General features: G+C 62.6%; 53 protein-coding genes, 1 tRNA gene and 1 pseudogene (2 of these 55 only partly in view). 25 read left to right on the plus strand and 30 right to left on the minus strand.

The genetic code is table 11. From position 1 onward, the window contains the following. A protein-coding gene (locus R6254_RS06875) for a quinone oxidoreductase family protein (RefSeq protein WP_318405472.1) crosses the window boundary here: on the minus strand, nt 1–369 show its start. Its footprint begins 627 nt before the window's first position; the window shows 369 of its 996 coding nt (coding positions 1–369); the start codon lies at nt 367–369; the stop codon falls past the left edge of the window. Between the two features lie 157 nt (nt 370–526). Between R6254_RS06875 and R6254_RS06880 the strand changes: the two genes are divergently transcribed. Next, nucleotides 527–1,429, plus strand: a complete 903-nt coding sequence (locus R6254_RS06880) for a DMT family transporter (protein WP_318405474.1) — start codon at nt 527–529, stop codon at nt 1,427–1,429. Between the two features lie 39 nt (nt 1,430–1,468). Here the strand turns inward: R6254_RS06880 and R6254_RS06885 are convergent, their stop codons facing one another. Next, the gene (locus tag R6254_RS06885; RefSeq protein ID WP_318405475.1) at nt 1,469–2,197 is read right to left on the minus strand and encodes a DnaJ domain-containing protein; all 729 of its coding nucleotides are present in this window, start codon (nt 2,195–2,197) and stop codon (nt 1,469–1,471) included. Nucleotides 2,198–2,417: 220 nt separating this feature from the next. Between R6254_RS06885 and R6254_RS06890 the strand changes: the two genes are divergently transcribed. Beyond that, nucleotides 2,418–3,494, plus strand: a complete 1,077-nt coding sequence (locus R6254_RS06890) for an alpha/beta fold hydrolase (RefSeq protein ID WP_318405476.1) — start codon at nt 2,418–2,420, stop codon at nt 3,492–3,494. Nucleotides 3,495–3,519: 25 nt separating this feature from the next. Here the strand turns inward: R6254_RS06890 and R6254_RS06895 are convergent, their stop codons facing one another. Further along, nucleotides 3,520–4,419 (minus strand): LysR family transcriptional regulator, encoded by a 900-nt coding sequence (locus tag R6254_RS06895; protein WP_318405477.1) that lies wholly within the window; start codon nt 4,417–4,419, stop codon nt 3,520–3,522. A 91-nt stretch (nt 4,420–4,510) separates the two neighbouring features. On the opposite strand from R6254_RS06895, the gene R6254_RS06900 reads away from it, so the two are divergent. Genes R6254_RS06900 through R6254_RS06910 form a run of 3 tightly spaced genes read left to right on the plus strand, consistent with a single transcriptional unit; the run spans nt 4,511 to nt 7,404 of the window. Continuing rightward, nucleotides 4,511–4,924, plus strand: a complete 414-nt coding sequence (locus R6254_RS06900; RefSeq protein WP_318405478.1) for a RidA family protein — start codon at nt 4,511–4,513, stop codon at nt 4,922–4,924. 25 nt (nt 4,925–4,949) lie between these two features. Continuing rightward, nucleotides 4,950–6,374: an amidase gene (locus tag R6254_RS06905; RefSeq protein ID WP_318405480.1), complete on the plus strand. Its 1,425-nt coding sequence runs from the start codon at nt 4,950–4,952 to the stop codon at nt 6,372–6,374. 55 nt (nt 6,375–6,429) lie between these two features. Next, nucleotides 6,430–7,404, plus strand: a complete 975-nt coding sequence (locus R6254_RS06910; protein WP_318405481.1) for a tripartite tricarboxylate transporter substrate-binding protein — start codon at nt 6,430–6,432, stop codon at nt 7,402–7,404. Nucleotides 7,405–7,444: 40 nt separating this feature from the next. Here R6254_RS06910 and R6254_RS06915 read toward each other — a convergent pair whose 3' ends face one another. Then, nucleotides 7,445–8,293, minus strand: coding sequence for a PA4780 family RIO1-like protein kinase (locus R6254_RS06915; RefSeq protein WP_318405482.1), 849 nt, complete (start codon nt 8,291–8,293; stop codon nt 7,445–7,447). A 111-nt stretch (nt 8,294–8,404) separates the two neighbouring features. Here R6254_RS06915 and R6254_RS21945 point away from each other — a divergent pair, with 111 nt between their 5' ends. The 4 genes from R6254_RS21945 to R6254_RS06930 all read left to right on the plus strand — a co-directional run bounded on the left by R6254_RS21945 (nt 8,405) and on the right by R6254_RS06930 (nt 11,823). Then, nucleotides 8,405–8,839, plus strand: a complete 435-nt coding sequence (locus R6254_RS21945) for an MFS transporter (RefSeq protein WP_412103123.1) — start codon at nt 8,405–8,407, stop codon at nt 8,837–8,839. A gap of 32 nt (nt 8,840–8,871) precedes the next feature. Further along, complete coding sequence (locus tag R6254_RS21950) at nt 8,872–9,192, plus strand: MFS transporter (protein ID WP_412103124.1); 321 nt, start codon at nt 8,872–8,874, stop codon at nt 9,190–9,192. A gap of 347 nt (nt 9,193–9,539) precedes the next feature. Then, the gene (locus R6254_RS06925) at nt 9,540–10,037 is read left to right on the plus strand and encodes a chemotaxis protein CheW (RefSeq protein WP_318405484.1); all 498 of its coding nucleotides are present in this window, start codon (nt 9,540–9,542) and stop codon (nt 10,035–10,037) included. Nucleotides 10,038–10,134: 97 nt separating this feature from the next. Further along, the gene (locus tag R6254_RS06930) at nt 10,135–11,823 is read left to right on the plus strand and encodes a methyl-accepting chemotaxis protein (RefSeq protein WP_318405485.1); all 1,689 of its coding nucleotides are present in this window, start codon (nt 10,135–10,137) and stop codon (nt 11,821–11,823) included. A gap of 64 nt (nt 11,824–11,887) precedes the next feature. On the opposite strand, the gene R6254_RS06935 is transcribed toward R6254_RS06930, so the two are convergent. After that, nucleotides 11,888–12,682, minus strand: a complete 795-nt coding sequence (locus R6254_RS06935) for an SDR family oxidoreductase (RefSeq protein WP_318405486.1) — start codon at nt 12,680–12,682, stop codon at nt 11,888–11,890. Between the two features lie 223 nt (nt 12,683–12,905). Here R6254_RS06935 and R6254_RS06940 point away from each other — a divergent pair, with 223 nt between their 5' ends. Further along, entirely contained in the window at nt 12,906–15,290 is a 2,385-nt protein-coding gene (locus R6254_RS06940) for a penicillin acylase family protein (protein ID WP_318405487.1), read from the plus strand. Between the two features lie 120 nt (nt 15,291–15,410). On the opposite strand, the gene R6254_RS06945 is transcribed toward R6254_RS06940, so the two are convergent. The 9 genes from R6254_RS06945 to R6254_RS06985 all read right to left on the minus strand — a co-directional run bounded on the left by R6254_RS06945 (nt 15,411) and on the right by R6254_RS06985 (nt 25,396). Then, nucleotides 15,411–16,310 carry a DMT family transporter gene (locus R6254_RS06945; protein ID WP_318406072.1) on the minus strand — a complete coding sequence of 300 codons (900 nt, stop codon included), beginning with the start codon at nt 16,308–16,310 and terminating at the stop codon, nt 15,411–15,413. 48 nt (nt 16,311–16,358) lie between these two features. Next, entirely contained in the window at nt 16,359–18,077 is a 1,719-nt protein-coding gene (locus R6254_RS06950) for a gamma-glutamyltransferase family protein (protein ID WP_318405489.1), read from the minus strand. Between the two features lie 70 nt (nt 18,078–18,147). After that, a complete protein-coding gene (locus R6254_RS06955; protein ID WP_318405491.1) occupies nt 18,148–19,137 on the minus strand; it encodes a Bug family tripartite tricarboxylate transporter substrate binding protein in 990 nt (329 codons plus the stop codon). 120 nt (nt 19,138–19,257) lie between these two features. Continuing rightward, nucleotides 19,258–20,769, minus strand: a complete 1,512-nt coding sequence (locus R6254_RS06960) for a tripartite tricarboxylate transporter permease (protein ID WP_318405493.1) — start codon at nt 20,767–20,769, stop codon at nt 19,258–19,260. Between the two features lie 9 nt (nt 20,770–20,778). After that, nucleotides 20,779–21,267, minus strand: a complete 489-nt coding sequence (locus R6254_RS06965) for a tripartite tricarboxylate transporter TctB family protein (RefSeq protein WP_318405495.1) — start codon at nt 21,265–21,267, stop codon at nt 20,779–20,781. A 151-nt stretch (nt 21,268–21,418) separates the two neighbouring features. Beyond that, nucleotides 21,419–23,221, minus strand: a complete 1,803-nt coding sequence (tfpB, locus tag R6254_RS06970; protein ID WP_318405496.1) for a type IV pilus assembly ATPase TfpB — start codon at nt 23,219–23,221, stop codon at nt 21,419–21,421. 48 nt (nt 23,222–23,269) lie between these two features. Then, complete coding sequence (locus R6254_RS06975; protein WP_318405498.1) at nt 23,270–24,046, minus strand: spermine/spermidine synthase domain-containing protein; 777 nt, start codon at nt 24,044–24,046, stop codon at nt 23,270–23,272. Between the two features lie 4 nt (nt 24,047–24,050). After that, nucleotides 24,051–24,551: a DNA-deoxyinosine glycosylase gene (locus tag R6254_RS06980; protein ID WP_318405500.1), complete on the minus strand. Its 501-nt coding sequence runs from the start codon at nt 24,549–24,551 to the stop codon at nt 24,051–24,053. Next, entirely contained in the window at nt 24,545–25,396 is an 852-nt protein-coding gene (locus tag R6254_RS06985; protein ID WP_318405501.1) for a TatD family hydrolase, read from the minus strand. The genes R6254_RS06980 and R6254_RS06985 overlap by 7 nt, the downstream gene beginning before the upstream one ends. A 127-nt stretch (nt 25,397–25,523) precedes the next feature. Between R6254_RS06985 and R6254_RS06990 the strand changes: the two genes are divergently transcribed. The 4 genes from R6254_RS06990 to R6254_RS07005 all read left to right on the plus strand — a co-directional run bounded on the left by R6254_RS06990 (nt 25,524) and on the right by R6254_RS07005 (nt 29,699). Then, nucleotides 25,524–26,423 (plus strand): S1C family serine protease, encoded by a 900-nt coding sequence (locus R6254_RS06990; RefSeq protein ID WP_318405503.1) that lies wholly within the window; start codon nt 25,524–25,526, stop codon nt 26,421–26,423. Between the two features lie 10 nt (nt 26,424–26,433). Further along, complete coding sequence (locus R6254_RS06995; protein ID WP_318405504.1) at nt 26,434–27,444, plus strand: AAA family ATPase; 1,011 nt, start codon at nt 26,434–26,436, stop codon at nt 27,442–27,444. Nucleotides 27,445–27,590: 146 nt separating this feature from the next. Beyond that, the gene (locus tag R6254_RS07000) at nt 27,591–28,619 is read left to right on the plus strand and encodes a DUF58 domain-containing protein (protein WP_318405505.1); all 1,029 of its coding nucleotides are present in this window, start codon (nt 27,591–27,593) and stop codon (nt 28,617–28,619) included. Nucleotides 28,620–28,655: 36 nt separating this feature from the next. After that, nucleotides 28,656–29,699 (plus strand): VWA domain-containing protein, encoded by a 1,044-nt coding sequence (locus tag R6254_RS07005; protein ID WP_318406074.1) that lies wholly within the window; start codon nt 28,656–28,658, stop codon nt 29,697–29,699. Nucleotides 29,700–30,266: 567 nt separating this feature from the next. On the opposite strand, the gene R6254_RS07010 is transcribed toward R6254_RS07005, so the two are convergent. The 7 genes from R6254_RS07010 to R6254_RS07040 all read right to left on the minus strand — a co-directional run bounded on the left by R6254_RS07010 (nt 30,267) and on the right by R6254_RS07040 (nt 36,676). Next, complete coding sequence (locus R6254_RS07010) at nt 30,267–31,256, minus strand: IS30 family transposase (protein ID WP_318405506.1); 990 nt, start codon at nt 31,254–31,256, stop codon at nt 30,267–30,269. Nucleotides 31,257–31,394: 138 nt separating this feature from the next. Next, the gene (locus R6254_RS07015; RefSeq protein WP_318405507.1) at nt 31,395–32,648 is read right to left on the minus strand and encodes a hypothetical protein; all 1,254 of its coding nucleotides are present in this window, start codon (nt 32,646–32,648) and stop codon (nt 31,395–31,397) included. A 30-nt stretch (nt 32,649–32,678) separates the two neighbouring features. Then, entirely contained in the window at nt 32,679–33,431 is a 753-nt protein-coding gene (locus R6254_RS07020; RefSeq protein WP_318405508.1) for a hypothetical protein, read from the minus strand. Between the two features lie 30 nt (nt 33,432–33,461). After that, nucleotides 33,462–34,049, minus strand: coding sequence for a hypothetical protein (locus R6254_RS07025; protein WP_318405510.1), 588 nt, complete (start codon nt 34,047–34,049; stop codon nt 33,462–33,464). Nucleotides 34,050–34,073: 24 nt separating this feature from the next. Continuing rightward, on the minus strand, nt 34,074–34,349 hold the full coding sequence (locus R6254_RS07030) for a DnaJ domain-containing protein (RefSeq protein WP_318405512.1): 276 nt from the start codon (nt 34,347–34,349) through the stop codon (nt 34,074–34,076). 231 nt (nt 34,350–34,580) lie between these two features. Beyond that, nucleotides 34,581–35,264: a lipoprotein-releasing ABC transporter ATP-binding protein LolD gene (gene lolD, locus R6254_RS07035; RefSeq protein WP_318405514.1), complete on the minus strand. Its 684-nt coding sequence runs from the start codon at nt 35,262–35,264 to the stop codon at nt 34,581–34,583. 155 nt (nt 35,265–35,419) lie between these two features. Beyond that, nucleotides 35,420–36,676 (minus strand): lipoprotein-releasing ABC transporter permease subunit, encoded by a 1,257-nt coding sequence (locus tag R6254_RS07040; RefSeq protein WP_318405516.1) that lies wholly within the window; start codon nt 36,674–36,676, stop codon nt 35,420–35,422. A 46-nt stretch (nt 36,677–36,722) separates the two neighbouring features. On the opposite strand from R6254_RS07040, the gene R6254_RS07045 reads away from it, so the two are divergent. Beyond that, nucleotides 36,723–37,661 (plus strand): phosphoglycerate mutase, encoded by a 939-nt coding sequence (locus R6254_RS07045; protein ID WP_318405518.1) that lies wholly within the window; start codon nt 36,723–36,725, stop codon nt 37,659–37,661. Further along, nucleotides 37,658–39,382: a single-stranded-DNA-specific exonuclease RecJ gene (gene recJ, locus R6254_RS07050; RefSeq protein WP_318405519.1), complete on the plus strand. Its 1,725-nt coding sequence runs from the start codon at nt 37,658–37,660 to the stop codon at nt 39,380–39,382. The genes R6254_RS07045 and recJ overlap by 4 nt, the downstream gene beginning before the upstream one ends. 369 nt (nt 39,383–39,751) lie before the next feature. On the opposite strand, the gene R6254_RS07055 is transcribed toward recJ, so the two are convergent. After that, on the minus strand, nt 39,752–40,423 hold the full coding sequence (locus R6254_RS07055) for a glutathione S-transferase (protein WP_318405521.1): 672 nt from the start codon (nt 40,421–40,423) through the stop codon (nt 39,752–39,754). A 256-nt stretch (nt 40,424–40,679) separates the two neighbouring features. On the opposite strand from R6254_RS07055, the gene R6254_RS07060 reads away from it, so the two are divergent. The 6 genes from R6254_RS07060 (at nt 40,680) to R6254_RS07085 (ending at nt 46,018) form a co-directional block, all read left to right on the plus strand. Beyond that, nucleotides 40,680–41,540, plus strand: coding sequence for a 3',5'-nucleoside bisphosphate phosphatase (locus R6254_RS07060; RefSeq protein WP_318405522.1), 861 nt, complete (start codon nt 40,680–40,682; stop codon nt 41,538–41,540). After that, entirely contained in the window at nt 41,537–42,442 is a 906-nt protein-coding gene (locus R6254_RS07065; protein WP_318405524.1) for a DMT family transporter, read from the plus strand. The genes R6254_RS07060 and R6254_RS07065 overlap by 4 nt, the downstream gene beginning before the upstream one ends. An 11-nt stretch (nt 42,443–42,453) precedes the next feature. Next, nucleotides 42,454–43,089, plus strand: coding sequence for an L-threonylcarbamoyladenylate synthase (locus R6254_RS07070; protein WP_318405526.1), 636 nt, complete (start codon nt 42,454–42,456; stop codon nt 43,087–43,089). Between the two features lie 157 nt (nt 43,090–43,246). Further along, nucleotides 43,247–43,915 (plus strand): site-2 protease family protein, encoded by a 669-nt coding sequence (locus R6254_RS07075; protein ID WP_318405528.1) that lies wholly within the window; start codon nt 43,247–43,249, stop codon nt 43,913–43,915. Then, complete coding sequence (locus R6254_RS07080) at nt 43,912–45,234, plus strand: tryptophan--tRNA ligase (protein ID WP_412103125.1); 1,323 nt, start codon at nt 43,912–43,914, stop codon at nt 45,232–45,234. The genes R6254_RS07075 and R6254_RS07080 overlap by 4 nt, the downstream gene beginning before the upstream one ends. Nucleotides 45,235–45,433: 199 nt before the next feature. Beyond that, nucleotides 45,434–46,018 (plus strand): response regulator transcription factor, encoded by a 585-nt coding sequence (locus R6254_RS07085; protein WP_318405531.1) that lies wholly within the window; start codon nt 45,434–45,436, stop codon nt 46,016–46,018. A gap of 7 nt (nt 46,019–46,025) precedes the next feature. Here the strand turns inward: R6254_RS07085 and R6254_RS07090 are convergent, their stop codons facing one another. Further along, a complete protein-coding gene (locus tag R6254_RS07090; RefSeq protein WP_318405533.1) occupies nt 46,026–47,432 on the minus strand; it encodes a sensor histidine kinase in 1,407 nt (468 codons plus the stop codon). Nucleotides 47,433–48,009: 577 nt separating this feature from the next. On the opposite strand from R6254_RS07090, the gene R6254_RS07095 reads away from it, so the two are divergent. Continuing rightward, the gene (locus R6254_RS07095) at nt 48,010–48,684 is read left to right on the plus strand and encodes a cistern family PEP-CTERM protein (protein WP_318405535.1); all 675 of its coding nucleotides are present in this window, start codon (nt 48,010–48,012) and stop codon (nt 48,682–48,684) included. A 142-nt stretch (nt 48,685–48,826) separates the two neighbouring features. Here R6254_RS07095 and R6254_RS07100 read toward each other — a convergent pair. From R6254_RS07100 to R6254_RS07125, 6 genes and pseudogenes are all read right to left on the minus strand, one after another. Then, nucleotides 48,827–49,021, minus strand: a pseudogene (locus tag R6254_RS07100) (hypothetical protein); the annotation flags it as partial. 28 nt (nt 49,022–49,049) lie between these two features. Next, a tRNA-Ser gene (locus tag R6254_RS07105) sits at nt 49,050–49,137 on the minus strand. A gap of 137 nt (nt 49,138–49,274) precedes the next feature. Continuing rightward, nucleotides 49,275–50,600, minus strand: a complete 1,326-nt coding sequence (gene serS, locus R6254_RS07110; protein ID WP_318405537.1) for a serine--tRNA ligase — start codon at nt 50,598–50,600, stop codon at nt 49,275–49,277. Nucleotides 50,601–50,642: 42 nt separating this feature from the next. Continuing rightward, entirely contained in the window at nt 50,643–51,584 is a 942-nt protein-coding gene (locus R6254_RS07115) for a threonine/serine dehydratase (protein WP_318405539.1), read from the minus strand. A gap of 3 nt (nt 51,585–51,587) precedes the next feature. Next, nucleotides 51,588–52,562, minus strand: coding sequence for a 4-hydroxy-3-methylbut-2-enyl diphosphate reductase (gene ispH / locus R6254_RS07120; RefSeq protein WP_318405541.1), 975 nt, complete (start codon nt 52,560–52,562; stop codon nt 51,588–51,590). A gap of 101 nt (nt 52,563–52,663) precedes the next feature. Further along, nucleotides 52,664–53,137 (minus strand): FKBP-type peptidyl-prolyl cis-trans isomerase, encoded by a 474-nt coding sequence (locus tag R6254_RS07125; RefSeq protein WP_318405542.1) that lies wholly within the window; start codon nt 53,135–53,137, stop codon nt 52,664–52,666. 179 nt (nt 53,138–53,316) lie between these two features. On the opposite strand from R6254_RS07125, the gene radC reads away from it, so the two are divergent. Next, nucleotides 53,317–53,991 (plus strand): RadC family protein, encoded by a 675-nt coding sequence (radC, locus tag R6254_RS07130; RefSeq protein ID WP_318405544.1) that lies wholly within the window; start codon nt 53,317–53,319, stop codon nt 53,989–53,991. A gap of 13 nt (nt 53,992–54,004) precedes the next feature. After that, complete coding sequence (locus R6254_RS07135) at nt 54,005–54,667, plus strand: Smr/MutS family protein (RefSeq protein ID WP_318405545.1); 663 nt, start codon at nt 54,005–54,007, stop codon at nt 54,665–54,667. 160 nt (nt 54,668–54,827) lie between these two features. On the opposite strand, the gene R6254_RS07140 is transcribed toward R6254_RS07135, so the two are convergent. Beyond that, nucleotides 54,828–56,563: the 3' portion of a putative Ig domain-containing protein gene (locus R6254_RS07140; RefSeq protein WP_318405547.1), read on the minus strand. 2,920 nt of this gene lie beyond the right edge of the window; only the last 1,736 of its 4,656 coding nucleotides appear in the window; its start codon lies beyond the right edge, outside the window; its stop codon occupies nt 54,828–54,830.

The following is a 56,563-nucleotide window of genomic DNA, read 5'->3' on the forward strand; positions in this document are numbered from 1 at the left end:
GGCGGCGCCGGTCTCGAAAGAAATGTCATCGGGCAGCTTGCAGACACATTTGGCAGGCATCACACGCACCTCGCAGTAACTGCCCGGCGGCTGGCTGGCGTAAGCGGCACGGTCACCGGCTTTCAGGTGGGTCACCCCTTCACCCACGGCCTCGACCACGCCGGCCGCTTCCATGCCCAGTTGCAAGGGCATGGGCAGCTTGTAGACACCGTTGCGCTGGTAGACGTCGATGAAGTTCAGGCCCACCGCCTTGTGGCGAATGCGGATTTCGCCGGGCCCGGGATCGCCCACATTCACTGTCACCAACTTGAGCTCGTCGATGCCGCCGTGCTGGTCGATACGGACGGCTTGGGAGGTGATCAGGGCCATGACGGGTTTCCTTGAAAGGTGATTGAACGAGGGATGCGGCCTGCATCCTGCCACGAAACAGCAGGACCTGCTGGCACCGGTGTGCTGCCCCGCCGGATGCGCCGGTTGATCCGCTTCTTTTTAACAGCCCGACAGGGCCATTGGTTACAGTCGCCACATGAATTCTGGCCTGACGTTTCGCACCGCCCTGCTGCTGACACTGCCGCCGCTGCTCTGGGCCGGCAATGCGGTGGTCGGGCGGCTGGTCAACGAACTGGTGCCGCCCATCACCCTGAACTTTCTGCGCTGGGCCTTGGCTTTTGTGTTTCTGCTGCCGCTGGCCGGCTGGGTGCTGAAACGCGACAGCGGCCTGTGGACACACTGGAAACGCTTTGCCCTGCTGGGCCTGCTCGGCGTCGGTTGTTACAACGCCCTGCAATACCTGGCGCTCCAAACCTCGACCCCGCTCAACGTCACCCTGGTCGCGTCCAGCGTGCCGATCTGGATGCTGCTGGTCGGCTGGCTGTGTTTCGGCCAACGCGTCTCGCGCCGGCAAATAGCCGGTGCGCTGCTGTCCATCGCCGGTGTCTTGCTGGTGATGTCGCGCGGCCAGTGGGCGCTGCTGGCCCAGGTCCGGCTGGTGCCCGGTGATATTTATGTGTTGCTGGCCACCTTGTCCTGGGCCTTTTACAGCTGGCTGTTGTCGCAGCCGAAAGAGCCGGCGGCCATACGCCAGGACTGGGCAGCGTTCCTGATGGCGCAAATGGTCTTTGGGCTGGGCTGGTCCGGCCTGTTCTCGGCCGGCGAATGGGCACTGGGGAATGATGTGCACATCAGTTGGGGCTGGCCGCTGGTCACGGCCCTGCTGTTTGTCGCCATCGGTCCGGCCATCCTGGCCTACCGCTGCTGGGGCATAGGGGTGCAACGCGTCGGCCCCGCCATCGCCGGTTTTTTCTCCAACCTCACGCCGCTGTTTGCGGCCCTGATGTCCGCGGCTTTCCTGGGCGAGCCGCCGCAGATTTACCACGGCATCGCCTTTGCGCTGATCGTCGGCGGGATTGTGGTGTCGTCGCGGAAGTAAAGAAGTGGCGGGGCTCACAAAGCCCCGCCTATCAAGGCTTTAGCAGTTGGCCTGGCGGTACTGCTGATAACACAGCTCGCGGATACGCTGCTGGTCGGTGGCCAGTTTTCTTTGGGCCTCGTATACCCGCTGCCGCTCTTCATTTCTCAGCTCGGACTCGCGGCGTTGTTTCTCACGCCGATCCGATTCGACTTGCCGGCTCGCCATGGCTTGCTGCTGCATGTCGGCGTTGGCGGCCTGTCTGGCGATCATGCTGCTTTCCGCCCTGAATTGCCGATCCTGGTTCTCCGCTTTGGCCTGGGCACGCATGCGCTCTGCATCGATTTTTGCCTGTTGTGCGTCGGCCAACGCAGCGGCTTCGGCCTCGAGTTTCTTTTGGGCCAGTTCCTGAACGGCCAAGGCCTTGCGTGTCTGATCACGCGAATAACTCATGGAACCCCCGATGGCAAACATCGCCACCACCAGCAGCGCCATCACGATCAAGGGCTTGGTGTACCAGGGCGAGGCTTCCGCCGCCAGGACCACACGTGGGCGGCTGGCGGCCGGTTGACTCAGCGCGGCACTCAACTTGCGGTCATGCGCCGCGCGCATCTCGGGACTGGATAAAAGCTTGTAGGCGTGCCGGATGTCGATCAGGCGCGCCACGGCCTCGGGGTCATCGGCCAGTTTGGCATGCGAGTAGTGAGCGCTCGCCTTCTGGAAAGCCTGATCAATGTCGGCCGCGCTGGCATTGCCGGGAATCCCCAAAATTGAATATGCTGACTTCACGCAAGCTTCCTCCATTATTTTTTTGACGATGCCCGCACCCCTGTCCCGGGCTTTGCAAGCAGATGTTACCGCAGCACAAACGCGCCCTATTAACGCGCCAATGACGCGCGGAAGGCCATAACCCTTCCGCGCCCCGACCAAACGCCGAGCAGTTTCAGCAGGTGTTCTGCACCCAGGCGCGCAATCAGGTAGATTGCCCGGACAACTACGGAGACAAACCATGAATTTTCTGAAGACACTAGCCCGCGCCGCCTGTTGGGTGGGCCTGTCCTGCTTCACGCTTGCGGCCTTCGCCGCCGACTACCCGGCGCCCCAGCAAGGCAGCTGGATCGTGAAGAATTTTCGCTTTCATACCGGCGAGGTGCTGCCCGAACTGCGCCTGAACTACACCACCGTGGGCGCACCGGCGGGAGAGCCGGTGCTGATCCTGCATGGCACCGCCGGCTCCGGTGCCAGCATGCTGACACCGGCCTTTGCCGGCGAGTTGTTCGGGGCCAGGCAGCCGCTGGACGCCAGCCGTTACTACATCATCCTGCCCGACGCGATTGGCGCGGGGAAATCGACCAAACCTTCGGATGGCCTGCGTGCCGCCTTTCCAAAGTACAACTACGACGACATGGTGGATGCCCAGTACCGGCTGGTGAAAGAGCACCTGGGCGTCAAACACCTGCGCGTGATCATCGGTAACTCCATGGGCGGCATGCAGACCTGGATCTGGGGTGCGAAGTACCCGGACTTCATGGATGCGCTGGTGCCCATGGCGTCGCAACCGACCGAGATGTCCAGCCGCAACTGGATGATGCGCCGCCTGATCACCGACTCCATCCGCAACGACCCCGCGTGGAGCCAGGGCAACTACACCCAGCAGCCGCGCAGCGCGCAGTTCGCCTCGGTCTTTTTTGGGGTGGGAACCAGTGGCGGAAACCTGGCCTTCCACAAGGCGGCGCCCACCCGCGAGAAGGCCGACCAGTTGCTCGACCAGCGCCTGAAAGCGCCGTTTCCCGGCGATGCCAATGACGTCCTGTTCCAGTGGGATTCCTCGCGCGACTACAACGCATCGGCGGGCCTGGAACGCATCCAGGCCGCCCTGCTGGCCGTGAATGCCGCCGATGACGAGCGTAACCCGCCCGAAACCGGCATCATGGACCGCGAAATCAAACGCGTGAAAAACGGCCGCTACGTCCTGATTCCTGCCAGCGAACAAACGGCCGGCCACGGCACGACCGGGCAAGCCAAATTCTGGAAGCAGCCACTGGTCGAGTTGCTGCAGAACACACCCCGCGCCGGCAAGCAATAACAGGCTTGAGGCTGAGTAATCTGCCTCAACGCAACGCGGCTCCGCACAACAGGTCGGCAAAACGCTGGATCACCGGGGTGTGGTTGTCGCGCCGCCAGACCAGGTCTATGGGCATACGCACGTTGAGGTCGGGCACACGCAGCAGCCGCACGCCGGGTGGCAAACGTTGCCGGGCGCTGGCCGGCATCACGCTGCAACCCAGCCCCGCTGCCACCATGCCCAGAACCGTGTAATGTGTGGTGCCTTCCTGCACGATACGCGGCGAAAAGCCTTGCTGATGGAAGTGATGGATCATCACGTCGTGCAGGCGTGGCGACTGATCGCGCCGGAACAAAATAAAGTCCTCGCCATTCAGCTCGGCCAGCCGCCGCGGCGGGTGTTTCACCAGGTGGGAGGTTTCGTGGACCGCCAGCAAATAATCGTCCGCCAGCCACGGCACACTCTGCAAGGGACTGTCCGCGTCCAGCAGCCCGGTGTAGGCCAGCCCCAGGTCCAGGTGGCCATCGAGCACCCGTTCGGTGACGGCGCCGGACAACATCGCCTCGATCATGAAGGTCACACGCGGGCTGGCATGGCGGTAGGTCTGCAAGGCACGCAAGACGTCGGGGTGCCAGGCGTAAATTTCGGAAAACCCCAGGCTCAGGTGGCCCACGTCGCCGCGCGCCGCCAGTTGCGCCCGCACCGAAGCGGCACTGGCTTCGTCCAGCAGCCGACGGGCACTGGGGTAATACGCACGCCCGGCCGCCGTGAGTGTCATGCCACGTGTATTACGCGCCATCAGCGGCACCCCCACATCTTCTTCGAGCAGGCGGATCTGCCGCGACAAGGCCGGTTGCGCAATGTGCAGGACCTCGGCCGCGCGGCCCAGGCTGCCCAGGTCGGCCACGGTGAGGAAGTAGTGCAGTCGGCGTCCGTCCAGATACATACAAAAATTATATGACTTCGCACTCAAAATTGTATTTGTGCGAATGCTGCCGGCTGACTACATTGGCAAGCAGCCTTTATTTATTTGCCACATGACCACCCCTGAATCACCCGCCACACCCCACGTCGAACGCCTGAATTCGCCAGCCTTTGACCAGCTTGGCCTGCCCTTCTCCGAGATCGTGCGCATGGGCGACACGCTTTACCTGTCGGGGCAAATGGGCACCCTGCCCGGCACCTTGACCCTGGCGCCGGGCGGCCTGCAGGCCGAAGCACAGCAGACCCTGGAAAACATCCGGTCCACACTGGAAGCCCACGGGTATTCCTTGGACCACATCGTCAAATGCACGGTGATGCTGGCCGACATGAACGACTGGCCGGCATTCAACGACATTTACAAACGTTTCTTCAGCGCGCCCTACCCGGCACGCAGCGCCTTCGGCGCCAGCGGACTGGCCATGGGCGGGCAGCTGGAGATCGAGGTCATCGCCAGCGTCAGGCGCTGAAAAACTCTTCACACACAAAATCATCATGTCGATTACTTTTGACGATTACCGCGCCTTCGACGCCATGGGCCTGGCCGAGGCCGTGCGGCGCGGCAAGCTCTCGCGCCGCGAGGTGCTGGAGGCCACGCTGGACCGTGTCGCCGCCGTGAACCCGCAGGTCAACGCCGTGACCTATCTGCACGAAGCCGCGGCGGACGAGGCCAGCAGCGATACACAAGCGCCTTTTGCTGGCGTGCCCTACTTCATCAAGGACTTGCACGCGCCGGTGGCGGGCATGCCGCTCAGCCATGGCAGCCGCTTGTTCGCGGGTGATGTGCACAACTTCGACAGCGAAACCGTGACGCACCTGCGGCGTGCCGGCTTTGTCATCCTGGGCCGCACCGCATCGTCCGAGTTCGGCATGAATGCCTCGATAGAACCGTCGCGGGGCCTGCCCACGCGCAACCCCTGGAACCTGGCCCACACCGCCGGCGGCTCCAGCGGTGGCGCCGGGGCGGCCGTGGCCAGCGGCATGTTGCCGGCCAGCCATGCCACCGACAGCGGCGGCTCCATCCGCATCCCGGCCGCCTGCAACGGCCTGGTCGGCCTGAAACCCACACGCGGCCTGATCCCGACCGGACCGCACCGGGGCGAGGCCTCGCACGGGCTGAGCCACGAACACGCGGTGACACGGTCGGTGCGCGATTGCGCGGCCATCCTGGACGTCACGGCCGGCCCCGACATCGGTGCGCCCTACTTCACCGCCAAACCGGCCGAGTCTTACCTGCAGGCCATCACCCGCCCGCCGGGACGGCTACGTATCGCCTTCACCACCACAACTTTCGACGGACGGGCGGTGGATGCCGAATGCCGCGCCGCCGTGGAAAACACCGTGCGTCTGCTGCAAGACCTGGGGCACGAGGTCGAGGAGCGTCAACCCGAGTTCGATGGCGCGGCATTGGGCGCCGCCTGTGGCACTTTGCTGCTCACCGGCCTGGCCGCACATGTGGCCGCCCGCGAGACCCAGTTGGGACGCAGCGCCCGGCCCGACGAGATGGACGCCGTGGTCCATGCCGCGATCGCCCTGGGCCGCCAGGTCACCGGCATGCACTACGCCTCGCGTTTTGCCGTGATCAACCGCGAGGTCAGGCGTATCGGCCACTTCTTCGAAAGCGCCGACATTTTCATCACACCGACGCTGGCCAAACCGCCGGTGGCCCTGGGCTTGTTGTCGATGCAAACGCTGAGCATGGCCCAGTTCCAGGAGGCCATGGCCGCGTTCTGTCCCTTCACGGGTGCTTTTAATGCCACGGGCCAACCGGCCATGAGTTTGCCCTTGCACTGGAGTGCTACCGGCCTGCCGGTCGGCGTGCAACTGGTCGGCCGCTTTGGCGAGGATGCGCGGCTGCTGCAACTGGCCGCCCAGCTCGAACAAGCGACGCCGTGGTTCCAGCGCACGGCAGCGATGTAAACCGCTTGCCTCTTTTTCCTTTCACGTTCTCTTCATTTTTATTCAAAGGTTCGTCATGCACCACCGCCGCTTCCTGTCCCTCGCCCTGCTCCCCATGGCGCTCGCCCTTGCCGGCCTGGCGCAAGCCCAGGTCCCCAAAGACCGCGGCGCGGTCAAGCTGGTGGTGGGTTTTCCGGCCGGCGGCTCGGCCGATGTGCTGGCGCGTATCCTGGCCGAAAAACTCAAGGACGAGCTGGGCGTGCCGGTGGTGGTGGACAACCGCGCCGGCGCCGGCGGCCAGATTGCCGCCGACTACGTGCGTGGCCTGCCCGGCGATGGCCTGACGGTGTTGCTGGGCACCACCCACATGATGGTCATGGCACCGCTCACCACCAAGACCGTGCGTTACCAGGCGACGCGTGACTTCAAGGCCGTCGCGCGTATTGCCAGTTTTTACGAATCCATCGCCGTGCCTTTCAACTCGCCGGCCAACAGCGTGGCGCAGTGGCTGGAGCTGGCCCGCAAGGACCCGAAACACGCCAGCTACGGCGTGCCCGCACCCGGCAGCCTGCCGCAGTTTATTGGTTACCAGTTGGGCGTTGTGTCCAAGACCCCGCTCTTGTCCGTGCCCTACCGCGGCTCGGCCCCGGTGACACAAGACTTGGTGGGTGGACAACTGGCCGCTGGCGTGTTGCCGATTGCCGACATGGTGCAGTACCACGGTACACGCGTGAAAATCCTGGCCGTCAACGGTACCCGCCGCGCCGACCAGTTGCCCAACGTGCCGACCTTCAAGGAATTGGGCTTCCCGCAATTCGACCAACTCGAATGGACCGGCCTGTTTGTGCCCGCCTCGACTTCTGCGGCCACGGTGCAACAGTTGCAGGCCGCCACCGCCAAGGCGATTGGTTTCAAGGACGTGCGCGAAGCCCTGCAGAAGATGGGCACCGAGCCCGACTTTGGCCCGGGTGACGCGCTTGAAAAACGCATCGTCGACGACATCGCAATGTGGGGTCCGGTGGTCAAAGCCTCGGGCTTCTCCGCGGAATAAAGCTCAGTCGGTGAGGAACCGGCAAGCCCGGCGCCTTACCTCAGCCCACGGCTTGCATGCGTACCCGCCGCGCCGACTCCTCGGCGCGCGCATCGTCAATCTCGCGCATCACGCTGTGCATGTCGACTGCCGCGGTCTTGCGTTCAAAGTGGCCAGTGAGTACGCTCCCAGTGTGCAACTCGCCGCGCTGGTACAGGTCCCAGATCTCCAGGCCGTAATGGGTGGCCAACAACTCGGGTGCAAAGCCGCCGAAGAAGTTGCGCAGGTTGTCGACATCACGCAGCAACATGCGGCTGGCGTGGTTGTTGCCGGCCGCATCCACCGCCTGGGGCAGATCAATGATCACCGGCCCGTCGGCCGCCAGCAGGATGTTGAATTCCGACAAATCCCCGTGCACCACACCGGCACACAACATACGCACCACCTGCATCAACAGCGTGGCGTGATGGCCCAGCGCTTCTTCGCGCGTCAGCATCACATCGTTAAGCCGCGGGGCGGCATCGCCCTGTTCATCGGTCACCAACTCCATCAGCAACACACCTTCATGGAAGTTATGTGGCGTTGGCACCCGCACGCCGGCGGCGGCCAAGCGATACAAGGCATCCACCTCGGCGCTTTGCCAGGCCGCTTCCTGTGCCTGCCGGCCGAACTTCGTGCCCTTGGCCATGGCGCGCGCCTGGCGCGTGTTTTTGACCTTGCGGTTTTCGGTGTAGTCCACCGCCTGGCGGAAGCTGCGTTGCGTGGCTTCCTTGTAGATCTTGGCGCATCGGGTGTCGTCGCCGCAACGCACGACGTAAACCATGGCCTCTTTGCCGCTCATCAGTTGGCGAACCACGGTGTCGATCAGGCCTTCTTCGATCAGGGCTTGTAGTCTGGGGGGTGCTTTCATGGGTCCATTGTGCGCTGTGGCATCGCCAGCTCCGCGTTCATGGGTCCGCAAACGGCCAGTGTCACCTCGCGACCGGGTCCATGATGGTGATTTCCATATCTCACAACCCGCATGACGTCGACGTTTCCCCGTTCCCTGACGGCGCTTACCTGGGCCAACCTCGCGGCGCAATCGGCTGAACAGCTGAGCCTGGCGGCCGTGCCCATCGTCGCCGTGCTGTTGTTGGGTGCAGGGCCTGGCGAGATCGGGCTGCTGGCCACCGCCCAGACCCTGCCCTTCCTGCTGTTGTCGATTCCGCTGGGGCTGTTGGCCAACCGCACATCGCGGCGGCGCCTGATGGTGTGGGCCGAGGCGCTGCGTACACTGGCCCTGCTCGGCCTGCTGGCCGCCGTTGTCTCCGACCGGCTCTCGATCGAATGGCTGGCCGCACTGGGCTTCATGGGCGCCGTCGGCACAGTGGGTTTCAGCGTCGCGGCGCCGGCCCTGGTGCCTTGCTGGCGTCGCGTGTTGTCGCAAGCCTGCCTTTTGGCCGGGCGATGCAGGTAGGGCCAGCGGTCTCGGTGCTGGCCGCGATGGCCATGGCCGCAACGCTTGCCCTTCCATCCGGTGTGTTGGCGGGTGCTGCTTTTTTTCTTTTCGGTGCCGGCCCCATCATCTGGACCATCACGTCCACCACACTGCGGCAAACCGTCACACCAGGTGCCATGCTGGGACGTGTGTCGGCGATTTTTTTGGCCGCCAATACGGGGGCCAGGCCAATGGGCGCAGCGCTGGGCGGTTTTGTGGGCGCGACCTGGGGCGAGCCAGCCTGCCTGGTGCTGGCCTTTGCCGGCTTCGTCGTGCAGGCCTGGGTGATTTTCAACTCCGGGGTCCGGGTGCTCCGGCACCTGCCTGCTTGACCCCTGCGCTTCCCCGTATCAAGTTTCCCGCATCAGCCGGAACAGGCGAAGCACCCTTGCACTCACGTCCCGGGCACGTCATAAGTTTCCCCAAATTGTCCGCCGTCTGCGCTGTACCGGGAGGGCAAGCCCCCTCACCAGCAAGCTCTGGCCCAGGAAGATCACAAGAGCCCAACATACGGCACACCTACCGCTCATCCGAAAGATAGGGGTTAACCCTAAAAATTTACATCCCACGAACCGATAAGCAACCATAGGTCATTTCCGCTACGTAGTTGGCCGCTCCAGCACGCTTGCGCTTGGCAGGGTCTGCGCCTTCCCGCTTTTTATCGTTCAAAGGAGTGCTGATGCACGAACCAACAAGTCCGTCGTCGTCGACGGCAACCCCTTCCCGTGCTCTGGAGTTCCTGGCCTTCAAGCTGGGCCAGGAAGAGTACGGCATCGATATCCAGAAGGTGCAGGAGTTGCGTGGTTACGACGCAGTCACGCGTATCGCCAATGCGCCGGAGCACATCAAAGGGGTGGTGAACCTGCGCGGGATCATTGTTCCCATCATCGACATGCGTATCAAGTTCAAGCTGGGTACGCCAACCTACGACCCCTTCACGGTGGTGATCATCCTGAACATCGCCAGCCGGGTCATGGGCATGGTGGTGGACAGCGTCTCGGACGTGATCACCTTGACGCCGGAGCAAGTCAAGCCGGCGCCCGAGATGGGCACGGTGCTGGACACCGACTACCTGATTGGTCTGGGCACGCTGGACGAACGCATGCTGATCCTGGTCGACCTCAACCGACTCATGACCAGCGATGACATGGGCCTGGTCGAAAAACTCGCGGCCTGAGATAACCCCTGGCTGCACCAAAGACACCGGCATACCGCATATGGCGGGCTTGATAAGCCCTTCGCCGCTGACAAAAATTGATACATAGGAATTTGACATGAACTGGTTAGCAAACTTGAAGGTCAGCACCAAGCTGATCGGTGGCTTTTTGGTCGTGGCCGCCATTGGCGGCATCGTTGGAATCCAAGGCATTCTGAAAGCCGGCGAGATCAATAACCTCGCGACCCAAATGTACGAACGTGAAACGACCGGTTTGCGGCACGTGGCCGAAGCCAATATGCACCTGCTGGCCGTTGGCCGTTCGGTGCGTTCCGCCATACTGGCGTCGACGTCCGAAGAGCGCAACCGAGAGATCGAGGCGGTCCAGCAACGCCTTCTGGGTATGCACAAGGAACTGGAAATTTCCTCTGCCAAGTTCGCGACCCCGCAAGGCAAAGCACTGATGGAAGAAACCCGTTCTGCCGCCCAAGCCTACGCTGCCGCCATGAATAAGGTGGTGCAAACGCTGCAGACGGAGCCACTCGGCGAAGCGCGCGATTCGGTCGCACAGCTTTTCGGCGAAGCGGGCACTGTAGGAAACAAAGCCGACGATTTGATGACCAAGCTGGTAGACGGCAAGATGGCTACTGCGTCCAAGTTGAATGATGAAACAGACCGGATTTATGCGAACATCCGGCTGCTATTGATCAGCCTCACGGTGGGCGGCGTGCTCGCGGGCATCGCCATCGGCGTCGTGATCTCCCGCGCCATCACCCGGCCCTTGGGCCAAGCGCTGGTACTGGCGCAAACTGTTGCCGCCGGCGACCTGAGCTCCAACATCGAAGTTACCAGCAAAGACGAAACCGGCCAGCTGATGCAAGCCCTCCAAGCGATGAACACCAGCCTGGCCAAAGTGGTCGGTGAAGTCCGTCAAGGCACAGACACCATCGCCACCGCCTCCAGCCAGATCGCTGCCGGCAACCAGGACCTGTCGTCCAGGACGGAAGAACAAGCCAGCTCCCTGGAAGAAACCGCTGCTTCCATGGAAGAGCTGACTTCCACCGTCAAACAGAATGCCGACAACGCCAGACAGGCGAATCAACTGGCGGTGTCTGCTTCCAGCGTGGCCGTCAGGGGCGGCAGTGTGGTGGCTGAAGTGGTGGGCACCATGGGCGCCATCAATGCGTCGTCCCGCAAGATTGTCGACATCATTGGTGTCATTGACGGTATTGCCTTCCAGACCAACATCCTGGCCTTGAACGCTGCGGTAGAAGCCGCCCGGGCCGGCGAGCAGGGTCGAGGCTTTGCTGTGGTCGCCGCCGAAGTGCGCAACCTGGCCCAGCGCAGTGCTGCTGCCGCCAAAGAAATCAAGACCCTGATCGGTGATTCGGTGGACAAAGTCGAAGAAGGCAGCAAACAGGTGGCTGAAGCCGGCAAAACCATGGACGAGATCGTCGACAGCGTCAAACGTGTGACCGACATCATGGCCGAGATCACCGCCGCCAGCCAGGAGCAGACCTCAGGCATTGAACAGATCAACCAGGCGATCACGCAGATGGACCAGGTGACGCAGCAGAACGCGGCCCTGGTTGAAGAAGCTGCAGCAGCAGCCTCCCTGCAGGAGCAGGCCAGCGGGCTGTCTCAGGTGGTCAGTGTCTTCAAGCTGGATGGCGCGCAGGGGCAATCAATCCATGTGGCCCAGGCCAGGCGCAGTACGCCGGCCAAACCCCGAGGCGCCCCGATGCAGCCGCCGCCGGCCAAGCAGGCGATTGCTGCACCGGCCGCTGGGGACTGGGAAACGTTTTAAGGACAGGCAGGCAGCGCAGGGCCGGCACGCAGCGACAGGGCCCGGCTGGCGGCTTTCTACCTTTCTAGTAAGTCCCGGGGTACGCCCCGCCGTCGGCCAGCACGTTCTGGCCCGTGATGTAAGCCGCATGGGTGCTGCACAAAAACGCGCAGATGGCACCAAATTCTTCGGGCGTTCCAAAACGCTGGGCTGGAATGTTTTTGCGGCGCGCATCCGCCAGCGACTGCACCGATTGCCCGGTCTTTTCCGAGGCGCCCTGCAACATGTTCTTGATGCGGTCGGTGTCGAACACGCCGGGCAGCAGGTTGTTGAGGGTCACGCCTTGACTGGCCAGCTTGGTGCGCGCCACGCCAGCGACAAAACCCGTCAGGCCACTGCGCGCGCCATTGGACAGGCCGAGGACGTCGATCGGTGCCTTCACCGAGCTGGAGGTGATGTTGACGATGCGCCCAAAACCACGCGCGGCCATGCCGTCCACGGTGGCCTTGATCAGCTCGATGGGGGTCAGCATGTTGGCATCCACCGCCTTGATCCAGGCGCCGCGGTCCCAGTCGCGGAAGTCGCCCGGTGGCGGGCCGCCGGCATTGGTCACCACGATGTCGAAATCCTTGCGCACCGCAAAAACCGCCGAACGGCCTTCGGTGGTGGTGATGTCTGCAGCAACAAATAGCACGCTAGCCCCCGTGGGACGAGCGCTATCAGCTATCAATTTTGCAGCGGCTGCCTGCAACACCTCGGCGCCTCGCGCGACGATCAGCACATTCACGCCTTCGCGCACCAGGGCCTGGGCGCAACCCAGACCCAGACCTTTGCTTGCGCCGCAGACCAAAGCCCATTTACCGGTGATACCTAAATCCATAATAATTCCCGCTTCATTCGTGAAAGTTGATGGGCCATGATACTGAGTAAATTCAAGCCTCTTCATGGGCTGGTTTCCTGCGCCTTGCGACGAGAATGCAGAGGCGTATCGGCTAGCACCTAGGCGACAGCGACCGGGTATTCATGCGTGACGCCATGCCGTGCGCCTGCTGTAATGAAATTCTCATTGCTAAGGACGCTCTCCCATGAAACCCTGCTTGCCCATGACGTCTCGCTTCGCCGCACCGGCGGCGCTTGCTGCCCTCACCCTCCTGGCGCTGACGGCTTGCAGCACGGTGCCGCCGCCCGGTTCGCGCAATGTGCAGATCGAACGCACGCCTTACGGCATTGCCCACATCACGGCCCAGGATTACGAGGGTATTGCTTACGGCGTGGCCTACGCCCATGCCCAGGACAACGTCTGCCAGACGGCCGAACACCTGCTGACGGTGCGCGGTGAACGCGCGCAGTTTCTCGGCGCGCAAAACACCGGTGAACTCGGTTTGGGCCGCTTGCCGAACACTCAGATTGATCTCTTCATCCGCAACCACATGGACGACGCCGCGCTGGCGCGTGCTGGCGCCACCACCAGCGCCGATGTCCAGGCATCGTTGCGTGGCTATGTGGCCGGCTACAACCGTTACCTACAAGATGTGGGACCCAACGGACTCCCGGAAGCTTGTCGAGGCAAACCGTGGGTGCGGCCTATATCGCTGTCCGACCTGGCCCGCGCGACCGAGCAATCCATGATTCTGGGCGGCGTGGGGGCCCTGGCCGGTGCCGTGCTGGCGGCAGCACCCCCCGCAGCGGGTACCAAAACCGGCGCAGCGTCTGTCCCTCTGCAGCAGGCGGTCGCGGAAGTCGCCCGCTACAGCTTCAACGCCAACCCCGAGGGCGGGGAGTTCGGCTCCAACGGCTGGGCCTTTGGCCGCAATGCAACGCCTGATGGACGCGGCCTGTTGCTGGGCAACCCGCACTTCCCCTGGGTCGGCACCAACCGCTTTTGGGAAATGCACCTCACCATTCCGGGCAAGCTCGACATCATGGGGGCGACCGGTGGCCTGAGCCCGGTGGTATCGATAGGTTTCAACAAGGATGTGGCGTGGACACATACGGTCTCGACCGGCAAACGTTTCACCCTCTACGAACTCAAGCTGGATCCGAACGATCCGACCGTCTATCTGGTTGACGGCCAGCGCAAAAAGATGAGCGCAAACACGGTCACCCTGCCGGCGGCTTCTGCACCCGGTGCCGCACCGGCCAGCCGCACTTTTTACAGCACCGACTGGGGTCCGGTCGTTTCACTCCCGGCCGCCGGCCTGGGCTGGACCGCCACCACGGCCTACGCCATTCGCGACGCCAACACCCTCAATGTGCGCTCCGCCGAGAGCTGGATGAAGATGGCGCTGGCACGCAACGTGGGTGAATTGCGCGCGGCCATGGGCAACCAGGGCATTCCATGGATCAACACCCTCGCAGCCGATCGTGAGGGCAACGCCATGTACGCCGATCTGTCGGTGGTGCCCGACGTGTCGGCCGACATGCTCAAGACCTGCGCGCCCTCACCGCGCGCGGCAGCCCTGTTTGCGGCTGCGGGCCTGCCCATTCTGGACGGGTCACGCGCAGGCTGCGCCTGGAACCGCGACAACGGTGTTGCCGCGCCCGGCATCATCGCGCCGGCACGTATGCCGGTTGTCATCACACCAGACTGGGTGCAAAACAGCAACGACAGCTACTGGCTCAGCAACCCGGCGATTGCGCCCATGGCTGGTGTCTCGCCGCTGGTCGGCGCCATCGGCACTCCGCAGCGTTTGCGCACACGCAGTGCCATCCTGGAGATTCAGGCGCGCCTGGCCGGCAGCGACGGATTGAGCGGCAATCGCATGGGCTCGGCCGAGGTACGCAGCGTGATTTTTCGCGACAAAAACCTGGCCGGCATGCTGGTGGTGGACGACCTGATCGCCGCGTGCAAGACAAACGCGCCAGCACTCTCGCAGGATGTCGCACAAGCCTGCCTGGTTCTCGCCGGCTGGGACCGCACCAGCAACAGCGCCTCCAAGGGTGCACCGCTGTTCCGCGAGTTCTGGCGCAAGGCCAAGGATGTCCCCAAGGTCTGGCGTGTGCCTTTTGATGCGGCGCGCCCGGTGCTGACACCGGCTGGCCTGGACATGGCAACACCGGCCACCCGTGACGCGGTGTTCAAGGCGCTGGGTGACGCGGCCGCCGTCGTGCGCAGCGCGGGCTTGGCGATCGACGTCCCGCTGGCGCAGGTCCAGACACGTGTGGTACGCGGGCAGACGGTCACGATCCACGGCGGCGACGAGTTCGAGGGTGTGCTCAACAAGGTCGAAAGCCAGGGCCAGCCCACGCTCAACAACCAGGGCTACGGGATCAACTATGGCAGCAGCTACATCCAGGCCGTGAGCTTCGATGAACGCGGCCCGGTGGCCCATGGCCTGCTCACCTACGGCCAGAGCAGCGACCCGACCTCGCCCCGCTACTACGACCAGTTGCCGATGTTCTCGGCCAAACAGTGGCTGGCACTGCCCTTCCATGCAGCCGACGTGAAGGCCCAGCGTGTAGGGCCGCCGGTGACACTGGCCTATTGACTCCCGCGACGCCTCCCTGGCCCCAACCAGCCAGGGCCGCGGATCTGGCTCCGCCAGTCCGCAGGCGCAGTGCCCCCTAGGGGGGCAGCGAGCTACAAGCAGCGAGCGAGCGTGGGGGCCCTATCTACCGCGACTGAACACAAAAATCCCGGCAATCACCAGCGCCGTGCCAGCCGCCACCCAGGCGGTGAAGGGTTCACCCAGAATCAGCACCCCCATCAGGATGGTGGACATCGGGCCTACCATGCCGGCTTGCGCGGCCATGCTGGCACCTACACGTTCGACGGCCATCATCACCATCAGCACCGGCGCAACCGTGCACAAGGTGGCGTTCAGCAGCGACAACCAGATCACCTCGGGCGCCACCTCGGCGGCGCTCAGCGGCCTGAGCACCAGAAACTGCAGGATGCAGCACAGGCAAGCCACGGTGCTGGCCAGGCCCACCAGCCGCAAAGCCCCCAGGCGTTTGACCATCTCGCCGCTGTAGACCAGGTAGAGCGCATAACTGATGGCGCTGAGAAACACCAGCAAGGTGCCCCAGGCCGCGTTCGGGCCCATCAAGGTAATCTCGTGGCCAAACACCAGCAGCACGCCGCTGTAGCTGATCGCCATGCCCAGGAGTTGCGCCGTGCTGACACGCCGGTGGTAAAGCACCAGCCCCAGCAGCAACACCAGCGTGGGGTTGAGGTAAAGAATCAGCCGCTCCAGGGAAGCGGTGATGTAGGCCAGCCCCGCAAAGTCGAGAAAACTCGCCAGGTAATAACCGGTGAAACCCAGCCACAACACCCCCAGCCAGTCGCGCCGCGTGAGCGCGGCCTTGCCGCGGCTGGCCCACCAGGCCATGAGCGCAAAAATCGGCAGTGCAAACAACATGCGGTACATGATGAGCGTGACCGCATCCACGCCGTAGCGGTAAGCGAGCTTGACGATGATCGCCTTGCCGCTGAAGAAGATCGCGCCGAAGGTTGCCAGCAGCAAGCCCGTTGCTATGTTTTTGGTAGCTTCTTGCGCCCGTGGGATATGGGCTGGAGGGCTATTTTTCTTTGAATGATGGATCAAAACTGTGATTTAAAAACCGACCGCCTGGCCGTCGCGCCGCGCGTCGCTGGCCGCAATATAGCCCTGCACCTTGGGATCACCCGCGCGGCAGATGAACTGGCCGGCGCCGAAGTCCTGGTAAGAGTCGTTGATCACTTCCGTGCGGTGGCCCCGCTCGGCCAGGCCTTGCACGGTGGCCGGGTTCATCGCCCCTTCGACATTGATCTCCATGCCGGCGTTGAAACGCCAGCGCGGTGCGTCACAAGCCACTTGCGGGCCCTGGCCGTGGTCCAGCATACGCACCAGGGTTTGCATGTGGCCTTGCGGCTGCATGTTGCCGCCCATCACGCCGAAACTCATGACCGGGAGGGTTACGGAGGGCTGGAGAGGGGCCCCTTCAGGGGATCGGAACCCGGAGTGGCCCTCGGGGCCCGACGCCAAATGCTTCACACTCTCCCACTGGGCATCGGAGGGGCCGACGTCTTTGGTGAGAAAGGCCGGAATGATGGTGTGGAAGGGCCGTTTGCCCGGTGCCACTTGGTTGGCACCCGCTTGCAGGCTGAAACCATGGCCGCGGTTTTGCAGGCTGATGCCGAATTCCGGCTCGACACAACCCGAGCCAAAACCCATGTAGTTGCTCTGGATGAAGCTGACCATCATGCCGTCTTCGTCCGCCGCGGTCAGGTAAATCGTGCCGCCCTTGACCGGGTTGCCCGCGCCAAAGTCTTGTGCCTTTTTCATGTCGATGAGTTTGGCACGGGACGCGAGGTAGCTGGCGTCTAACATTTGCGCGGGGGTCACCTCCATAAACGATGGCTCGGCCACGTATTTGTAGATGTCGGCAAACGCCAGTTTCATGGCTTCGATCTGCAGGTGTTGCGAATCCACGCCGTCGACCGGCAAGCCGGCCACATCGAAGTGCTCCAGAATGCCCAGTGCGATCAAGGCGGCAATGCCCTGGCCATTGGGCGGGATCTCGTGCAAGGTGTAGCCGCGGTAGTTTTGGCCAATCGGCTGGACCCATTCGGGTTTGAAATTTTCAAAGTCCTTGACCGTGAGGCTGCCGCCGTGTTGCTTGGAGAATTTTTCAATCGCATGGGCAATGGCGCCGCCGTAATACGCCGCCCCCTTGGTCTCGGCAATCGCCCGCAAGGCCTTGGCCGCGGCCTTGAACTGGAACAACTCGCCAATCTCAGGCGCACGGCCCCAGGGCAGGAAGGACTGGGCGAAACCGGGCTGCGACTTCAGCTCCCCGGTCGCGGCCGCCCATTTTTGCTGCACCACGGTCGGGATCAAATAACCGCGCTCGGCAATTTCGATGGCCGGCGCCATCAGATCAGCAAAGGGCAACTTGCCAAACCTGTCACTCAAGGCCACCCAACTGCTGACGGCGCCGGGCACGGTCGCGGAATCCAGGCCGCGTTTGGGCGGAGTTTTGGCCTGGTCGCCGTATTTGCGCTTGAAGTAATCAGGGGTCCAGGCCTGCGGCGCTGGACCGGAGGCGTTCAGCCCATGCAAGGCCTTGCCGTCCCACAAGATGCAGAAGGCATCACTGCCCAGGCCGTTGCTGACGGGTTCGACGATGGTCATCGCGGCCGCCGCGGCAATCGCCGCATCCACCGCGTTGCCACCCTGGTGCAACATGCGCAGGCCGGCCTGCGCGCCCAGTGGATGGGAGGTGGACACCACGTTGCGCGCAAACAGCGGAAGGCGGGTGGAGGTGTAGGGGTTGGTGTAATTAAATTTCATGGGACGTTTTAAAAAAAGAAAACCCCTGGGCTCGCCCGTGTGGCCAGCCCCGGCGTCAAGGTGCGCGCACTCACTCCGCGGTGATCTTGCGCTCGGTGATGATTTTTTTCCACTTGGCGTTGTCGGCCTTGACCATGGCGGCAAAGGCCGGTGGCGTGCCGCCCGTGGGTTCGGCGCCCAGTCGGGCAAAACGTTCTTTCACGTCGCTGTCGAGCAGGGCTGCGTTGAGGGCCTGGTTGACCTTGGCGGTCAGCTCGCCGGACAGGCCCTTGGGTCCGTACACACCAAACCAGGTCACCGATTCAAAACCTGGCAATACCTCGGCCACGGCCGGCAGGCCGGGCGCCAGGGCCGTGCGTTTCAGGCTGGTCACACCCAGCGCGCGCAACTTGCCGTCGCGGACATGAGGCATGCCGGTGACCAGCGAATCAAACAAGACGTCGACCTTGCCGCTGATCAGGTCGGGCATGGCCAGCGCCGTGCCGCGGTATGGGATGTGCAAGATAAAGGTGCCGGACTCGGCCTTGAAATATTCGGTGGTCAGGTTCACGATGGTGCCGTTGCCGCTGGACGCGTAGTTCAAGCGCCCCGGGTTTTTGCGCGCGTAGGCAATGAACTCCTGCATGCTTTTGGACGGTGAGGAGTTGGGCACCAGCACCACATTGGGCGAGCTGGCCACGTAGGCGATGGGCGTGAAATCCGTCTCGACGTTGTAGGGGATTTTGGGGTTGATGGCCGGGCCTATGCTGTGTGTGCTGGAGGTGGCCAGCAGCAAGGTGTAGCCGTCCGGTGCGGCCTTGGCCGCCGCGTCAGCCCCTATGGTGCCACCGGCGCCGGGCCGGTTGTCCACCACCACGGGCTGCCCGATTTTTTCACCCAGCTTTTGCGACAGCGCCCGCGCCAGGATGTCGGTCGCCCCGCCCGCCGGAAAAGGCACGATCAAACGTATCGGCTTGTTCGGGTAGGCCTGCGCCTGGGCTGTCGAGGCAACCGGTGTTTGTGCCAGGGCTGACAGCGCTGTGAAGGCGACCGCCGCAAAAATAATGTGTTTGCGTTGCATCGCTCAAATTCTGAACCGTTTTCCCCATGCGCGGCCTAGGGCTTTGCCCCAACATCCGGCCTTGAATGGGCAAAAAAAAAGCGCCCGAAGGCGCTTTTTTTGAGACAGAGGCGAGAAGGATCAGTCCTCGACAAAAGCCTCTTCGCGTTTGCTTTTCACCGAAGGCAGCAACACGATCACCAGCAGCAGCAGACCCGCCGCCAACAAACCGGCCGACAGCGGACGCGTGACAAACACGCTCCAGTCGCCGCGGGAGAGCAGCAGCGCACGGCGCAGATTTTCTTCCATCATGGGGCCCAGGATGAAACCCAGCAGCAGGGGTGCGGGTTCGGCACCCAGCTTGACGAACAGATAACCAATGATGCCGAAGATGGCGACCATCCAGATGTCCCAGGTGTTGTTGTTGGTCGAATACACACCAATCGCACAGAACAACACAATGGCCGGGAACAGGTAGCGGTAAGGCACGGTCAGCAGCTTGATCCACATGCCGATCAGCGGCAGGTTCAGAATCACCAGCATGGCGTTGCCGATCCACATCGAGGCGATCAGGCCCCAGAACAGTTCCGGGTTGCTGGTCATGACCTGCGGGCCAGGCTGGATGTTGTGAATCGTCATGGCACCCACCATCAGCGCCATCACGGCGTTGGGAGGAATACCCAGGGTCAGCAGCGGAATGAAGGACGTCTGTGCGCCAGCGTTGTTGGCCGACTCGGGACCCGCCACGCCGCGGATGTTGCCCTGGCCGAAAGGAACTTCGCCCGGACGCATCTTGATTTTTTTCTCCAGCGCATAGGCTGCAAAAGCTGCCAGCAAGGCACCGCCGCCGGGGAGAATACCCAGTGCAGAACCCAGGAAAGTACCGCGCAGCACGGCTGGCGTCATGTCCTTGAAATCCTGCTTTGTTGGAAACAGGCCAGACACCTTGGACGTGAACACTTCGCGCTCATGTTCTGGCTGAGCCAGATTGCTGATGATCTCGCCGTAGCCGAAAACGCCCATGGCGATCACGACAAAACCGATACCGTCGGTCAGTTCAGGAACGTCAAAGCTGAAACGTGCGACACCGGAGTTCACATCGGTACCCACCAGGCCCAGCAGCAGACCCAGCACAATCATGGCCACGGCTTTGAGCAGCGAACCCGATGCCAGCACCACGGCGCCGATCAGGCCCAGGACCATCAGGGCAAAGTATTCAGCAGGGCCGAATTTGAAAGCCAGTTCGGTCAGCGGTGGTGCGAAGGCAGCCAGAATCAGCGTGCCCACACAACCGGCGAAGAACGAACCCAAGCCGGCAGCCGCCAGCGCCGGCCCCGCTCGACCTTTTCGGGCCATCTGGTAGCCGTCAATACAGGTCACCACCGAGGAAGATTCACCCGGCAGATTCACCAGAATAGCGGTCGTCGAACCGCCGTATTGCGCGCCGTAATAAATACCGGCCAGCATGATCAGTGCCGACACCGGCGGCAAGGCGTAAGTAGCAGGCAAAAGCATGGCAATCGTGGCCACCGGACCCACCCCTGGCAAAACGCCAATCAGGGTACCCAGCACACAACCGGCCAGCGCGTACAGCAGGTTGATGGGCGTGAAAGCCACGCCAAAACCTAGCGACAAATGTTCAATCAGTTCCATTATTTTTCCTTAGCCGGTGATGAAGGCAGGCCACACCGGGAATTGCAGTTTCAGCGCCCAGACGAAAGCCACGTAGCTACCGGCAGCCAGAACGGTCGCGAGGATAAAGGTGGCTTTGAATTTCCAGCCGGCTTCTGCGATGCTGGCAATAAAGGTCAGCGCGTAGATCGCGACAATCATGCCGAAGGCGGGAAATCCGAAGGCGGGCAGGCCCGCCAGCAGGATGCCGAACACGATGTTGGCGGAAATAATGCAGACCAAGGGCTTCCAGGCCCATTTGCCGATTTTGTCGCCGCCTTCGGTCTCTACCACCAGCGCCATGAAGGTCACGCCGGCACCGATGATGGCCAGCAAGATGCCCAGCATCAACGGGAAATAGCCCGGGCCCATACGGGCGCCTGAGCCAACGTTGTAGGTGCTGGCACCCCAGGCAAATGCCACGCCGACGGCGATGAACATCAGCCCGCAAAAGAAGTCTTTTTGACTCTTGATATGCACGGTTGTCTCCTGAAATAGAAATAAATGGATCGCTGGATTGTGCATGTAATTAACTGCACGCCGTATGTGGCTTTCACTTACGCGGAAAAGCGGCAAAAGTATAAGTGTGCCGCTGCGGGACTAGGGTTAACACCTACCCCCTTGAAGCCTCTCAGGCCATGGGCGGCGTCGTGGAAAGGATTTCCTCGATGGTGGTCAACCCTTCGGCCACCTTGAGCGCCCCCGCCAGCCGCAGGGGACGCATGCCGTCGGCCACCGCTTGGCGTCGCAAGGCATCAATACTGGGCTCCTTGGTGACCTTGTCCTTGAAGGCTTCGGTCACCGTCAACAGTTCATACAAACCCATGCGGCCCAAAAATCCGGTCATGCGGCAATCGACACAACCGGCCGGTTTGTAAGGCTGGTAACCGCCGTTGATCTGCCAGGGTTTGACCACTTCGGCCAGGGTTTCGCGCGAGCTGCCTTCGTCTTTTTCGCGGCACAAGGTACACAGGGTGCGCACCAGCCGCTGCGCCAACACGCCCAGCAAGGTGGCGTTGATCAGATAAGAAGGCACACCCAACTCCATCAGGCGCGACACGGCCGAGGGCGCGTCGTTGGTGTGCAGAGTGCTGAACACCAGGTGCCCGGTCAACGCGGCTTGCACCGCCATTTCGGCGGTTTGCAGGTCGCGGATTTCGCCGACCATGATGATGTCCGGGTCTTGCCGCATCAGCGCCCGCAGCCCTTCCGGAAAATCAAAATCCAGGTGCGCCTGCACCTGCGTCTGGTTGAAGGCCGGTTCGATCATTTCGATCGGGTCTTCAATTGTGCTGACGTTGACTTCTTCGGTGGCAATCCGCTTGAGCGTGGAATACAAGGTGGTGGTTTTGCCCGAACCGGTCGGTCCGGTCACCAGCACAATGCCATAAGGCCGCTTGACCAGTTGCTCCCAGCGGCCGGCGTCGTGTTGCGAAAAACCCAGCCCGTCCAAATCTTTGACCGTGGTGTCGGGGTCAAAAATCCGCATCACCATTTTTTCGCCAAAAGCCGTGGGCAGGGTCGACAGGCGCATTTCAATTTCATCCCCGCGCGGATTGCGGGTCTTGATACGACCGTCCTGCGGGCGGCGCTTTTCCACCACGTCCATACGCCCCAGCAACTTGATACGCGCTGTCATGGCGTTGTGCACCCCCATGGGCATCTGGTAAACCGGGTGCAAGACGCCATCGATGCGAAAACGGATCACGCCCTGGTCGCGCCGCGGCTCCAGGTGGATGTCGCTGGCGCGCTGGTCAAAAGCGTATTGCCATAGCCAGTCCACCACCTGCACCACGCCCTGGTCGTTGGCGTCCAGCTGTTTATTGGTTTTGCCCAGCTCCACGAGTTGCTCGAAACTGGCGGCCCCGCTGTTGCCGCCGGCTTTCATGGCGGCCTTGACGGATTTGGCCAGGGCAAAAAATTCGGCGGTGTAACGGGCAATCTCGATCGGATTGGCCACCACCAGGCGCACGCTGCGTTTGGCCTGGCGCTCGACCTCGGAAACCCAGTCGGTGACAAAAGGCTCGGCGGTCGCCACCACCACCTCGGCGGCGGTGACCTGCACTGGCAAGACCTTGTGGCGCTCGGCATACACGGCCGACATGGTGTCGGCCACCTTGCCCACATCCACCTTGAGCGGATCGATACGCAGATAAGCCAGGCCAGCCCGTCCGGCCAGCCACTTAGCAATGGTTTCAATGTCCAGCGGCTTGCCGTCGGCGACACGTGTCATGCTGACGCTGGCCAGCCGGATCAAGGGGTGCTGGGCGCTTTGCACCTGTGCGCAGCGTGCAATCGTGCGCTGTGCATCGGCGCTGGAGATCACGCCGTCTTCGCTCAGCCACTCGACCAAACGGCGCCAGTCCAGCGGACCGGCGGGGGCCGCCGGGGCAGTGGTTTCAGGGCGGTGTGGAGGGGGCATGGCGGCGCGCATGGTCGCACTGTAACTGATCACCCTGCCGGCGACCTCACCGGCCGGCTGTCAGCAGACCGGTTTGAAAAGTCGCAGCCATTTTTTGGCCGGCATGCCAAAGCGCGACTCAATCAACTCGGCCCTTTGCGCCAGTTCGGTGCGTTCGGGCCGGCTGGGTTCACGCTGCGCCGCCACGATGGTGTTGCCTTCCCGCGTTGGTTTGAAAGCCCAGACCGACTCCGGCCCAAAAGCTTCGGCGATTTTTTCCAGCGAACTCAGGTAGCTGGAGTCGCGGCCAAACAGGTTGACCGTCATGACCCCGTCTTCGCTCAACACCTCCCGGCAATCGGCATAAAAGTCCGCGCTGTCCAGCACCGGCGCGGCGGCTTCGTGGTCGTACAGGTCCACCTGCAAGGCGTCAATACGGCCGTGGTGTTCCGGCTTGCGGATTTCCTGTGCGGCATCGGCCAGGATGACCTGCAGGCGCACATCGTCCTGCGGCAGCTTGAACCACAAGCGGCAGGCGGCAATCACCTGCGGGTTCAGCTCGACCGCGGTGGTTTTCATCTTCAGCTTTTTGTAGCAAAACTTGGTCAGCGCGGCCGACCCCAGGCCTAACTGCATGGCGTGGCGTGCCGCCACCTTGGTGGGTTCGGTGAACAGCAGCCAGACCATCATGCGCTGGACGTACTCCAGCTCAATGTCAAAAGGTTTGTCCAGCAGCATGGAGCCCTGGACCCACTCGGTGCCCAGGTGCAAATAACGGATGTCGCCGTAATCGGAAAAATTGACCTCGGGCAGGTCCGCCTGGGGCAGGTTCTTGTTATGGATTTCTTTGCGGGTCATCAGCTCAGTCGATCAATCGGTGTTTTTCAAATACTTCACGCCAGGCGGCAAGTTTGCGCTCAAACGACCAGGCGGCATTGGCCGGGCTGGTAGAAGGCAATTTATAAACTGGCAAGTCCAGCAAGGGGGTATGCAGGGAATGTTTGAAGCTTTCGGCCCCGTTGTGGGCGATGGCTTCGAGGTCCGGGCACTGGCGCTGCAGTTCAGCAAAGTCATTCACCACTGGCTTACGAATACGGCTGTCCAGGCTGCCTTCACGCTCGCAGGCCGCGTACACGTCCCACACCCCCAGTTTTTTGGACAACAACCAGTCGCTACGAATTTTATAGCTATCTGCGCCCGTCCCTATTGGGCCAGAAGGCCAAATGGCTTGCAATATCTTCCAGAAATGGTTTTGCGGGTGCCCATAATACTGCTGGGCGACCAAGGAGGCCACGCCGGGGAAACTGCCCAGGATCAGCAAACGTGTATCGCGCGCGACCAGCGGCGGCAAGCCGGTCAGCACGGCAGCAGACTTTTCAGCCTGGGCAAGGCCGCCAGCGTGTTGGCCGTGGTCGCCGCCGCCAGCGCCTCCAAACTCAAGCCGCGCAACTGCGCCACCACAGCGGCAATCCGCGGCAACTCCGCCGGCTCGTTGCGGCCCTGGGTCTGACCCTGGGCGCGTTGTTCGGCGGTGGTGTACAGCCAGTGCGGCGCAATGTCGGGCGCGTCGGTCTCCAGCACCAGGGCCGTCAGCGGCAATTCGGCCGCCAGGCGCCGCAGTTGCAAGGCGCGCTCAAAAGTCACGGCACCACCAAACCCCAGCTTGAAACCCAGCTTGATGAACTCGCCGGCCTGCTGCTCACTGCCGTTGAAGGCATGGGCGATGCCGGTCCAGCTGGCGTTCGGCCCGCCAACCTCGCGTAAATGTTTGAGCAGCCGGTCCACCGAACGCCGCACATGCAGGATCACCGGCAGACCGTGTTTTTTCGCCAGCACCAGTTGGGCGCGGTAAAAATGTTCCTGGCGTTCGCGCAGCGGGCTCTGGGTGAGTTCAGGTACAAAATAATCCAGCCCGATTTCGCCGACAGCCACCAGCCGGGGATCAGCCTGGCGCAAGGCCAGTTCGGCGTCCAGCAGCGCCAGGTCGTCGTCCCGCGCCTGCGAAACATACAGCGGATGAATACCCAGGGCGTAACTGTCCCCCCAGGCGTGCGCCAGCGACCGCACGGCGGCAAAATTAAACACCCCGACCGCCGGCAACACACAGTGCCGCACGCCCGCGGCCGCCGCGCGCGTACGCATGGCCTCACGGTCGGCGGCAAACTCCCCGGCATCGAGGTGGCAATGGCTGTCTATCCAGAAGGGCATGGCCGGATGATGCCTGAAGTTCCCTGACGAGATACCCCCACCACATGCCCAAATACTATGCAGGGATGGGCCAGACGTGATACCGTTCATCGTCAGTCCCGAAAACCCACAGACACAGGTGAAACGGATGCGCAGGCCAGCCCTTTACAGCAGCTCCAGCCGCCCCCCGCAGGACCCAGCGCCTGCGCGCGACCCCGGCGCAGATGTTTCAGCACCCACAGTCCCCGCCCCCCGTTTTTCCTCTCTGACCAACCCGCGCCTGCTCTGGGCTGCCCTCCTGGTGCTGGCCGTGCTGCTGTGTCTCAGCCTGGCGCTGGCCCTGCGCCCTCAGCCGCGCAAGCTGACCCAGGAAGACATCAACGCCGCCGTCCTGAAAACACTGGCAACCGCCCAATTGCCCTCCGCCGTGGCCAAGGCCTACGAGGTGATTCGCCCCTCGGTCGTGCGTGTCACGAGTTACCGCAAAAGCAAGGACGGCAAGGAAGATGTCGAGGTGGGTGTCGGCACCGGCGTGGTCATTGTTGACAAAGGCATCATCCTGACCAACCTGCATGTGGTCCAGGGCGCCCAAAGCATCAAGGTGGTGTTCGCGGACGGGCTGCAGTCCAGCGCCAGCATCGCCGGCCTGCAGCCGGAAAATGACCTCGCGGTCTTGCAAGCCCACACCATTCCCGACGACATGATTGCCGCCACCATGCGCTCCACCGGCGACCTGGCGCCCGGCGACCATGTGCTGGCCGTGGGTTACCCCTTTGGCATCGGCCCCTCGGCCTCGGCCGGTGTGGTGTCCGGCCTGAACCGCACCTTCCGCTCGCCCGAAGGCAAGCAGGAAATGAGCAACCTGATCCAGTTTGACGCCGCCGCCAACCCGGGCAATTCCGGCGGCCCGCTGGTGACCATGGATGGCGAGGTCGTCGGCATCGTCACCGCCATCCTCAACCCCAACCAGCAGCGCAGTTTTGTCGGTATTGCTTTTGCCGTGCCGATTGAAAACGCCGCCTCCGCCATCGGCCTGACCCCTTTCTGAAGGACCTCCCATGCACACACCAAGCTCCACGCAAGACGCCAGCACCGCACAACTGATGGAGCAAATCCTCTACGAGGTCAAACGTGTGGTCGTCGGCCAAGATCGCTTTCTGGAGCGCGTGATGGTCGCCATCCTGGCGCAAGGCCATTTGCTGGTCGAAGGGGTGCCCGGCCTGGCCAAAACCCTGACCGTCAAGACCCTGGCCAGCACGGTGCGCGGCCGCTTCAAACGTATCCAGTTCACCCCCGACCTGGTGCCGGCCGACCTGGTCGGCACCCGTATTTACAACCAGAAAACCGGCGACTTCAGCACCTCGCTGGGTCCGGTGTTCACCAACTTGCTGCTGGCCGACGAGATCAACCGCGCGCCGGCCAAGGTGCAAAGCGCGCTGCTGGAAGTGATGCAGGAGCGGCAGGTCACAATCGCCGGTGAAACCCATCACGTGCCCGAGCCCTTTCTCGTCATGGCCACCCAGAACCCGATTGAAACCGAAGGCACTTACCCGCTGCCCGAAGCCCAGGTGGACCGCTTCATGATGAAGGTGCTGGTGGACTACCCCAGCGACGAGGAAGAGTTTGTGATCGTCCAGCGTGTCACCGGCCCGGCCGTGACCGTCTCCAGCGTGGCGACCACCGAACAGCTGGCGGAGTTGCAACGTGAATGCCGCCGCGTGTATGTGGACCCCTCGCTGATCCAGTACGCGGTGCGCCTGGTGTCGGCCACCCGTACGCCTGAGAAACACGGCCTGAACGAGCTGGCTCGCTTCATCACCTTCGGCGCCAGCCCGCGCGCCACCATCGCCTTGACCGAAGGCGCACGGGCGCTGGCCATGTTGCGCGGCCGCACCTATGCCTTGCCGGAAGACATGAGCGACCTGGTGCCCGATGTGTTGCGGCACCGGCTGGTCTTGTCTTACGAGGCCTTGTCCGAAGGTTTGAACTCGGACACCGTCATCGCCAAAATCATGGCCAAAGTGCCGGCACCGGCCCGGCCGCTTGAACATGAAAAACTCGCAGCTTGAAATGGAGCCCCCACGCTCGCTCACTGCGTGTAGCTCTCTGCCCCCCGCGGGGGCCGCTGCGCCTGCGGTCCGGCGAAGCGGGACCCGCGGCCCTTGCTGGAACAAGACAAGCCCCCCAACTCCGATCGTTCTGAACTTGGTCTGTCATGAAAAACTGGCTACGTAAATCTGTTCACGCTGAGTCTGTCGAAGCCGCCAGCCGCGCTTCGGCAGCGGCGGCGCGTACGGACGCTGGCGGCGGCGCCGAACAAGTCTTGCGCCGCCTCGAATGGACGGTGCTGCGCCGGCTCGACGGCCTGCTGCAGGGCGACTACCGCACGCTGATGCGTGGCACCGGCATGGACCTGGCCGACTTGCGTGAATACCAGCACCACGACGATGTGCGTCACATCGACTGGAACGTGACCGCGCGTTTGCAGTCGCCGCATGTGCGGGTGTTCACCGAAGACCGTGAAATGGCCAGCTGGTTTTTGCTGGACCTCAGCCCCTCGGTCGACTTTGGTTCGGGCCAGCAGCGCAAAAGCCAGGTGTCGGCCGAATTTGTCGCGCTGCTGGCACGTGTGTTGACGCGCCATGGCAACCGTGTCGGCGCCATGCTTTACGGCGCCGGAGTGGACACCGTGTTGCCCGCACGCGGCGGCCGCCAGCATGTGTTGCACCTGCTGCACACCATGATGGCGCGCCCCGAAACCACCACCGCCATGACCACCCGCCTGGATGACTTGCTGCGCGCGGCGGCCAACCTGATCCGCCGGCGCTCGACCGTGTTTGTGGTGTCGGACTTCATCAGCGAGCCCGGCTGGGAAAAAACACTGGGCCAGTTGGCACAACACCACGAGGTGGTGGCGGTGCGCCTGCTCGATCCGCTGGAGCTGGCGCTGCCCGACATCGGGCTGATCCCGATCCGCGATGCAGAAACCGGCGAGCAGTTGCTGGTGGACACCCACGATGCAGGCTTTCGCCATCGCTTTGCACGGATTGCCGCCCAGCGTGAAGCGGAGCTGCGCCAAGCCCTGGTGCGCGCTGGCGTCGACACCCTGGAGCTGGCCACCGACGGCGACCTGGTCGATGCCGTCATGCGTTTTACCGACATGCGCAAACGGCGCGGCCAGGCATCTAGCGCGGCCAGCAAAGGCCGGTCCCAACTGCCCGAACATCTCAAGGCCGCCGCCTGAACCCGGCGCCAGGGAGAACCCCCAATGAACGCCCCCGTGACCTTCCTCTGGCCCCAGTTTTTGTGGCTGCTGCTGGCCCTGCCCCTGCTGGTGGGACTTTATGTCTGGCTGTTGCGGCGCAAAAAGAAAATCGCGCTGCGTTATGCCAGCCTGTCCATCGTGCGCGAAGCCATGGGCGTCGGGCAAAGTATCCGGCGCCATATTCCGCCGCTGCTGTTTTTGCTGGCCATGGCCGCCATGCTGCTGGCCGCGTCGCGGCCTTTTGCCGTGGTCGCCTTGCCGTCGCAGCAGGAAACCATCATGCTGGCCATGGATGTGTCGGGCAGCATGCGCGCCACCGATGTGCAGCCCAACCGCCTGGTCGCCTCGCAGAACGCCGCCAAGGCCTTTCTGGCCGAGTTGCCGCGCGGCGTGCGTGTCGGCATCGTTGCATTTGCCGGCACGGCCTCGGTGGTGCAAGCCCCCACCCTGAATCGGGAAGACCTGGTGGCCGCCATCGACCGCTTCCAGCTGCAGCGCGCCACCGCCATCGGCAATGCCATTGTGGTGTCGCTGGCCGAGTTGTTTCCGAATGCCGGCATTGACCTGGCATCGTTGACCTATGGCCGCAACCGCAGCAACGGCATCGCCATCGACCAGGCGCCCCAGGACGCCAAAAAAGAATTCACGCCAGTGGCCCCCGGCTCCTACACCTCGGCCGCCATCATCCTGCTGACCGATGGCCAGCGCACCACCGGCGTTGATTCACTGGAAGCCGCCAAAATGGCCGCCGACCGCGGGGTACGCATCTACACCGTGGGCATAGGTACGGTGGACGGTGAAACCATTGGTTTTGAAGGCTGGTCCATGCGCGTCAAGCTCGACGAGGAAACCCTCAAGGCCATCGCCAACAAAACGCAGGGCGACTACTTTTACGCAGGCACGGCGAGCGACCTGAAAAAAGTCTACGAAACCCTGAGCTCGCGCCTGACCATAGAAAAAAAAGAAACCGAGATCTCCGCGCTGCTGGCTTTGGCGGCCGCGGTGCTGGCCTTGTTGTCGGCCGGTTTGTCGATGTTGTGGTTCAACCGGATTCTTTGAGACTGCCGACTGGCGTGCAGGAAACCGGCATCACGTTGCGCTTCGGGTCTGTGATTGACAGTAGAACGGACTCCCCACTCCCACCCCTAACCCCTCCCTCGCCCCGCTGGGCGATGGAGGGGGACTTCATTTGGCCTTGTGTGCTGCAAACACGTGCATGAATGACGGCCTCTTGGGATTGCTTAGTTCCCGCACCCGAATCCACCCCCTTCTGCCTGCGCCGAGGAGCACAGGGAAAAGCGGATCAGGGCTCGCGATTGTCTGAGCCGAAGGCGAGTTCGAGCGAGACCCCGCTTTTGCCGAACACCGCAGCTTGCCCCGTAGCGCAGCGTAGGGGTCGCAGACAGTGGGGTTGCCTTTTCTTTGCTTACTTTCTTTTGGCGAAGCAAAAGAAAGTGAGTAGCTGCTGGGCTACTCCCGGCTTGCAGGCATAAAACAATCGGTCGAGGCAAAGAAGACCTCAAAGAGGTCCTCCAAACGGCATGGGTAAAGAGGAAAGCTAGCTATAAATTCAATAGCTACTTGCGCCCACCGATATTGGACTAGAGGCCGAAAAATCTCGCGGATTCAAGTACAAAGTGCAACAAAAGGCAGTGTAATGGGCTGCATCGTCAAGCCGTAAAAGACCTCGTGCGGCGTGCGGTAGCCCAGGCACTTACGAGGCCGGTGATTGAGCCGGTACACCGCGTCATCGACCTGATGCTGGCTCACCTTGAGAAAGCTGGTCTTCTTGGGGAAGTACTGGCGCAGCAAGCCATTGTGGTTCTCGTTGAGCCCACGCTCCCAGGAGCAGTACGGGTGGGCAAAGTACACCTTGGCGCTCAGACATTGGGCAATGAAGGCGTGCTCTGCAAACTCTTTGCCGTTGTCAAATGTCAACGTGTAGCAGCGCCTGCGGTGGGGCCGCAGCAGCGCGATCACGGCTTGTGTCACCCCCGCGCTATGGCGCGAATTCAACTGACAGGCCAGCGTGTAGCGCGACTTGCGCTCGACCAGCGTGAGCAGCACGCCTTGGTGATGCTTGCCAATGATGGTGTCCCCCTCCCAGTCGCCAAGACGGCTGCGCTGATCAACCACCGCGGGGCGCTGCTCAATGCCGGTGCGATGGGCCAGCACGCCTCGGCGCTCCTGGCCGCTGGCGTAGCGTTTGCGCCTGACTTTCTGGCAGCGCAGGTAACTCACCAAATCTCCGCCCTGGCCTTTGTCTCGGTAGGCCCGCTGGTAAATGGCCTCCGTGCTGATGCAGATGGCCTTCTCCAGCCTGAGTCGGCCACTGACCTGCTGGGGTGAGAGCTGCAGACGCAGCAAAGCCTCGACATGAGCCCACTGGGCGGCGCTGAAGTGCCGGGCGTTGCGCCGCTCACCCTGGCGTTCCAGGGCTCTATCGTGCGCCTGCGCAGGCTTGTAGCCTGTGGCTGCGCTGTTGCGCTGGAGCTCGCGGCTGATCGTTGAGCGGTTGCGACCCTGTTCTGCCGCTATGCAGCCCAGGCTGACGCTTTGGCGCTTGAGCGCGTGAATTTGGTATCGTTCTTCTCGGGTCAAGTGTTTGTAGTTCATGGTGCTTCGTTGAGACTGGCTGGTCACAAAGAGCCCATCCTATTGACTCTTGGCCCACCCCGTTTCTGAACGTTGCACTTCGTACTTGAATCCGCCTCTTATAAAAATACGCCAACACCACCACAGGCGGCATCCGCCTTATTTCACATGGCATTCCCGCCGCAGCAAAGCCACGGCGTCCTGCAACGCATGTACCGCGTCGCTTTGCAGCGTCTGCTGCGCCTCATCCACGAAGTCAGCCCACAAACGGAGATAACCGTCCTGGTGTTGCGCGGGCGCATGCTCCAGAATGTACTGGTGCGCCAGATCGGGCTGGATCCCTGATTTCTGGATTTTGCGCACCAGGCCGGCCGCGCCTTTTTCCGTCAACAAGGTTTTGAGTGGGGCTGCGGCCGCCACACACAAAAACAGGGTCAGCAGCGAACCATCGTCGCTGTTGCCGCCGGTGGCTTTGTGCCAGGCCGCCGATGTCTGGCGGTCGTGGTGGTCCACCTCGTTCAGCCCGTCTTCCACCCAGAAATAGCGGCCCATGAAGGCCGGGCTTCGGTCGAAGAGTTGCCGGGCAGGCAGTGCGGGGTCCAGGATTTTCGGGATGTCGGCGATCACGGATTGGCGCACCACCTCGACAGCCGCCCGCAAGTGGGCTGGCAGCTGCGCCGGCAAGGTGATCGTTAGTGCCGACACTTTCGCCTTGGTTTTGCCGGTAGCCAGGGGCAGCGCCTGCTTTTTGCGCAAGGCGGCCACGGTTTTTTCAAAGCTGATCCAGTCCGGCATCTCGCTGCGGCCTGTCGCCAGCATCAACAGCGCGGTGCGAATCACCGCTTCCGCGTCTTTGCCGGCCTCTTCAAGATCATCGGCTTCCAGGCCCAACTGGTCGGCCAGCCAGATGGCCGCGTCTATCACCTGCGCCACCTGCGCGCGTTTGGCCAGTTCGGCCTGGTAGTCGGCCAGGCTGCGCAGCGACCATTTGGCCAGCAGCGGGATGTGCTCGTTGGTAAAACCCCCGCGCTCATTCATGCCGAAGTGGCTGTTCTGCGGCATGGCAATCAGCGCTTTGAGCATGTCCGAGCCGCCTTTGGAGCGGGACAACAGGGAGTGGTCGCGCAGCGACTCGGCGGCTTGCCGCAGATCGCCATCGCAACTGCTTTCCAGGTACAGGCTGACCAGGTTGACCATGCGGTCCCTGGCTTTTTCAAGCTCGGGGCGCAAAAACTCGCTGCCAAAATAACGCGCGATCTGCACCATGCCCTTGGGCGCCTCGCTGCGCATGGCGTCCAGCTTTTGCGCATCGAGCAAGCCGTGCAACACGCCATACTGCAGCGCCTTTTCAAAAAACGGGCGCGCGTCGTAAAGCGAAACCGACGAGGGGACAGAAAAGGCTGGCGTGGACATGGTGAAGTTTTTCGCGGGGTCAGGCCTGACTCAGATCGCCGATTCCTCGTCCGACTCGCGCGCGGTTGGTGTGGCCTTGCCGCGATCGGTATCGCCGGTCTCGACCTTGCCATCGTCCTCTTCTTCGTCCTCGGCCTCTTCTTCGCCAAAGCCCGCATCATGGGCGCTAACCTTGGCGCGCAAGACCATCATCATTTCGATGAACAGGTCGGGGCATTCGTAACGCAAAATCCAGGCGAGTTGCATCCAGTCCTGGTCGGCCACTTCGTCCTGCTCGAGAATGGGTTTCACATAGGCCGAGGCCAGCAACGCGGCTTGGGACAACATCTCGCCGTGGTCTTCCACCGCATCAAAACTGCCGGTGCGGGCAAACGCTTCGACGCGGCTCCACTTTTCAGAAAAGTAGTCGGCCAAGGCTTCGCTGCCGCCCTCCAGATCGCCGATCGCGGTTAAAAATTCCAGCGGGTCCGCGTCGTCCCGGAAGATAACCGCGTTGACCATGCCGCGCAAATGGGTGCGCGTGAAGTCCTTGTAGAGTTTTTCAATCACCACCGCGCGGGCGAACTGTTCGGGCGACACCAGCAGGTTGACCACCGAGGCTTTCGAGTGGTCGTATTCGCGGATGACGGCCAGGATGTCCTTGGGCGGCAACATCTCCAGCACCACCATCAAGGCGGCATCACCCTCGGTATCGGCCAGCTCGACCAGGGCGGATTCGGCACCGACGATGTCGCCGGCCGCAATCAGGGTTTGGGTTTTTTCGATCAGGGCAAGATGGTTCATGGCGGGTTCCGGCTCAATTTTTTGTTCGGTTTATCGGTCTTTGCGGTCAAAGCCTTGATCGACCAGCCAGTCGGCACCCGCCTCTTGCTTGGCCCGGGTATCGCCGCTTTGGTCGTCGCTGCCGTCCCCATCACTGTCCAGGACCATCAAGCCATCGTCGCCGTCGTCTTCCTCGTCGTCCTCATCTTCACCGGATTCGTCGTGGCCACCACGTGCAGCCAGTGCCGCACCGGGCTGGCCAGCCATGAATTCCAGGCCCGCGGCCACGGTCAAAAACTGCTCGCCGCCGGGCGCTTTCAGAATCACGTCGGCCAGGTCCTGCGCCCACGGCGTCAGTTCAATCCCCTCGGCCACGCTGCTCCATGCGGGAAATACGTCTGGCGCATGGCCCAGCAGGTGGTTCATCACCGCTGGCGACTTGAAGTTAAAGCCCTGGTGGAAGATCACCGCCACCATCTCGGGGCTGAGCGCCATCATCTGGAGCAGAAAGTCGATTTCCTTGCGTTTCTCGGCCAGGCGCTGACGCAACACGTCGCGGCCTTCGGAGTCAAACCGCAAGTCATCCATCTCGGACTGGTAGGCCGAACGCAGGTCTAGGAAAAAAGGGGAAATGGTCATGCAGAGTGTTTCGTGGTGCGCGGTTTAGAGCAAGGGGTTGAAATAGGTCTGCCAGATCTCGCGCGCCGTCTCTATCGGGCTGTCGAGCAGGTTGCGCCTGCGGTTGTCGTCGTAGGCCTGGCGTTTGTCCGCATCGGACAACACGTCGTAAGCCTCTTGTACCGCCCGAAACCGTGCGGGCGCCTCAGGCGCGGCGTTTTTATCGGGGTGCCAGGACGAGGCTTGCTGACGAAAGGCTTTTTTGACATCGGCCAGCGTCGCAGCGCTGTCCAGTCCAAGGGTGGTGTAGTGATCGGTCATGCGGGTTGTGCGGGGTCCTGGAAGCGGAAACGACCGGCTTCTGCGGCATGTTGGGAGGGTTCACTGGCCGTCAAAATCGCACCGGGGCGCACAACGAGCGAGCCGATGATTATGCCCGGCCTGTATAACATGCGGGTAATCCGGGCTTTTGCAAGGCACCGGCTCAGGCGGCAGGGCCGGCCTGAAAGCCAGGCGCCGGCCCGAAAAAACCGCCACCCGCGTGGCGGCCCCTCACTCCCACTCGGACAAACGCCCCGATACCAGCCTGAAACGCCGGCCACAACGCGCCGCCAGGGTTTCGTCATGGGTGACCATCACAAAGGCGGTGCCGACATCGCGGGCCAGCTGCAACATCAGCTCAAACACGCCGTCGGCTGTGCTGCGGTCCAAGTTGCCGGTGGGCTCGTCGGCCAGCACGCAGGCCGGCTGCGTGACCAGCGCGCGGGCAATCGCCACCCGCTGGCGCTCGCCGCCCGACAATTCCGCGGGCCGGTGGTGAATGCGGTCTTTCAGACCCACACTCGCCAGCATTTTGGTCGCAATCCGCGCCGATTCAGCGGGGGTTTGACGCCGAATCCACAAAGGCATGGCGACGTTGTCCAGGGCGCTGAACTCCGGCAGCAAGTGGTGAAACTGGTAGACAAAACCCAGGTGCTGGTTGCGCAAATCACCCTGCTCGGTCGCCGACAGCTTGGACAAGGTCTGGCCCTTGAGCTCGACCTGTCCGCTGGTAGGCGCGTCCAGCCCGCCCATCAAATGCAGCAAGGTGCTTTTTCCCGAGCCCGAAGCGCCGACTATCGCCAGCGTTTCGCCGGCCAATACCTGCAGGTCCACGCCATGCAGAACGGTCAGGTCAATCGGTCCTTCGTGGAAACGCTTGGTCAGGCCACTGGCCTTGAGTACCACGTCATTCATAAAAGGAACCCGAAAAGAGTTTCAGAAATTCGGTGTCCGGGATGCAGGACAAGGCGCCCGGAGCGCAGGACACCGGAATGCACTTCGGTGCATGAGGATTCCGAGCACCGCGCAACGCAGTCATGCGCCCGGACAACGGATTTATGAAATTCTTTTCACTCATAACGAAGAGCCTCTGCAGGATTGACGCGGCTGGCACGCCAGCTGGGATAAATAGTCGCCAGAAAAGCCAGCACCAGCGCAATCACCACAATCGGCATGATGTCGGCGTATTGCGGGTCGCTGGGCATGCGGCTGATCAGGTAGATGTCTTTGGGCAAAAAGCTGGCATTCAGCAGCCGCTCCAGCGCCGGCACCAGCACGTCGATGTTGAGCGCGATGCCCAGGCCCAGCAACAGGCCTGACAAGGTGCCGATGACGCCGACCAGAGCGCCCTGCACCATGAAAATACCCATGATGCTTTTCGGGCTGGCGCCCAGGGTGCGCAGGATGGCGATGTCCGCACGTTTGTCGGTCACCGTCATGACCAGGGTGCTGACCAGGTTGAAGGCCGCCACCGCGACGATCAGCGTGAGGATGATGAACATCATGCGTTTTTCGAGTTGCACGGCGGAAAACCAGGTCCGGTTCTGCCGCGTCCAGTCGCGAATCAAGAGGTTGCCACTGAGGCTGTGTGAGAGTTCGGCCGCCACCTCGCGCGCCTGGTTCAGGTCCTTGAGCTTGATACGTATGCCGGTCGGACCTTCGAGCCGGAAAATTTTCGCGGCATCGTCCTGGTGCAACATGACCAGCGCCGAGTCGTATTCAAAATGGCCGGAATCAAAGGTGCCGACCACCGTCATCTGTTTCAGGCGCGGCACCACACCGGCCGGCGTGATCTGGCCGCTGGGGGCGATCAAGGTCACGCTGTCCCCCTCGCGCACCCCCAACGAACGCGCCAACTCGCCGCCCAGCACCACGCCAAACTGGCCGGGCACCAGCTTGGGCAAGGCCGTGTCTTTCAGGTCGACCGCCAGGTCGGTGACCTCACCTTCGTGCGCCGGGTCGATGCCGCGCACCATCGCGCCTTTCATGTCTTCACCGCGGGCCAGCAGGGCTTGCGCGGCGATAAAACTTGCCGCACCCACCACCTGCGGGTTTTGTTTGATCTCGGCCAGGGTTTTTTGCACGTCGGGCAAAGCCGCGCCATTGGGCGCAAACACCTCGATGTGCGAGATCACGCCCAACATGCGGTCGCGCACCTCTTTCTGAAAACCGTTCATCACACTGAGCACAATGATCAGCGCCGCCACCCCCAGTGCGATGCCCAGCATGGAGACACCGGAGATGAAAGAGATAAAACCGTTGCGCCGCGTCGCACGGCCCGCGCGGGTGTAACGCCAGCCCAAAATCAGCTCGTAGGGGATTTGCATGGCGCAATTGTGGCATCAGGCCGGCGCCATCCCGGACAATAGGCGGATGTCCGACAAGCTCCATTTAATAATCCCCGGCGCCGTGCTGCAGCATGAGGCCGGCGCGGCGCTACCGCCGCTGACGCCGAATCTGCGTGCGCTGCTGGCGGCGATGACGCCGGACCAACGACTCGAATGCGGCGAAGACAGCGCCTCCGCGCCTTATGAACTCGCGTTGGCGCAGGCCAACGGCCTGCCGGGCGGTCCCGGCTACATACCCTGGGCAGCCTTTGAGACCGGCACCATCGGCCTGCCTTGCGCCTTTATCCAGCTCTGCCACTGGCAGGTGGGCGCGGACCACATCATGTTGTCGCCGCCGGATCAGTTGGCGGTCGACGAGGCGACCTCGCAGGCCTTATTGGCCGCGATGGCGCCTTATTTTCTGGAAGACGGCATCACGCTGCAGCCCTACGGCCAACTGCCGGGCACCTGGCTGGCCACCGGTGAAGTTTTTCGCGGCCTGCGCAGTATGTCGCTGGACCGGCTGCGGGGGCGGCGCCTGACACCCGCCGTGCTGGACGCGGTCGGCGCCCCGGCCGCCACCTTGCGCCGCCTGCAAAACGAGATGCAGATGCTTCTTTACACCCACCCGGCCAACGACAGGCGGCAGCAACAAGGCCTGGGGCCGGTCAATTCTTTCTGGATCACAGGCGCCGGTGTGCTGGACCACGCTGTTCCCGTCGCATCCCATGTCCGCGTCGAATCGCGCCTGCTCGCGCTTGCGCTGCGCCACGATGCCGCGGCGCTGGCGCAAGCCTGGCAAGAAGTGGACGCCGATGCGTGTGCCAGCCTGCTGGCCTTGCTGCGGGCCGGCGGCGAAGCGCGCCTGACCTTGTGCGGCGAACACGCGGCGCAGAGTTTTGTACCCGCCAAAACCAGTTTTTGGCGCCGAGTTAAGCATGTTTTAGGGCTCCAGCCCATATGGGATGGACGTAGTCAGCTATGAAAATAATAGTACGTGAAGCACCGCCGCGCAGCGTCTGGGCCTTGCAGCAGGCCGGTATCCACCCGCTGCTGGCGCAGTTGTTTGCCGCACGCGGCGTCTTGAACGCCGATGAGCTTGACGACGGTTTGGCCAGGCTGCAGCCGCCATCGTCCATGAAAGGTTGCGCCCAGGCCGCCGTGTTGCTGGCCGATGCGATTGCCGCGCAGAAAAAAATCTGTGTCGTGGCCGACTACGACTGCGACGGCGCCACCGCCTGCGCCGTCGCCCTGCGCGGCCTGCGCCTGCTGGGTGCGACGCAGGCCAGCTACATCGTGCCGGACCGCGTGGTCGACGGCTATGGGTTGACCGCGCCGATTGCCGAACGTGTTAAAGCCACGGGCGCCGACATCCTGGTCACGGTGGACAACGGCATCGCCAGTATGGACGGCGTGGCCCGCGCCAAGGCGCTGGGCATGCAGGTGCTGGTGACCGACCACCACCTGCCGGCGCTGCAAAACGGCCAGATCGTGTTGCCCACCGCCGACGTGATCGTCAACCCGAATCAGCCCGGCTGCGACTTCGAAAGCAAGTCGATTGCCGGCGTGGGTGTGATGTTTTACGTGCTGATGGCGCTGCGCGCTGAATTGCGCAAACGCGGCGTGTTCGATGCGGCCACCCAGCCCAAACTCGACACCTTGCTGCCGCTGGTCGCGCTGGGCACCGTGGCCGACGTGGTCAAGCTTGACGCCAACAACCGCCGCCTAGTCGCGCAAGGCCTCAAACGTATCCGCAGCGGCGCCTTGCCGGCCGGTGTGGCGGCCCTGTTCACGGCCGCCGGCCGCATGGCCGCCGTGGCGACCAGTTTTGACTTTGGCTTTGCCTTGGGGCCACGTATCAATGCCGCGGGCCGGCTCAGCGACATGACCCTGGGCATCGAATGCCTGCTGACCGACGATGCAGGCCGCGCCGACGAATTGGCCAAAACCCTGGACGGCATCAACCGCGAACGCAAGGGCATCGAGGCCGATATGCGCGAGCAAGCGCAGTACGCCGCCGACGCGATGATTGACGAAAACGAAGAACCGCCGCCGGCGATTGCCATTTTTGACCCGGACTTTCACGAAGGGGTGGTCGGCATCGTGGCCTCACGCATCAAGGACAAATTACACCGGCCGACTTTTGTGTTTGCCGCCAGCCAGGCACCGGGCAAGGAACACGAATTCAAAGGTTCGGGCCGGTCTATCCCGGGCTTTCACCTGCGTGATGCGCTGGACCTGGTCGCCAAACGCCACCCCGGCGTGTTGCTACGTTTTGGCGGCCACGCGATGGCGGCCGGCTGCACCATTGCCGAGGAACACTTTGATGTGTTTGAACACGCGCTGCAAGAGGTGGCGCACGAGTGGCTGGACGCCGCCACGCTGACACGCCGGTTGGACACCGACGGCCCGCTGGCGCCCGAATACCGGCGCGCCGACCTGGTGGACACCTTGCACAAGGAAGTCTGGGGCCAGGGTTTTGCGGCGCCCACCTTCAGCGAAGAAGTCGAAGTCGTATCGCAACGCCTGGTCGGCGAAAAACACCTGGCGCTGAAGCTCAAACACCAGGGCCAGCCGGTGGACGGCATCTGGTTTGGCCACACCGAGTCTTTGCCGGCGCGTGTGAAACTGGCCTTCCGGCTGGACGCGGACGAGTGGCAAGGCGTGAAACGTGTGCGCTTCCTGGTGGAGGCGGCGGAGCTGTAGTGCTTGTCCGACGGACCCTGGGTGGGGCAACCTACAACCCGCTGCCGGCGGGATGCCCATGATCTGAACTCCGGGGGCGCCCACATCGGTGCGCCACATCACGTTTCAGAGGACACCATGAACACCATCATTTACATCGTCGGCCTTGTTGTCATCATCGGCTTCGTCCTGTCCTACTTCGGCTTCCGCTGAACTTCAAGCATTTCAGGGCTGTAGCCCAATAACTACGGGCGCAAGCAGCTATTTATTTTGTAGCGCCCGTGCTCCCTGCCCACGCGCTTCCGCTTGACGCAGGATGCCAACCCACTACAAAATAAATAGCTGCTTGCGCCCGCCCCCACAGGGCTGAGGGCCAAAAATACCCACAACTCAGCTCATGATGCTGTATTCGCCGCCACGCTCGATGGCGCGCTGGTAGGCCGGCCTGGCGTGGATACGCTCTAGAAAATTCATCAGGCGCGGCCGGCTGGCAGTAAGCCCGCCGCGCGCCGCCGCCGCTTCCAGCGGAAAACTCAGCTGGATGTCGGCGCCGCTGAACGCATCACCGGCAAACCAGGCGCTTTTGCCCAGCTCACCTTCGAGGTAGTCCAGATGTTGCCGGATCTGCGGCTCGATAAAGCTGCTTTTGGCCTTGCCGGAAATCGCCTTCGCAATCGGTTTGACAAAAAACGGCATGGGTGCGCTTTCTATCTTGTCGAACACCAGCTTGAGCAGCAGCGGCGGCATGGCCGAACCTTCGGCGTAATGCAGCCAGTAGGTGTAACGCAGGCGCTCGGGCGTGCCGGCCGCCGGCGCCAGACGCCCAGCACCATAACGCTCGATCAGATAATCAACAATCGCACCCGACTCGGCCAGGGTCAGATCACCATCGGTGATCACCGGCGACTTGCCCAAGGGGTGCACCGCCCGCAGCGAGGGCGGCGCCAGCATGGTTTTGCGGTCGCGCTCGTAACGCGTGATCTCGTAGGGCAGCGCCAGCTCTTCCAGCAGCCATAAAACCCGCTGCGAACGGGAGTTGTTGAGGTGATGCACAGTGATCATGAAATAGTCCCGGTAAGGTCGTTAGTACTGCAACCCGAACATATCAAAACATGAAAGCGCGTCTTCGCGCCCATGGCTGCGTTGCAACCCTTGCGAAGGCGCATAGCCTTCGCTGCGGCTTGCGCCTTGCCCTGTGCACGAATCCATCACTTTCATTGTGTTTCGCTACTTCCGGGTTGCAGCACGACAGCCAAGGCGAACGCCCATGGTAGGGCATGGCACGACAGCCAGGGTGCATAAAGCCTAAAATGAAACCGTGACTTCCAAAAACATCCTGAACGCCGACCTGCATTGCCACTCTGTGGTGTCGGACGGCACGCTGACCCCGGAGGCACTGGCGGAACGCGCCAAAACCAACGGCGTTGAACTCTGGGCCCTGACCGACCACGACGAAATCGGCGGCCAGCACCGCGCCGCTGCCGCGGCCAAAGCGCAGGGCCTGCGCTACCTGACGGGCACCGAAATTTCGGTGACCTTTGCCAACGAAACCGTGCACATCGTTGGCCTGGGATTTGACCCCGACGACGCGGCCATGCAACAGGGCCTGCACGCCACACGCGGCGGCCGCGGCCAGCGTGCCATGGAAATGTCCGATGGCCTGGCCAAAGTCGGCATCAAGGGCGCCTATGAAGGCGCGCTGAAGTTTGTCGGCAACCCGGAGCTGATCTCGCGCACCCACTTTGCCCGTTTCTTGGTGGAGTCCGGTGTCTGCAAGGAGACCTCCGAGGTCTTTCGCAAATACCTGACCGAAGGCAAACCCGGCTACGTGCCGCACCGCTGGGCCAATCTGCGCGACGCCATCACCTGGATCACCAGCGCCAAAGGGGTGGCCGTGATCGCCCATCCGGGGCGTTACAAGTTCACGCCGAATGAGGAATACGCGCTGTTCACCGAGTTCAAAGCCCATGGCGGCCAAGGCGTCGAGGTGGTCACCGGCAGCCACACCACGCAGGAATACCTGAAATACGCCGAAACCGCCAAGGAGTTCGGCCTGGCCGCCTCGCGCGGCAGCGACTTCCACTGCCCCGATGAAAGCCACACCGACCTCGGCACGCTGCCCTTTTTGCCGGGCGACCTGACACCCGTCTGGGAGCTTCTGGAAGACCGCATCCAGTGAAGCGGGCGCCTTCGGCCCTGGCAGGCATTGCACTGGTCATCGCGGCGGTGGCCTGTTTTGCCACCTTGGACACCACCACCAAATACGTCAGCGCCAGCGTACCTATCTTGATGGCGCTGTGGTTTCGCTATTTTTTCCAGGCCGTGGCCACCACAGCAACGATGCTGCCGCTGAGGGGTTGGCGCGTGTTGCGCACCGCCCATCCGAAATTCCAGTGCCTGCGCGGCCTGCTCTTGCTGATGAGCAGCCTGTTTGCGTTTTTAAGCCTCAAATACATGCCGGTGGCCGAATTCACCGCCATCGGGGCCATCGTGCCTCTGATCATCACCTTGCTGGCGGCCACCGCACTCGGCGAAAAAGTCTCGCCCCTGCGCTGGTCGCTGGTGATAGGCGGCTTTATCGGCACCTTGATCATCATTCGACCGGGCGGCGACGACTTCGACTGGGCCTTGCTGCTGCCGCTGGGCATGGTGGCCACCAACACCGGCTTTCAGGTGCTGACCAGCAAACTGGCCCGGACCGAAGACCCGATCACCATGCATTTGTACACCGGCTGGGTCGGCACGCTGCTGGCCTCGGTGGCCCTGCCTTTTGTCTGGACAAGTTTGCCCTCGTGGTCGCTCTGGGGCTGGTTGCTGCTGATGGGGGTAGCTGCCACGGTCGGGCATTTTCTGCTGATCCTGGCTTACATGCGCACGCCAGCCGCCACACTCACGCCTTATCTCTACGCGCAGATCGCCTTTGCAATGCTGGGCGGCTGGGTCGCTTTTTCCCATGTGCCCGATCGCTGGTCCATGGCCGGCGTGGTGTTGATTGCCATTTGCGGCGCCGCCGGCGCCTGGCTCACGGCACGCGAAAGCCGCGCGCTGAACCAGTTCAACGTGCGGCCGGCCGAATCCTGAAATAATCTGGCATGGCTCAGTTTTTCGAGATCCATCCCGACAACCCGCAAGCCCGGCTGCTCAAGCAGGCCGTGGCCCTGCTCGCGCGCGGGGATATCCTGGCCGTCCCCACCGACTCGAGTTACGCGCTGGTCTGCCAACTCGACGACAAAGCCGCCGCCGACCGCCTGCGCCGCATACGCGGGGTGGACGACAAACACCACCTGACCCTGTTGTGCCGCGACCTCAGCGAGCTGGCCAATTACGCACGTGTCGACAACAAACAATACCGTCTGCTCAAGGCCGCCACACCCGGGCCGTATACCTTCATCCTGGAAGCCAGCAAGGAAGTGCCGCGGCGCCTGAGCCACCCGTCCCGCAAGACCATAGGCCTGCGGGTTCCCGACCGCAAGGGGCTGCAGCTGCTGCTGGAGTTGCACGGCGCCCCTCTGCTAGCGACCACCTTGATCCTGCCCGGCCAGACCGAGCCACTCAACGACGCCAGCGACATTCGCGAGCGCCTGGGCCACGAGCTCGGCGCCGTGGTCGACGCCGGTGCCTGCCCCCAACAACCGACCACGGTGATCGACCTGACCGACATGGGCCAGGGCGGCGAGCCGCTGGTGGTGCGGCAGGGACGCGGTGCGCTGGCAACACTAGGTCTTTAGCGCGCCGAACGGGAATCCGGCCAACGCGGGCTCCCCTTCAAGCAGGGGCCGCGGAATCCGCTTCGCCGGGCCGCAGGCGCAGCGCCCCCTGGTGGGCAGAGAGCTACGCGCAGCGAGCGAATGTGGGGGCATACCGTCCAATGAGACAATTGCCCGCATGGACATTGCCAATCTGATTCAAACCGTCGCCATTTACGCCTTGCCGGTGTTATTTGCCATCACCGTGCACGAGGCGGCGCACGGTTATGTGGCCCGCCACTTCGGTGACAACACCGCCTGGATGCTGGGCCGCGTCACGCTCAACCCGATCAAACACATAGATCCGCTGGGCACCATCCTGATGCCGCTGCTGCTGTATTTCGCGACCTCGGGCGCATTTTTGTTCGGTTATGCCAAGCCGGTGCCGGTGCAGTTTGGCAATTTGCGCAACCCCAAACGCGACATGATCTGGGTCGCGCTGGCCGGTCCGGCCGCCAACCTGATCCAGGCCCTGATGTGGGGCATCCTGTTCTACCTGTTGCAGGGCGCAAGCATCAGCGAGCCGTTTTTCATCAAGATGTGCCAGGCCGGCATCCTGGTCAATGTCGTGATGATGGTGTTCAACCTCTTTCCCCTGCCACCGCTGGATGGCGGCCGCATCGTGGTCGGATTGCTGCCTTACAAGGCGGCGCTGACTTTTTCGCGCATCGAGCCCTGGGGCTTTTTTGTGGTGATGGCGCTGGTGATATCCGGGATCATCAGCAACCTCTGGATGCGCCCGCTGATGGCGCTGACCTATTCCCTGCTTGATATTGTGTTGACGCCCCTGGCCATGCTGGTTCGATGATGACAAACAAACCCCTCAACGCGCCTATGCGCTTTCTCACCGGTATCACCACCACCGGCACGCCCCACCTGGGCAACTACGTCGGCTCGATCCGGCCTTCCGTGGCCGCCAGCCGCGGCGTGGGGGTCGAGAGTTTTTATTTTCTGGCCGACTACCACGCCCTCATCAAGTGTGACGAGCCGGCCCGCATCCAGCGCTCCACCTTGGAGATTGCCGCCAGCTGGCTGGCCGCCGGGCTGGACCCGGAACGCGTGACCTTTTACCGCCAGTCGGACGTGCCGGAAATCCCCGAACTCACCTGGCTGCTGACCTGCGTGACCGCCAAGGGTGTGCTCAACCGCGCCCACGCCTACAAGGCCTCGGTCGACAAAAACACCGCCGCCGGCAACGACCCGGACGCCGATGTCAGCGCCGGCCTGTTCATGTACCCGGTGCTGATGGGCGCCGACATCCTGATGTTCAAGGCGCACCAGGTGCCGGTCGGACGCGACCAGATCCAGCACATCGAAATGGCGCGCGACATGGCGCAGCGTTTCAACCATTTGTACGGCGAACACTTTGTGCTGCCGCAGGCGCTGATCGAAGAGTCCGTGGCCCTGCTGCCCGGCTTGGACGGGCGCAAGATGAGCAAAAGTTATGACAACACCATTCCCCTGTTCACGCCGCGCGAGCAGCTGAAAAAACTCATCGCTGGCATCGTGACCGACTCACGCGCACCGGGCGAGCCCAAAGAGGTGGAAGGCTCGGCGCTGTTCCAGATTTACCAGGCTTTTGCCAGTGCAGAGGAAACCGCCGCGCTGCGCCAGGCCTACAGCGAAGGCATTGGCTGGGGCGACGCCAAACAACTGTTGTTCGAGCGGATTGACCAGGAGGTCGCGCCCATGCGGGCCCACTACCAGGCCTTGATGCAAGACCCGGCGAAAATCGAGGCCACCCTGGTGGCCGGCGCCGAGAAGGCACGCCAACTCGCGAGCCCCTTCATCCGTGAATTGCGCCAGGCCGTGGGTTTGCGCAATCTGGGCAGCCAGGCCGCGCCTGCGCCCAAAGGCAAAGCCGCCAAAACCGCCTTGCCGGTGTTCAAGCAATACCGCGAGGCCGACGGCCAGTTCCATTTCAAGCTGCTCGATGCCCAGGGCCAACTGCTGCTGCAAAGCCAGGGTTTTGCTTCGCCCAAAGACGCCGGGCAGGCGATTGCCCTGCTGCAAACACAGGGCGCCGCCGCCCTGCCGACACTGGCAGGCAAGCTGCAGGCCCTGGACGGCGTGACGCCGGACGCCGTGGCATTGGCCTTGCAACAACTGATCGCGGCCAGCGCCTGACGGTTGGAGGGACGCTGCGGCGCCTTAGCGGTGCCGGCGGCGGCCGTTGTACCTGGCGTTCAGGACGGGGGCAGCATCCCTAAAAATATGAAATAGTCCTGCGATTTATATTTTTGGAGTCCTCGTCAACTTGACCTTGACGAGGTATGCTTACTTTTCGTCCCCAAATTGACAACTTTTCACGTCTTTGAGACTGCCCATGCATATCTTCGTCATAGATGACCATCCATTGATGCGGGAAGCCGTGGTGATGCTGATTCGTCGCCAATACAGCAAAGCCACCGTCGTTGAGCTGGACCGGCTGGACGCAATGGGCGCGGCGGTTGAACAACACGGCATCCCGGACTTCGTCTGCCTGGACCTCAAGCTGCCGGATACCCATGGCGTGTCGGGTGTGCGCGAGTTGCGCCAGCAATACCCCGAGGTACCGATCGCGGTGTTGTCCGCCGCGCCGGCGCTAGATTTTCAGGACTTGTCGCTGGAAGCCGGTGCCGACATCTATATTGAAAAGTCGGCGGGCGCCACCGAGATTGCGAAAGTCCTGAAAACTTTCCTGGACGACAGTTCCGATACAGAAGCCAGCGCAGAACCTGAAAAATTGTCGAAGCGCCAGCGCCAGTTGCTGGTCATGCTGGACAAAGGCATGAGCAACCGCGACATTGCCACCGAGCTGCAAATCAGCGAACACACGGTCAAGGTGCATTTGTGGCGCCTGTTTCGCCGGCTCAATGTCAAAAGCCGATCACAAGCCAGCCACCTCGCCCGCACACAGGGCCTGCTCTAAGTCCCGCCTAAACCCCGTCTCCCAAAGTCGGCACGTCCAGCCGGAAGACCGTGCCCCGGCCAGGCCGCGAGCGCACGCTCAAGCGGCAATTCAGCGCGCTGCACAGCCGCGACACCACGGACAGGCCCAGCCCGAACCCTTCTTCCGTGCCGTTGTGCAGGGCCACGCGGTAAAACTCCTGAAAAATCGCCTGCTGATGTTCGGGCGCAATCCCGACACCGGTGTCCCAGACCTCGATGGCCGGGCCGGCCGGCCCCTGGCGCAGGGCAAGCAAAATGCCGCCGCGCTCGGTATGGCGTATCGCATTGGACAGCAGGTTGCCGATCAGGCGCTTGAGCAATTCGGGGTCTGAGAGCAATTCCGCCGGCACCACGCGTTGACGCAGAACCAGTCCCTTTTCCTGCGCCAGCGGGGCGTATTGCAGCACCATCTCATCCACCAGCGCGGCCAGATCGACCCGCTGCCAGTTCACCTCGATCACATTGGCGTCCAGCTTGGCCAAGTCAAACAGCGAATTAAACAGCGCATTGACCGCCTGCGTCGCCTGCACGATTTTGGGGGTGAGCTGTGTGACCATCTCGGGTTCGGCCCGCAGCCAATCGGCATACAGGCTCAAGGCATGCACCGGCTGGCGCAAATCGTGGGCCGCACTGGCAATAAAACGGTTCTTGATCTCCACGGCCTCCAGCGCCGTGCGGGTTTGCTCAGTCAGCGAGGCGATCAAGGCCGCATTGGCAAACTGCAGCTCCAGGTTTTTTCGCTGCCCCCGGTGAAACCCTTTCCCGGCCGCGCGTACGGCGGCCCAATAAATCAGCACCAGCAGAACCAGGCCGTAGGTCGTGCCGGTTCCGAGAAAAGGCTGCTCCAACACCACGCTGTAAGCCACCGCGGCCAGCGTGCTGCCCGCCAGCCCATTGATATAACCGTTAAAACAACGCCAGGAAGCTGAAAATGCCCCCGTCGCATAACCGGCCATGCCTACCAGCACGATCAGGCAGATGAACTGGTCATACACCGGTGCCTTGCGAAAGTAGAGAAACATCGAACCGCCCCAGAGCACGGCGCTCACGGTCCAGGTCCAGCCGTAACGCGACAGAAAGGCCCGCAGTTGCGCTCCTTCGCTGGCGGCGCTGCGGGCATTGGCGTAGTCGCGGTAATACAGGCTCACCACCCGGTAACGCACCAGCGTCATCAACACCACGGCCAGGGCCCAGCCCAGCAAAGCCGCCTGGTTGACGTCCTGGTACAAAATCGCCACGATCACTGGCAGCACCAGGGTCGCCATGTGCAGCGCCGGCCGGGCATGGCGCATGAAGTTGTGCATCAGCTGCACCTCCACCCAGTCATCACGCGCGGTCATATCGGTCACAAGCTGCGGACTATCGTCATGTGCGGACAAGGCAGCGGAATTCATGCCTGAAGTTTACTGGTCATGAGAACCCAACACCCCCGCCTCAACCCTGCGAAGACGCCGCTCAGACGCAAAAAAGCCCCGACTGGCGGGGCTTTCAGGGGTTTTCCGAAACACGGTGAGGTATTCGGGAGGGCAAGTCGTAGGAGAACCGGACACGGGCTCAACTGTTCAATCCAACAGCATTGCGTTGATTGTTTCGCCCAATACTCGAATTTCGAGGCCTCTGAGGAATCACTTTCACGGGATTGTTGAATGCCGTCGAAACCTGACCTACGTAGGCCCTACCCTGTGAGTTTTTTGAGGCAGGTAGAAATTAGGAGCGAGGGACGTAGCGACATTGAATGCCATCAGGCCTTGGGCATGGCGAGATCAGATGTCCATCCGCGAGGCAAGGCGAACAGCCCTGGCTCACGATCAACACGATCACGCTTGTGCGCGTCGGAATTTTTTACACTTCATTAACACTTTCATCGACATCAATACATAAAGTCTTGATTTCTATAAGAAATTTACAAGTGGTATGAATCGTGCTTGATGGCAAGCGTACACCACCATGCCCCCATTCAAGGAGTTCTTCATGAGCCTCAAAAAAATCATTCAAGTCGCAGCCCTTTGTGGAGGATTGATTGGATTCGGAGGGGGGGCCAGCGCGTCGGTGATAACTTTCAATAATGTCAACGACACGGGCGCCATCCTGTATTCGACCACCCGCGATGGCGCCACACTTTCCGCGATCATGCAGTTCACGCTCAGCGCCATATCGAACAACAGTGCCACATTTGCGCTGACAGTAGCGAACAACTCCAGTGGCCCGGGCAGCAATCGCTTGATGTCGTTTGGCATTGACACGGTCAGCCCTACATTGACGGGTGCGTCAGCCACAGGAAGCTGGGACGCCGGTATCAACCAAAACCTCCCCTCATTCCAGACCGTCGACCTGTGTATTTGGCGCAGCAATAACTGCTCCGGCGGAAATATCAACAACGGCCTTGGCGAAGGGCTATCCGACATTTTTTCGCTGATTTTGACAACGGCCGGCAACTTCACGAATGGAATTTCGTTCACGAGCCCCTATGGGGTGAAATTCCAGGATGTCGGAACAGCGGGCAACTCCTATGAGTTCGCTGGCTGCATTGTCGGTAGCCCTGGTTGCGGCCCCACGCCCCGCCAAGTCATCCCTGAACCCGCTTCGATTGCACTGGTTGGCCTGGGCTTGCTGGGCATCGCACTTGGGCGCCGCCGCCGCGCGTGAGCGTGCAACGCCAGCCAAGAGGAGGGGCTGGTGCGCCCCAACTTCCCGCGTTGGACGACTGACACCGTAGCGCGTGACCACCGTTTTGGGCCAGCGTCTCGGCTTAGGGCTCGAGCTTGCTTGAACTGACCCACCTTGCCTACCTGGGCTCCCTCTCATCTGATTGCCGGTACTTCTTCGCTGTGTTGCGAGCCAGGGCTGTACGCCTTGCCATCTCGCGGATGGACATGTGTTCTCGCCATGCCCAAGGCCTGATGGCATTCAATGTCGCCACGTCTATGTGGTCAGAAATATGGCCCGACAACAAAAAAAGCCACCCAAAGGTGGCTTTTCTCATTCTAAATCAAGGACTTAGAATTTTTTACTGGCGGAGAGGGTGGGATTCGAACCCACGGTACCTTGCGGTACGCCTGATTTCGAGTCAGGTACATTCGGCCACTCTGCCACCTCTCCTGATTCAAGCCTGCAATTCTAACAGGCTCTAGATAGAGCCCCCACGCTTGTCACTTCGTGTACTGCGCTGCCCCCCGTGGGGGCTGTGCTTGCTTGGGGCGGCCCTGCGCGGCGCACTTGCGTTCGGCAAGCAACCGTCAGGGCTTCAGCACCGTCATGCCCCCCATATAAGACTGCAGCACCTCGGGCACGATCACCGAGCCATCGGCCTGCTGGTAGTTCTCCAGCACCGCGACCAAGGTCCGGCCCACCGCCAGGCCGGAGCCGTTGAGGGTGTGCACAAATTCGTTTTTGCCCTGGGCATTCTTGAAGCGGGCCTGCAGGCGGCGCGCCTGGAAGGCTTCGCAGTTGGAGACCGAGCTGATCTCGCGGTAGGCGCTCTGGCCGGGCAACCAGACTTCCAGGTCATAGGTCTTGCTGGCGCCAAAACCCATGTCACCGGTGCACAGCAACATCACGCGATACGGCAGGCCGAGTTTTTGCAGTATCGTTTCGGCGTGGCCGGTCATGGCTTCGAGGGCGTCGTAGCTGTGCTCAGGATGCACGATTTGCACCATCTCGACCTTGTCGAACTGGTGCTGGCGAATCATGCCGCGGGTGTCGCGGCCGTAGCTGCCGGCTTCGGAGCGGAAACACGGGGTGTGCGCCGTGAACTTGAGCGGCAACTCGCCCTCGGCCACGATCTCGTCGCGCATGAAGTTGGTCAGCGGCACTTCCGAGGTCGGAATCAGGTACAGCGCGGCGTTCTCGGCCTCTCCTTCCTGGCCACCCTTCTTGGCGGCAAACAGGTCTTCTTCAAACTTGGGCAACTGGCCGGTGCCGCGCAGCGAGTCGGCGTTGACGATGTAGGGCACATAACACTCGGTGTAGCCATGTTCCTGCGTCTGCACGTCGAGCATGAACTGGGACAAAGCCCGGTGCAGGCGCGCCAGCGACCCTTGCATCACGGTGAAACGTGAACCGGTCAGCTTGGTGCCGAGTTCAAAGTCCAGCCCCAGCGGCTGGCCAACATCCACATGGTCCCTGGCTTCAAACGCCAGCGCCGCGGGTGTGCCGCCCACGCCTTGCGCCGGGCTCCATTTGCGCACCTCGACATTGCCGGCCTCGCCTGCACCTTGCGGCACGCTGTCGTGCGGCAGGTTGGGCACGGCCAGCAGCAGCGCCTGCATCTCGCTCTGGATCACGTCCAGACGCAAGGCGCAACTTTCCAGCTCGGCCTTGAAGGCGGTGACCTGCGCCATCACAGGCGCCGCGTCTTCGCCCTTGGCCTTGAGCTGGCCGATTTGTTTGGACAGAGTGTTGCGCTGGTTTTGCAGCTCTTCGGTGCGGATTTGCTGCGTCTTGCGCTCGGCCTCCAGCGCCTGGAAAGCCTCCACATTCAGAAAGGCTTGCGGATTTTTGCGGGTTTGCAGGCGCGCAATCACCGAGGGAAGGTCTTTTCGGAGCAGGTTGATGTCTAACATGCGCCGATTTTAATGGAGCGCCCGCCGCCCCACCCCAAAGACTCAAGCCAGGGTGGCCGGGTCCAGATTGGCGCCGCAGATGATGAGGCAGACTTTTTCATCGGCACGTGGCACATACACGCCGCTGTGCAGCGCCGCCAGCGGCAAGGCCGCCGCCGGTTCCACGGCCAGTTTCAGCTCTTTCCACAACCAGAGTTGCGCCGCACGAATGGCCTCGTCGCTGAGCAACAAGGCATCCTGCACATGGGCTTGTGTTGCGGTCCAGGCGAGCCCGCCAATCCGTTTGGCGCCCAGCGAATCGGCGGCGATGCCAGCCACACCCACGTCCACCGGCTGGCCGGCTTCACGGGCCTTGAACAGGGTTGGCGCCAGCTCCGGCTCCAGCGCCACCACGCGCGAACGGCGTTCAAACCAATGGGCAATACCGCCGATCAAGCCGCCGCCACCGACGCTGACCAGCACCGTATCCGGCAGTCCGGCCTGTTCTTCGATTTCCAGCGCCAGGGTGCCGGCACCGGCCAGCACTTCGGGCTGGTCGTAGGCATGGGTCAACAAGGCGCCGGTTTCCTGCTGGCGCGCCAGACAGGCTTGCAGCGCTTCGGCATAAGCCGCCCCCGTCACTACCACCTGCGCGCCCAGCGCCGCGAGCCGGACGCGTTTGGCGGCGGGCGACACCTCGGGCACAAACACCTCGCAGCGCACACCGAGCTCACGCGCCGCCGCGGCGGTGGCAATGCCGGCGTTGCCACCCGAGGCCACAATCACGCCGCTGGCCGGAATCGGGTTGGACAACAGGCGGTTCAACATGCCGCGCGCCTTGAAGCTGCCACCGGTCTGCAAATGTTCGAGCTTGAGCCAGACTTCGGCGCAGGCCACGCCCAAGGCGCGACCGGGCAGCTTCATCACCGGAGTTTTATGAATAAAGTGGCTGTAGCCCTTTAAGAACGAGCGCTGGCAGCTCTCGATTTGATAGCGATCGCTCATCATTCAAGAGTCCGCGTGCAGGTCGCTGCCAATCGCGTCCAGCGCGGGGCCGTCCATGCGCAGCCCCTTGGGCAGCGGGAACTTGATGGTTTCTTCAATGCCTGGCATCTTGCGTACCGACACGGCGCCCAGCGCCTTGATGCGGTCTATCACCTGCTTGACCAGGATTTCCGGGGCCGAGGCACCGGCCGTCAGGCCGACGCGGCTTTTGCCCTCGAACCAGGCGGGCTGCAACTCGCTGGCGTCGTCGACCATGTAGGACTCGGTGCCCAGCTTGACCGCCAGCTCGCGCAGGCGGTTGCTGTTGGAGCTGGTCGGGCTGCCGACCACGATCAGAATATCCACCTGCGGACTCATCACCTTGACCGCGTCCTGCCGGTTTTGTGTGGCGTAACAGATGTCCTGCTGTTTGGGTTCGCGCACCTGCGGGAAACGCGCCTTGACGGCGGCGCTGATCTCGGCGGCATCGTCCACGCTCAGGGTGGTTTGTGTCACCACCGCCAGCTTGGCGGTCTGCGCGGGGTTGATACGCGCCACGTCGGCCACGTCTTCGACCAGGTGGATGCCGCTGTCGAGCTGGCCCATGGTGCCTTCGACCTCGGGGTGGCCCTTGTGGCCAATCATGATGAACTCGTAACCTTCGCGGTGAAGCTTGGCGACTTCGACATGCACCTTGGTCACCAGCGGGCAGGTGGCGTCAAAAATCTGGAAGCCGCGGGCCTCGGCCTCGCGCTCCGTGGCCTTGCTGACGCCATGGGCGCTGAAGACCAGGGTGGCGCCGGGCGGCACGTCATCGAGGTCTTCGATGAAGATCGCGCCTTTCCCCTTGAGTTCGTTGACGACGTAGGTGTTGTGCACAATTTCGTGGCGCACATAAATCGGCGCGCCGAACTTGGCCAAGGCACGTTCGACAATTTCAATCGCCCGGTCGACACCGGCGCAAAAGCCGCGCGGCTCGGCGAGGAGGATGACCCCCACGCTTGTCGCTTCGCGTACTGCGCTGCCCCCCGAGGGGGCTAATTTTCCTAGGGGCGGCCCGTCGGAAAATTGCTCTTTGTTTGTCATCTTGTCGTTGCCGGTCATAAAACACCAATCACGTGAACCTCAAACACCACCGGCTGACCGGCCAGCGGGTGGTTGAAGTCAAACTGCACGGCGTCGCCGGCTTCCTTGACCTGTTGCACCGCGCCGGCGTATTGGCCCATGCCGTTGGGCGTCGGGAACTGCACCACATCACCCAGGTTGTATTTTTCGTCCGGGGCGCCCAGTTCGTTGAGCAGCTTGCGCGCCACCCACTGCAGCAGCTCGGGATTGCGCTCGCCAAAGGCCTCGCCGGCGGCCAAGTCGAACGTGGTGCGTGTGCCTTCCGGCAAACCCAGCAGGCGCTGCTCGATGGCCGGCGACAACTCGCCCGTGCCCAGGCTCAAGGTGGCTGGTTTGCCGGCAAAGGTGTTGATGATGTCGGCGCCGTCCGGGCCGGCCATGCGGTAATGCAGGGTCAGAAAAGAACCTGGCTGAATCAGGACGGGCGCGGGGGTTTCCACAATAGACATAGGACTTTCGGCGATCAGCGCACTGGGCTGACGGATATGTGTAGGGTCAGCCTGGCGGCTAGCAAGTGTTTGTAAACTGCCCCTATTGTAGAAAATGCTGTAGCGACGGGGGCAAGCCGCCGTTTTACCCCTGATACTGCCCTTGTGATGGTGTTTTTCACCCCCTGCCTGAGGCCCCCATGCTTTTGAAAGACCTGCCCGAGGACGCCCGCCCGCGCGAAAAGCTGCTGGCCCGTGGCGCCGGCGCCTTGAGCGACGCCGAGCTGCTGGCCTTGCTGCTGCGCTCCGGCCTGCCCGGCAAAAACGCCTTGCAAATGGGTCAGGAACTGGTGGACACCTTTGGCGGCGTCGCCGGCCTGTTGCACACCGGCCCGGAAGCGCTGAAAAGCATCAAGGGCCTGGGCCCGGCCAAACGTGCCGAACTGGTTGCCGTGCTGGAACTGGCGCGCCGTGCACTGGCGCAGCAACTGCAGGACAAGCCGCTGTTTTCCACGCCGCAGGCGGTGCGCGACTATTTGCAGCTGCAGCTGGGCAGCCGCCCGCATGAAATATTTGCCGTCTTGTTTCTGGACAGCCAGCACCGCTTGATTGCGCTGGAAGAGTTGTTTCGCGGCACCCTGACCCAAACCAGCGTCTACCCGCGCGAAGTTGTTGTGCGTGCCCTGGCCTTGAATGCCGCCAGCGTGGTGCTGGCGCACAACCACCCCAGCGGCGCGGCGGAACCGTCACGCGCCGACGAGGCCCTGACACAAACGCTCAAATCCGCGCTGGCCCTGGTCGATGTGCGGGTGCTGGACCACTTTGTGGTGACCCGCAGCCAGGCGGTGTCCATGGCCGAGCTGGGCCTGCTTTGACTTTGAGATTGCCATGAGCGCCAAACACCCCGCCATCAAGGACTTGAAGGGCCTGAAAACCATCAAGCTCGAAATCGATACACGCGCGCGCCACGAAGCCGAGCAGAAAGCGGCACGTGCCGCCGCCGCGGCCAAGGCCCGGGCCGACAAAAACCTGTTTTCACACGCCATCGGCCCCGTCAAGGCCTTGCCCGTCAAACACCGGCCCGGCCACCGGGCCAAGCTGGTGGTGGCCCCGCCAGCACCGATTCCTGTGCAACAGATGCGCGACGAAGCATCGGTGATGCGCGAAGCGCTGTCCGACGAGTTTGACGCCGAAACCCTGCTCGGCACCGACGAGGCCCTGAGTTTTCGCCGGCCCGGCATGGGGCCGGACGTGGTGCGCAAGCTGCGCCGCGGCAACTGGAGCATCCAGCGCCAGATCGACCTGCACGGCCTGCGCCGCGACGAGGCGCGCGACACCTTGTCGGTGTTTATCCGCGAAGCCCACAAGGCCGGCCTGCGCTGCGTGCGCGTGGTCCACGGCAAAGGCCTGGGTTCACCCGGCAAAACCCCGGTGCTCAAGGGCCGGGTGCAAAGCTGGCTGATCCAGAAAGTCGAGGTGCTGGCTTTTGTGCAGGCGCGGCCGGCCGAAGGTGGCGCCGGCGCGCTGGTGGTGTTGCTGGCGCAAAGCTGAGCGGCCTTCATTCGCTATTGATTCAATAGCTGCTTGCGCCCGTCCTGATTGGGCTAGAGACCAATTTCATTCAAAAATCGAAAAAAAACAGGCACAAAGCCTGTTTTTTTCGTTGCCGGCGTCACCGTGCGCGGCGTGTTGGCGTCGGCCCTGCTTGCCCTTAAAACGGTGCGTTCACCCCGAAGGTCAGGGACTGGCTGCGTCCGCTGCTCATGTTGATGTTGGTGTTGAAGTCCAGCGACAAGGCCACGCCGTTGCGCAAGACCAGTTTGGCGCCCAGGCCGGTGGTCCAGTTGCCGAAGTCCTGCGCGTTGCTGCGCACGACGTACACCGGGCCGCCCGGGCCCAGGTCGGCATAAGCCAGGCGGGCCTCGTCCGTGCCTTCAAAGCGGTGGTTGAACTCGACGCGCACACGCGGCATCAGCAGGCCCAGGGCGATGGCGTAGCGCCCTTCTGCGCGCAAGCCCAGGATGCCATTGGTGGTGCGCACGGTCTGCTTGAAGTAGGTCAGTGCCTTGAGGTTTGGCGCCGTCTCGGTGTAGGCATCCAGCTTGGTCGAACTCCTCTCGATCCGGCCGTAAGGCGACCACAACCAGGACGCGCCACGGTATTCCACCCCGCTGGCCAGCGAGCCAAAAATCTGGTCGCCCTGGCGCGTGCCGGTGGCAAAACCACCGCCGTCGGTGATGTAACGCGTGGTGTCGAAGTCCAGCTTGCCGTAGCCCAGAATGCCATCAATAAAAACATCTTTGGCTGGCCGCAAGCTGCCGTACACCACCGCCACCGTGCTGCCAGCCGAGCTCTTGGAGCCGTCGTTGCCAATGGTGGTGCTGCCGCGGCTGACGCCCGCCCCCATGCCGATGGTGGCCCGATCACCGAGGCGGTAGTCCACACCCAGACTCAGGCCGCTGGTCGAGAACTTGTAGTCCGCCTGCTGGCCTTTCGCGTCCTGCCGGCCATAGTCCAGCGCCCCGCCCACCCACCACGAGAAAGCCTGCTGGGCCTGGTCCCGTGACTCGGGCAAATGGGGCAGGCCGCTGCCCGCCGCCGCAGGGTCCGCAGCCGCCACGGCGATACCGCCGCCATAGTCCTGGGCAGACGCATCGGTACCACGCCGCTGCGACCAGCCGACCTTGCGCAGGTTGGCCTGCGAGGATGCGCCTACATACCTGTCGGCTTCGCCGTTATTCCGCGGCGCCTCTTCCGCGGCGGTCCGTCCCGTTGACGAAGCGAGGCTGAGGCCAAAATCAGACCGTGCCCAGCCAGTGCCGTGCAGGCTTTCCAGACGGCGCGAGAAGTTCGATAGTTGCGCGGTCGCAAAACGTTTGGCGCTGTCGGTCTGTGCGGTCAGCAAGCCGGTCACTTCCGCATTGGTGGCCATGTCAGGTCGCGGCGCAACCGTGATGGTGACCTGGCCAGGCGCGGACGTGGCATGGGCATTGCGCAGCGTGTAGCTGACCACGGCCGATCCGGCAAAGGCGCCGGCCGCCGTGAAACTCATCTGAAAGGACGGGCTGCCCGCCGCGCCGACATCGCTAATCAGCGCCGTGCCGGCCGCCGCCGGAGTCACCGCCACGATGCTGGCGGCGTTGAAGGGACCGCCCGTGGCGCCGGCCATCAGGTCGATGGTCACGGCAACGCCAGCACGGACCGTGGCGCTATGCGCCCCGGCCAGGGGTACCGGGTTGATGCTGATGGTGACGGTGGCCGGCGCAGAGGTCCCGCCGGGTCCGGTCGCCGTGTAACGCAGCGTGTCGGTGCCAGCGTAGTTGTTGGCCGGCGTGTAGACCACGCTCAGACCGTTCACGACGGCGCTGCCGTGCGCAGGCGGCGTGCTGATGGCAATGCTGGTGATGGGGCCGCTGTCATTGGCCGTGACGGGAATGCTGACCGCCT

The sequence above is a fragment of the Polaromonas potterensis genome (assembly GCF_033446725.1).
Taxonomy (GTDB): Bacteria; Pseudomonadota; Gammaproteobacteria; order Burkholderiales; family Burkholderiaceae_C; genus Polaromonas.

What these genes read in the sequence shown, in the direction of transcription:
- R6254_RS21950 (WP_412103124.1), top strand. Translation starts at nt 8,872, where the DNA reads ATGGCCGCAACGCTTGCCCTTCCATCCGGTGTGTTGGCGGGTGCTGCT.
- R6254_RS06910 (WP_318405481.1), top strand. Translation starts at nt 6,430, where the DNA reads ATGCACCACCGCCGCTTCCTGTCCCTCGCCCTGCTCCCCATGGCGCTC.
- R6254_RS06960 (WP_318405493.1), bottom strand. Translation starts at nt 20,769, where the DNA reads ATGGAACTGATTGAACATTTGTCGCTAGGTTTTGGCGTGGCTTTCACG.
- R6254_RS06880 (WP_318405474.1), top strand. Translation starts at nt 527, where the DNA reads ATGAATTCTGGCCTGACGTTTCGCACCGCCCTGCTGCTGACACTGCCG.
- R6254_RS07030 (WP_318405512.1), bottom strand. Translation starts at nt 34,349, where the DNA reads ATGACCGATCACTACACCACCCTTGGACTGGACAGCGCTGCGACGCTG.
- R6254_RS07000 (WP_318405505.1), top strand. Translation starts at nt 27,591, where the DNA reads ATGAAAAACTGGCTACGTAAATCTGTTCACGCTGAGTCTGTCGAAGCC.
- R6254_RS06995 (WP_318405504.1), top strand. Translation starts at nt 26,434, where the DNA reads ATGCACACACCAAGCTCCACGCAAGACGCCAGCACCGCACAACTGATG.
- R6254_RS07010 (WP_318405506.1), bottom strand. Translation starts at nt 31,256, where the DNA reads ATGAACTACAAACACTTGACCCGAGAAGAACGATACCAAATTCACGCG.
- R6254_RS06895 (WP_318405477.1), bottom strand. Translation starts at nt 4,419, where the DNA reads ATGTATCTGGACGGACGCCGACTGCACTACTTCCTCACCGTGGCCGAC.
- R6254_RS06990 (WP_318405503.1), top strand. Translation starts at nt 25,524, where the DNA reads ATGCGCAGGCCAGCCCTTTACAGCAGCTCCAGCCGCCCCCCGCAGGAC.
- R6254_RS06915 (WP_318405482.1), bottom strand. Translation starts at nt 8,293, where the DNA reads ATGAAAGCACCCCCCAGACTACAAGCCCTGATCGAAGAAGGCCTGATC.
- R6254_RS07015 (WP_318405507.1), bottom strand. Translation starts at nt 32,648, where the DNA reads ATGTCCACGCCAGCCTTTTCTGTCCCCTCGTCGGTTTCGCTTTACGAC.
- R6254_RS06925 (WP_318405484.1), top strand. Translation starts at nt 9,540, where the DNA reads ATGCACGAACCAACAAGTCCGTCGTCGTCGACGGCAACCCCTTCCCGT.
- R6254_RS07025 (WP_318405510.1), bottom strand. Translation starts at nt 34,049, where the DNA reads ATGACCATTTCCCCTTTTTTCCTAGACCTGCGTTCGGCCTACCAGTCC.
- R6254_RS07045 (WP_318405518.1), top strand. Translation starts at nt 36,723, where the DNA reads ATGTCCGACAAGCTCCATTTAATAATCCCCGGCGCCGTGCTGCAGCAT.
- R6254_RS06985 (WP_318405501.1), bottom strand. Translation starts at nt 25,396, where the DNA reads ATGCCCTTCTGGATAGACAGCCATTGCCACCTCGATGCCGGGGAGTTT.
- R6254_RS07090 (WP_318405533.1), bottom strand. Translation starts at nt 47,432, where the DNA reads ATGAATTCCGCTGCCTTGTCCGCACATGACGATAGTCCGCAGCTTGTG.
- serS (WP_318405537.1), bottom strand. Translation starts at nt 50,600, where the DNA reads ATGTTAGACATCAACCTGCTCCGAAAAGACCTTCCCTCGGTGATTGCG.
- R6254_RS07020 (WP_318405508.1), bottom strand. Translation starts at nt 33,431, where the DNA reads ATGAACCATCTTGCCCTGATCGAAAAAACCCAAACCCTGATTGCGGCC.
- R6254_RS07095 (WP_318405535.1), top strand. Translation starts at nt 48,010, where the DNA reads ATGAGCCTCAAAAAAATCATTCAAGTCGCAGCCCTTTGTGGAGGATTG.
- R6254_RS07085 (WP_318405531.1), top strand. Translation starts at nt 45,434, where the DNA reads ATGCATATCTTCGTCATAGATGACCATCCATTGATGCGGGAAGCCGTG.
- R6254_RS07135 (WP_318405545.1), top strand. Translation starts at nt 54,005, where the DNA reads ATGAGCGCCAAACACCCCGCCATCAAGGACTTGAAGGGCCTGAAAACC.
- R6254_RS07080 (WP_412103125.1), top strand. Translation starts at nt 43,912, where the DNA reads ATGATGACAAACAAACCCCTCAACGCGCCTATGCGCTTTCTCACCGGT.
- radC (WP_318405544.1), top strand. Translation starts at nt 53,317, where the DNA reads ATGCTTTTGAAAGACCTGCCCGAGGACGCCCGCCCGCGCGAAAAGCTG.
- R6254_RS06935 (WP_318405486.1), bottom strand. Translation starts at nt 12,682, where the DNA reads ATGGATTTAGGTATCACCGGTAAATGGGCTTTGGTCTGCGGCGCAAGC.
- R6254_RS07070 (WP_318405526.1), top strand. Translation starts at nt 42,454, where the DNA reads ATGGCTCAGTTTTTCGAGATCCATCCCGACAACCCGCAAGCCCGGCTG.
- R6254_RS06950 (WP_318405489.1), bottom strand. Translation starts at nt 18,077, where the DNA reads ATGAAATTTAATTACACCAACCCCTACACCTCCACCCGCCTTCCGCTG.
- R6254_RS21945 (WP_412103123.1), top strand. Translation starts at nt 8,405, where the DNA reads ATGACGTCGACGTTTCCCCGTTCCCTGACGGCGCTTACCTGGGCCAAC.
- R6254_RS06930 (WP_318405485.1), top strand. Translation starts at nt 10,135, where the DNA reads ATGAACTGGTTAGCAAACTTGAAGGTCAGCACCAAGCTGATCGGTGGC.
- R6254_RS07075 (WP_318405528.1), top strand. Translation starts at nt 43,247, where the DNA reads ATGGACATTGCCAATCTGATTCAAACCGTCGCCATTTACGCCTTGCCG.
- R6254_RS06940 (WP_318405487.1), top strand. Translation starts at nt 12,906, where the DNA reads ATGACGTCTCGCTTCGCCGCACCGGCGGCGCTTGCTGCCCTCACCCTC.
- R6254_RS07115 (WP_318405539.1), bottom strand. Translation starts at nt 51,584, where the DNA reads ATGAGCGATCGCTATCAAATCGAGAGCTGCCAGCGCTCGTTCTTAAAG.
- lolD (WP_318405514.1), bottom strand. Translation starts at nt 35,264, where the DNA reads ATGAATGACGTGGTACTCAAGGCCAGTGGCCTGACCAAGCGTTTCCAC.
- R6254_RS07125 (WP_318405542.1), bottom strand. Translation starts at nt 53,137, where the DNA reads ATGTCTATTGTGGAAACCCCCGCGCCCGTCCTGATTCAGCCAGGTTCT.
- R6254_RS06955 (WP_318405491.1), bottom strand. Translation starts at nt 19,137, where the DNA reads ATGCAACGCAAACACATTATTTTTGCGGCGGTCGCCTTCACAGCGCTG.
- R6254_RS06900 (WP_318405478.1), top strand. Translation starts at nt 4,511, where the DNA reads ATGACCACCCCTGAATCACCCGCCACACCCCACGTCGAACGCCTGAAT.
- R6254_RS06905 (WP_318405480.1), top strand. Translation starts at nt 4,950, where the DNA reads ATGTCGATTACTTTTGACGATTACCGCGCCTTCGACGCCATGGGCCTG.
- recJ (WP_318405519.1), top strand. Translation starts at nt 37,658, where the DNA reads ATGAAAATAATAGTACGTGAAGCACCGCCGCGCAGCGTCTGGGCCTTG.
- R6254_RS07040 (WP_318405516.1), bottom strand. Translation starts at nt 36,676, where the DNA reads ATGCAAATCCCCTACGAGCTGATTTTGGGCTGGCGTTACACCCGCGCG.
- R6254_RS06975 (WP_318405498.1), bottom strand. Translation starts at nt 24,046, where the DNA reads ATGACCCGCAAAGAAATCCATAACAAGAACCTGCCCCAGGCGGACCTG.
- tfpB (WP_318405496.1), bottom strand. Translation starts at nt 23,221, where the DNA reads ATGCGCGCCGCCATGCCCCCTCCACACCGCCCTGAAACCACTGCCCCG.
- R6254_RS06890 (WP_318405476.1), top strand. Translation starts at nt 2,418, where the DNA reads ATGAATTTTCTGAAGACACTAGCCCGCGCCGCCTGTTGGGTGGGCCTG.
- R6254_RS07055 (WP_318405521.1), bottom strand. Translation starts at nt 40,423, where the DNA reads ATGATCACTGTGCATCACCTCAACAACTCCCGTTCGCAGCGGGTTTTA.